Origin of the sequence: Klebsiella oxytoca NBRC 105695, from assembly GCF_001598695.1 — a bacterium.
In the GTDB taxonomy this organism is placed as follows: domain Bacteria; phylum Pseudomonadota; class Gammaproteobacteria; order Enterobacterales; family Enterobacteriaceae; genus Klebsiella; species Klebsiella oxytoca.
The window spans coordinates 744,799-800,894 of record NZ_BCZK01000001.1; the positions used below are offsets into that span (position 1 = coordinate 744,799).

Below are 56,096 nucleotides of genomic sequence, written 5' to 3' on the forward strand. Positions count from 1 at the left end.
TCACTGTAAAAGCAGGCGGCCTGCCGGTTATGCCCCGATAGCGGCGGAATGCTCTGTCGGCAGCGCGCGGTGGCTTTTGCGCAGCGCTCGGCGAAGGCGCATCCGGCGGGAAGGGCGGCGAGGTCCGGTACCTTACCGGGGATTGAGTAGAGGCGTCGCCGCCGCTCCCCCGGCACAGGGCGCGAGGCGATCAGCCCCTGGGTATAGGGATGCTGCGGGTTACGCAAAATAGTCGCTGTCGCACCTTGCTCAACGATACGCCCGGCGTACATCACCACCACGTGTTCGGCCATCTGCGCGATAACTCCGAGATCGTGAGTAATCAGCATCATCGCCATCCGGTTGGCTCGCGCCTGGTCGCGCAGCAGTCGCAGGATCTGCGCCTGCACGGTGACGTCCAGTGCGGTCGTCGGCTCATCGGCAATCAGCAGCTTCGGCTGGCAGCTCAGCGCCATGGCGATCATCACCCGCTGCAGCATGCCGCCGGAAAGCTGGTGTGGATAGCTGGCCATCAGGCTATCCGCGCGCGCTAGTCCAACATCAGCCAGAAGCTGGATAGCGTGCTGCCATGCGATCTTCGGCGACTCGCCGCGGTGGCGAATAAGCGGCTCGCACAGCTGCTCGCCGACGGTGAGTACCGGATTAAGGGCGCTCATCGGTTCCTGAAAAATCATCGCCAGCTGATTGCCGCGTAGATCGGCCATATGGGCATTTTTCAGCCGCAGAAGATCCTGATCCTCGAAAAGTATCTCCCCACCGTCAATGCGCGCCGCCTGCGGCGGCAGCAGGCCCATTAATGACATGGCGGTAACGCTTTTACCGCAGCCGGATTCGCCGACGACGCCAACGGTCTGCCCGGCGCGGATAGTGAACGACACCTCCTGCACCGCGCGTACCCGGCCTTTGTCGGCGGCAAAAGAGACCGAAAGTTGATTAAAGGTAATTAATGCGCGACTCATTTCAGCCTCTGTTTCATTTTGGGGTCCATGGCGTCGCGCAGGCCATCGCCCAGCACGTTGATGGCAATGACGGTGATAAAAATGGCGATCCCCGGCGGCATCCATAGCCAGGGGCGGCGCTGAAAATCGATCAGGCTGTTAGCGGCGTCCATCATATTGCCCCACGACGGCGTCGGCGGCACAACGCCAAGCCCGAGGTAGCTAAGCGCCGACTCGCTGAGAATAGCGTTAGCCACCGCCATCGTCGCCATCACCACCAGAATCGGTACCGTATTCGGCAGCAGATGACCAAACAGACGGCGCCGCGCCGACAAGCCCAGCACCTGGGTCGCCAGCATAAAGTCGCGCTCGCGCAGGGAGAGGCACTGCCCTCGTACCAGCCGGGCAAGCTTCGGCCACTCCAGCAGGCTCAGCATAACTACCACCATATAGATGCGTGAATTCGGCGAGAAATCGAGCTCGGAGAGCATCGCTCCCGCGACAATCAGCAGCGGCAGGCCGGGGATGGTCATCACCAGATCGGCAAAACGCATGATGAGTTTATCGGTCAGGCCGCCGGCGTAGCCCGACAGCGCGCCGAGCAGATAGCCAAGGGTGACCGACAGCAGCATGGTCAGCAGGCCGATGATCAGCGAAATGCGTCCGGCCAGTAGCAGGCGGGTGTAAATATCGCGACCGAGAAAATCGGTACCCAGCCAGTGCTGCGCGCCGGGTGGCTTGTTGATCATCAGCGCGTCGGTAGCATCGTCCTTCCACGGCGACCACAGCGGCCCTAGCGTACACCAGAGGGCCATGATGACCAGCAGCAGCAGGCACAGCATCGCCAGACGATTGTGACGCAGCGCCTGCCAGGCCTGACGCCAGGGGGACGGCGTAACCTGCGCCAGCGCCGGAATTTCCGCGTCGCGCAGGCGTCGGTTGGAAGAGAACAGGGAACTGAGCATCAGGACCTCACGCGAATGCGCGGGTCGACCCACGCGTAAAGCACATCGGCAAGCAGATTGCCAAGAATGGTGAGCACCGCCAGAAACAGGGTGAATCCCATTAACACCGGGTAGTCGCGGGCGGCCAGCGAATCAATATGAATATGTCCAGCCCCGGGCCAGTTAAATACTTTTTCGGTGATGATCGCCCCGGAAAACAGCCCCGGCAGCTCGAAGCCGAGCAGGGTAATGATCGGCAGCAGGGCGTTCCGCAAGGCGTGCTTCAGGATAACCGTGCGTTCGCGTAGCCCTTTAGCGCGGGCGGTGCGGATAAAATCCATTTTCACCACCTCAAGCATGCTGGCGCGAAAATAGCGGGTCAGGCTACCTGCCTGGAGCATCACCAGCGCCAGCACCGGCAGCACCAGATGGGCGGCAACCTGTAGCACATAGCCCCAGCCGCTGTCGTCGCTGCCGGTACGGGTCATCCCGCCAACCGGCAGCCAGTGCAGGTCGACGGCGAACCACTTAATCAGCAGCAGACAGAGGAAAAAGGTCGGGAACGACATGGCGGCGAAGACCGCGACGCTCACCAGATGATCGAACAGCGAGTTGGGCTTCAGCGCCGAGATTGCGCCGACCGTCAGACCAATCCCCCAGTAGAACACCAGCGCCACGCTGGCCAGCAGGAAGGAGTTCCAGATGTACTGGTTAAGCAGCTGGCTGACCGGAATCTGGTACTGCAACGAGAACCCAAGATCGCCGCGCAGCAGCTGGCCAAGCCAATGGATATAGCGGGTGAGTAACGGCTGGTCCAGACCGTAAATCGCCTTCAGTTCGGCGGCGCGGGCGGCGGTGAGGGTGATATTGCCGTCGATAAAATCGCCCGGCGTTTTGGCAAACAGCATAAAGATAATGAATGAAGCCAGCAGCAGCATCGGCAGCGTTTGCAGCAGCCGTCTCAGGATGAAATTTCTCATGGCATTCTCACGTCAGCCGCCGGACATCCCGGCGGCTGGGGATTTACTTAACGATTTTGACATCCGGCAGGCTGCCGGTCAGGCCGTTGTAGATATCCGGTTTGAAGCCGGTGACCCGGGCGCTGCTCGCCGAGAGAATTTCGCGGTAGCCGAGAAGGATAACCGGCGGGTCCTGCGCCAGTACCTGATACAGCTGGTGGTAGATAGGCTTGCGTTTCTCAACGTCGAGCACCGAGTTACCTTCGGTAATCAGCTTATCGACCTGCGGATTGTTATAGCCGGACTCTTTCGCTTCCGCGCTGTAAAAATCCCAGACGCCATCATGCGGGTCGTTAAGGGTGCTGGTGCTGAACGACGCCAGATCGTAATTACCCGACTTACGCTGCGCCATCAGGGCGTTGAAATCGACGACCTGCGGTTTTAACAGGACGCCAATCTGCTGCCAGTTCTCTTTGGCGATAGGGATCAGCGCATCGTTAAGCACTTTCTTACTCACCAGCAGGGTTAACTCCAGGCGTTTGCCCTCTTTGACGCGGATACCGTCCGGTCCCGGTTTCCAGCCGGCATCGTCCAGCAGCTTCTTCGCCTGCGCCGGGTCATAGTGATACGGGTTCACTCCGTCGGCGTTCCAGGCCCAGGAGATTGGCGCGATAGGCTCAATCGCTACTTTACCGTAGCCCTGGTAGACCACATCAATCAGCTTCTGGCGATCGAGGCCGTAAATCAGCGCCTGGCGTACCTTGACGTCCTTCAGCGCCGGGCGGCGGACGTTAAACTCCACCTGGCTGTAGTCGCTGGAGCCGTAAAGGTTGATGTTGGCAAAGCCGAGCATTTTCAGCTGTTCGATATCGTCAGGACGCGAGGTAAAGGCGTCGTAGTCGGTTTCGCCCGTCTGGAAGAGCTGAAAGTTGGTCGCCGGGTTGGTCACGCGATAGATAAAGCGCGGAGTGGGGGGCGTACCGCGATAAAAATGGCTGTTGGCGTGGAAACGAATCTCCTGGCCGGGGATATATTTGTCATAAACGTAAGGGCCGTTGCCCAGCGGTTTGCCGTGCAGGGTGCGCAGATAATCGAGATTGCCGCGCCGGTAGCCTTTGCCGTAATACGCTCTGGAGAGTACCGGACCGCCAATTTTTGCCAACGTCGTCGCGCCCGGCTGGGTGGTGGTCACCTGGAGCGTCAAGGGATCCAGCACTTTCAGACCGCTGACGCTATCGGCTTTCGCCGCTTTGTACTCCGCGCCGCCGGCGATATTGGCGAGCGTAATATCGGTATCGCCGTCGTATTTCGGGTCCAGCAGCACGGTGAGGGTAAAGGCGACATCGTCAGCCGTCAGCGGCGAGCCGTCGCTAAAGGTCAGATTGGGTCGCAGCTTGATGGTGTAGACCTTGTTGTCCGGACTGACCGTCCAGCTTTCGGCGAGACCCGGCACCAGTTTGCCGTGGCTGTCCCAGTCGATCAGGCGGGAGAAGATCACGTTGGTGACGTTTTCATCCCAGCCGTTGACGAAGAAGTAGGGGTTAAAAATGCCCTGTGGCTCGGAAATGCCGGCCACGACGGTATCTTTACGCAGCTTTGCCGCTGCGGGGATCTGGCTGGCATCGCTGGCCGGGGTGATCCCTTCTTTTAAGATCTCGTCGGCGATGGCGACAGAAGAAAATGCCACCGCGCCGCCGAGCAACGCGATTTTCAGAGCAAGCGCGAACCGCGTCTGTTTGGTTTTTAACCCGTGCAGTAGTCTGGACAAAAGTGCTCCCTCATCAAAGAATTGCGTAGTGTATTTACAAATCATGACGAAAGATAAGAGGCGCTTAGCGCCCTGTCTAACACCGAAAGGCTATGGCTTATAGCAATTTAGCATTAGCAATAATTCAGTATTAATCTGCCACTTTTGCGCTAAACGCCAGCATTCTTCGCTGCCGTATCGCCGGAAAGGGTTAAGCGGTCAGCCACCCAGCCGGCATGCTGCTGTAAATGCGGATTGGCCAGCGGCTTCGCCAGGCGTATCCGCAGCTGGCCAATCACCCGTCCCTGAATCTGCTCGCAGCTGCCGTATAACAGGCGGGCATCGGCGCCCAGCAGCGCGGCGATGCGCTGTAAATCCGGTTCCTGCCCGCTGCTGCCGTCAAAATGCAGCGTGACCAGCTGCTGGTTTTCGCTCAGCGAGAGTCGTTCTTCCGCACGGTCATGATGGAGCGTGCCGAGCAGGCTTTGCGTGACAGCATGTCCGGGATGACCAAATACTCGCCACACCTCGCCCTGTTCGATAATTTCTCCGTGCTCAAGCACCGCGACCCGGTCGCAGAGGGTGCGAATGACGTCCATCTCATGGGTGATCAGCACGATGGTCAAACCAAGGCGCTGGTTGATCTCTTTAAGGAGTTTTAGTACTGCAAGGGTATTTTCCGGGTCGAGGGCCGAGGTGGCTTCGTCGCACAGCAGGATCTCCGGCTGCGTGACCAGCGCACGGGCGATACCGGTGCGCTGCTTCTGGCCGCCGGAAAGCTTAGCCGGCCAGCTGTCGCGCAGATCGCTGAGGCCGACAAGCGCCAGGATCTCCGCAACCCGTTTCTGCCTTTCCGCCCGCGGTACCCCGGCCATTTTCAGCGGCAGCTCAACGTTCTGCGCCACCGTTTTGGTCGCCATTAAATTAAAGTGCTGAAAGATCATCGCGACCCGCCGGCGCAGGTCGCGCAGCTGGCTGCGGGAGTAGTGCCGAGTATGTTCGCCGTGAATGGTAATCTCACCGCTGTCGGCGTTTTCCAGGCGGTTGAACAGGCGCAGCAGGGTTGATTTTCCGGCGCCGCTGCGGCCAATAATGCCGAAGATTTCTCCCTGAGCGATCTGCAGATTTATATCCCGCAGCGCCTGCACGCCGTTGGGGTAGGCTTTACTTATCTGGCTCAACTGAATATGCGTTGTGGCGTTGGGTTTTTGCGTCACGATGGCGGCTCTGTTAACGAAATTAAACGGCAGCCTGCAGGCTGCCGATGAACATCCGGCGATTAAAAACCGGGCAGGATTTTGCCTTTATAGCGGGTGAGAATGAAGCTGCGCACGCGGTCTGAGTTCAGGGCTTTCGCCAGCTTCTGAATGCCGGGATCGTTGATGTTGTCGGGACGCGCCACCAGATACTCGACGTACAGGTCGCTGCCTTTTTCCACCAGCAGCGCCTTGTCGGTATCAATTCCGGCCTCCAGCGCATAGTTGGCGAAGATAAACGCCAGATCGACCTGATTCACCGCCCGCGCCAGCATTGCGCCTTCCAGCTCGCGAATTTTAAAATGGTGCGGATTAGCGGTGATATCTTTGGTCGCCGACTGCGGATCGCGCGGGTTTTTCAGGGTAATCAGCCCGGCATTGCTGAGCATCACCAGCGCGCGACCGGTATTCACCGGATCGTTCGGAATGGCAACGGTGGCACCATCCGGTACCTCTTTGAGCGTTTTATATTTACTCGAATAAGCGCCAAAGGGTTCAATATGCACGCCGACCACCGGCAGCAGATGGGTGTGGCGGGTCTGGTTGTAGTTATCGAGGAAAGGGCGGTACTGGTAGTAGTTGGCGTCGAGATTTTTCTCCGCCAGCTGCTGGTTAGGCTGGATAAAGTCGTTAAAGACTTTAATTTTCAGATCGACCCCCTGTTTCGCCAGCTCGGGCTTCACGAACTCGAGAATTTCGGCATGGGGGACCGGCGTTGCGCCCACGGTCAGCGTCTCATTGGCGCTGGCGGACAGGGAGAAAAGGGCCAGAAGCCCCGCTGCGAGGATTGTTTTTTTCATTGTCTTATTCCTGAAGCTATTGTTATTTGCGGCTCATCGCCTTCACCAGACGATCGCCGCTCATCTGAACTATCTGCACCAGCGCAATCAGCAGCAGAACGGTTATCACCATCACGTCCGTCTGGAAGCGCTGATAGCCAAAGCGGATGGCCAGGTCGCCCAGCCCGCCGCCGCCGATGACCCCCGCCATGGAGGTATAATCGACCAGTAAAATCGCGGTCACGGTCACGGCGGCAATAAGCCCGGCGCGCGACTCCGGCAGCAGGGTGTGCCAGATTAGCTGCCAGGTGTTGCCGCCCATTGACCAACTGGCCTCCACCAGACCGTGCTCCACCTCGCGCAGCGCGGTCTCAACCAGCCGGGCAAAGAAAGGCGCGCAGCCGACAACCAGCGGCGGAATGGTGCCTTCAACGCCCAGCGAGGTGCCGGTAATCAGCGTCGTCACCGGGATCATCACAATCAATAAAATGATGAAGGGCAGCGAGCGCAGAACGTTGACCCCCAGCGACAGCAGGCGATAGAGGCGCGGAGCATGGAGCAGGCGAGGCTGGCCGCTGAGATAGAGCACAATTCCCAGCGGTAGGCCAATCAGCACGGTAAAGCCCAGCGACCAGCCCAGCATGGTCAAGGTATCGAGGCTGGCCTGCGCCACGTCGCCCCAGTCGATATCAGCAAAAAAAGCCAGCGCGCCGTTCATCTCAGTTCCAGTCATGGCGTTGTGGAGGAATGCCGTTCAGCACCCAGTTGCCCAGCAGCTGATATTTCCAGCGCACCGGATCGTGCAGGGTGTGGACGCGGCCGTTGCGCCAGTGGCGATCAAGATTGAGGGCGATGCTGGTTGAGCGGGTGCCGCTAAGCTCAAACAGGCGGCTGGCGGCTTCCAGCGCCGCTTCGGTGGTAAAGACCTTGGCGCGCGCCACGGCGATAGACGCCTGAGCAACGTTATCCTCGCTCAGTGCGTATTTATAGCGATCGAGCACTTTGCCGGCCCGCTCCAGCAGCGCATCGGCGGCGGCCAGCCGGCTGTCAAGCTGGCCAATATGGTAGATAGTCAGCGGGTCTTCGCTGGCCCGCTCAACGCCGGCATCGATCCACGGGCGAGCAAACTGGCTGACAAAGTTCACCGTGTCGTTAAGCGCCGCGCGGGCAATCCCCAGGTCGATAGCGGCGGTGGTGAGCTGGGCAAACGGCCCGGCAAGGGTTGGCGTCGCGTAGGATTTCCAGGTCGGGAACAGGTGGAAAGGCTCGACGACAAGATTCTCCGCCAGGACCGTTCCGCTGGCGGTGGTACGCTGGCCGAGGCAGGCCCAGTCGTCGATGACCGTCAGCCCAGCCGATTCGCGCGGCACAAACGCCAGCTGCGCGTTATTCTCTGCATCGAGCGCCAGAATGCCGATCCAGTGGGCGTAGAGCGAACCGGTGCAGTAGCCTTTTCGGCCGGTGATGCTCAGACCGCGTTCGCTGGCCTCCAGGCGAGTGCGGATATCGAGTACCGTCTTGCCGCCGGTTTCAGAAAGCGCGTTGGCAAAGCGATAGCCTTGCAGCGCCTGAGCGAAGAAAAATGCCTGCTGCTCTTCGCTGCCCTGCAGACGGATATCCTCCAGAAGACAGTAATGGTTCTGGGGAATTTGCCCTAGCGACGGGTCGGCGGCGGAAATAATCGCTATCACCTGGGCCAGCGTGGCGGCGGATACCTCGGCTCCGCCCCATTGCCGCGGGACGGTGATACCCCACAGGCCGCTATTGGAGTAGGTATCGATAATCTCCGGCGGCACGCTGCCGCTGCGATCGCGTTGCGCCGCGCCGGGCTGCAGTACCGCCGCGATTTCATGGGCGATGGCGATGGCTTCGTCATCGCTGCGGATAACGTATGCCTTTGGCGTCTGGCGGCAATAGTGAAGGGTCTGTTTTTCGTCGGGCATAGTCACATCTCATGGTTAACAAACGGCATATGCTAAAAATAGCTAAGTAAATGCCTGATAATTCCAGTGGGTTATATAACTGTTAAAGCAAAGGACATGCCAGAACGCGTTTCTTATTTAATGTTTATTAAACAGTAAGTTAGTTTTTTGGTACGGGCTCGTACTGCTGCAATTGCAACGCAGAATGAATCAGCGTGTTGGATTTGCAACAGTGGGCAGAGTGAACAGGCCGGGAGTCACGCAGGCGTTTCGGCCCCGGCTTACCGGGGCTCGAGTGTCGTTGAGGGATGGCGGGGAATTATCGCGCCTGCCAGAGGATCTCCGGTTGAGCAAAATTTTCTTCGACGCGGGCAAAAAAACGGCTGGCGTGCAGGCCGTCGACAAAGGCGTGATTGAATTTGCCCGCGACCGGAATAATACCGTTTTTCAGCTTGCCCCAGGTGAGGGCGGGCACCGACGCGCCAACGTAATACTCAGCGTGAGTCATAGCGCTGAAATGCAGCCACGGCAGGCAGCTGGCGCAGAAGAAATTTTCGCCGTTGACGATAAGCGGCGCCGGCGCGGTGTGTTTTGCCGCCTCGATATGTGGCGTGGCGGCCTGGCTGAAGGCGGCAAAATCGGCGGCATTCTCGCACCAGACCTGGCGGAAACCTTCCTGGGCGGTCATCACTGGCGTCATCACCGCCAGCTGGTCATATTCGATAATATCGTCGCCCAACAGCCGCTGTTTAAGCTGCGGCACCTCGTTCGCTGCGCGCACAAGGGCGAAGAGGGCCAGCTGGAAAAACGAGACGCCGCGATCTTTCGCGCACTCATATAGCCGCTGCGCCTCGACAGGAACGCAGAGATTAAAGCTGGGATTGGCAAAACCGCGATAAAAATCAAAATGATCTTTTCGCGGCCAGGTTTGTTTGTCTATGACGTGATAGTTGGCCACGGGCGTCTCCTGTTGAATCAATGTCTGACACTATGCGACGATTTCAATCAGGTTGCCATCGGGGTCTTTAATTACCGCTTCATAATAGCCATCACCGGTGGTCCGAGGCGCAGAAACCAGAATATCCTGCTCAGCGGCGCGTTTTGCCAGCCTGTCGACGTTCTCCGTACCGCCAACGGTTATCGCCAGGTGCACCCAGCCGGTGTGGTTATTATCCGCCGTCAGCGCAGTCAATCCCGGCTTGGTCATCAATTCAATGGCAATATCATCGCCGATCCTGACAAAAAAGGATTCAAACCCCGGGTTGGTCTGACTGCAGTACTTCTCATTTATCTCACCGTCGAAGAAGGCTACCCAGAAGCGGGCCTGTTGCTCAAGCTGACGGGTCCAAAGGGCGATATGGGCAATTTTCATGGCAAACCTCGGTATAGGGTGTGTTGACAGTCAGGGTACGAATGCACGATTATGCGCTTTATTGCTCGATGAACAATCTTTCAGGAGTTATTTTTTGCTCGATTATGCTGCTTTTCCTAAACAACGACAAGCGCTTATTTGCCAGATCCTCCAGGAGAACGGCAGAGTGGTTTGCGCCGAACTGGCCAGCCGTCTGAACGTCTCCGAGCATACGATTCGACGTGATTTACATGAGCTTAGCCGCGAGGGATACTGCAAAAAGGTCTACGGCGGCGCGGTGATGACCCTGCCTGAGGCCGGTGACTACAGCGCGCGCAAAGAGAAAAATACGGCGACAAAAAGCAGAATCGCGCAGAAATGCGCAAAGCTGGTGAAGCCCGGCGGCTGCATATTCATTGATACCGGCACCACCAATCTGGCGATGGCGGAGGCGCTACCGGCGGAGCTGGCGCTAACGGTGGTCACCAACTCCCCCGAGATCGCTGCCGTATTGCTCAAAAAACCGCTGTATGACGTCGTGATGCTTGGCGGGCAGATCCAACGCGCCACCGGCGGCTGCGTGGGGGCCTCCGCCGTGGCGCAGATTCAGGGTATGCTTTTCGATCAGGGGTTTATCGGCGGCTGCGCCATGGCGCCTGAGTCGGGCCTGACAGGCTTTGACTATTCCGACTGCGAATTTAAAAAAGCGGTCATTAAACAGTGCAGCGAAATTATTGTCGGCCTGACCTCCGATAAGATCCCGGCGGTGGCGCGCTTCGTGGTGGTCGAGAGCGGCGCCATTGACGTACTGGTCGTGGAGGAAAATATTAGCCGGGAATATCGCGACGCGTTCAGCGAGCACGACATCCGTATTTATACCGTTTAAACGGTATGTTGGCCTACTTTGACAGCGAAGTGGCAATCAGGCGCAGGCCGAGCGCGCCCAGTACCGTGGCGGTGACGATATCAATCTTACGCTTCATGCGCAGATAGACGCTGCGCGGGCGGGCGGAAGAGAGCACCAGCGCCACCAGTGAATACCAGCTGACGTCGATCAGGAAGCTCATCAGCGGCACGATATAGTAAAAGGCCAACGGGATGCGTTCCGGCAGCAGGGCGGTAAAGATAGAGGCGAATACCAGCGCCGTTTTCGGGTTGCTGAGCTGGGTATAAAGGCCATCGCGGAAGGTTTTCAATAGTGAATGTTCCGCCGCCATGCCGCCTGCGGCAAAATCCATCGGCTGCGCCGCGCCGCGGTAAATTTTATAACCCAGCCACAGCAGATACAGGCCACCCGCAACCTTCAGGCCGATGAACATTTCCGGCACCGCCGTCAGCACTTTTTGCAGCCCCATCATGGCCATTATCGAAAAGATAGCCGCGCCCGCGCCGGTTCCCAGCGCGGTGACCAGACCGTGCATCCGCGAGCGCGCAACGGCGTTGCGGGCCACGTAAATAAAGCTTGGACCGGGGCTGATAACGCCCATAATGAGAACCGCGGCAATGGCCATCAGGCTGGATAAGAACATAAGCGCTCCTGGTTGATGTTGAGCGCTAAAGTCGCATGGGGCTCCGGCTCATCAATGTTTTCTCTGTCAAAAAATAAACAATCTTTACCGCGCTGTCACCAGGCTTTGCGGGACGATGTTTTATCTCATCCTCGAATAACGATTCCCATTTCGCGCGTCAGTGATAAACTGGCTAAATGTGATCTTTGTCATATCGTCATTAAAACAGAGAAAAGAGACACTGCTATGCAACATATCATTGAGGGCTTCCTCAACTTCCAGAAAGAGATCTTCCCGCAACGTAAAGAGCTCTTTCGCAGCCTGGCATCCAGCCAGAATCCCAAAGCGCTGTTTATCTCCTGTTCCGATAGCCGTCTGGTCCCGGAGCTGGTGACTCAGCAGGAGCCGGGTCAGCTGTTTGTGATCCGTAACGCCGGGAATATCGTCCCCTCATTTGGCCCTGAACCGGGCGGGGTTTCCGCGACAATCGAGTACGCCGTCGTCGCGCTGGGCGTGACCGATATCGTCATCTGCGGCCACTCTAACTGCGGCGCGATGAAAGCCATCGCCACCTGCCAGTGTCTGGAGCCGATGCCTGCGGTGTCCCACTGGCTGCGCTACTCCGACGCGGCGAAGGCCGTCGTGGAGAAGAAAACCTGGGCTAACGAGACCGATAAAGTCAACGGTATGGTGCAGGAAAACGTCATCGCCCAGCTGAACAATATTAAAACCCACCCCTCCGTTGCCGTCGGCCTGCGCGACAGCACGTTGCGTCTGCACGGTTGGTTCTACGATATTGAAAGCGGCGACATTCGCGCGCTGGATAAAAACAGCAAAACCTTCGTGTCGCTGTCGGAAAACCCTGACGTCTATTTCGAATAAATTCCTCTCAGGGCACGGAAGCCCTGCGAAGCCCGCCTTCCTGCCATAAATTTCCCGTCTGCCATACTCATTACGACTTCCTGAATGATTCTGAAGGAGATGTGATGATTACGCTGTGCGCAACCTGCGGTACGTCTTACGACGATCGCGGCAATACCCTGAACCATTGTCGTATCTGTGAGGATGAACGCCAGTACGTCCCGGCCAGCGGACAGGCCTGGATTAAACCTGACGATCTGATCGCGACGCATATGAATAAATGGCAGCAGCATAACGAACGGCTGTTGAGTTTCAGGACGGTACCGAAATTTGCTATCGATCAGCGCGCTTTTCTGCTGCTCACGCCGCAGGGGAATATTCTGTGGGACTGCATCGCTAATCTTGAAGCCGCCAGCAAAACGCTGATCACCGCGCTTGGCGGGATAAAAGCGATCGCCATTTCTCATCCTCACTACTACACCACGATGCAGGACTGGGCAGCAGCCTTTGATGCGCGCATTTATCTTCATGCCAGCGATCGCGAATGGATCATGCGCGATAGCCCTGCCATCACATTATGGGAAGGGGATGCGCTGGAGATCCTTCCGTCGGTACGGTTGCTGCGCCTGGGTGGGCATTTCGCCGGGGGAACCGTTCTGCACTGGGCAAAAGAGGGAGGTATTATGCTGGCGGGAGATATTATCCAGGTCACGCCGGGCGCACGCGCCGTTTCTTTTATGTGGAGCTATCCTAATCTGCTGCCTTTGGCGGCCCCCAGCGTCGAGAATATCGTTGAGCGTTTGGGCGATGCGCCCTTCGGGGCGCTGTATGGCGCCTTCGAAGGGCAGAACATCACCAAAAATGCCCGTCAGATCGTACTGGATTCAGCGCAGAAGTATCTCGACTGTCTGCGCACGACGGCGGGCCGCTGAGAGGTCCGCCGCCGCAACGGGTTACAGCACGCCGTCGCCGCCGTCGGAGCACCACACCTGGCCGGAGGTGAAGGAGCAGGCATCAGAGGCAAGGGTAACGTACAGCGGCGCGATCTCCACCGGTTGCCCTGGACGGCCCAGCGGCGTATCGGCGCCGAACTGACGCACTTTTTCATCCGGCTGGCCGCCGCTTGACTGCAGCACCGTCCAGTAAGGGCCGGGCGCGACCGCGTTCACCCGGATACCTTTCGGCCCCAGCTGTTTAGCCAGCGACTTCGTGAATGCCACCAGGCAGGCTTTGGTTTGCGCGTAGTCGAGCAGGATGGGGCTCGGCTTAAAGGCCTGCACGGATGAGGTGTTAATAATTACGCTGTGTTCTTTAAGATGACGCAGGGCGGCTTTTGTGATCCAGAAGGCCGCATAAACGTTGGTTTTAAAGGTGGCGTCAAAGTCGGCGGTGGTTAACTCTTCCAGCGACTCGCAATATTGCTGGCGTCCGGCGTTATTGACCAGAATATCCAGCCCGCCGAGTTGGCTGGCGGCCTGCTCGACCAGGGATTCACAGAAGGCTTCATCGCGCACATCGCCCGGAATCGCTACGGCTTTACGCCCTTCGGCCTCAATCAGGGCAATCACGGTTTCAGCATCGGACTCCTCTTCCGGCAGATAGTTGATCGCCACGTCGGCGCCCTCGCGGGCGAAGGCGATCGCTACCGCGCGCCCAATGCCGGAATCACCGCCGGTGATCAGCGCGCGCTTACCTGCCAGCCGACCGGAACCGACGTAGCTCAGTTCGCCGTGATCCGGCTGCGGCTTCATCTCTTCGGCAAGACCCGGCGGCGATTGCGGCTGGTCAACAAAGGGGGGACGGGGATACTTCGCGGTATTGTTAGCGTTCTCGCTCATACTGACCTCCTCGTGTTAAAAGATTAAGCGTAGTTGCCAGGTCAGCCTGTCGTGGATGATTGACGAATAATCGAACGGATTCGTTTTTATAATTTTTGCGCTTACGTTCATCTCTGAACGGTAATTTACTGATTGCCGGGAAACTTTTCGAAATGTGAGGCGGTAGAGGCGTTTAGTATTTTAGGATTATTCTATCGCAAGCCTGACGGTATATTTAGCGCATTTTATTGCGGCCTGGCGGTAATATTTTCTCCGCCTATCGAGCCAGGAAATATATTTCTCAGACGATTCATTAGCCATTAGCTTGTGAAAATGAACATCAGCACCCAGACTTATTAAGACAAGATGAAAATACGCCGGAGGTGTTGTTGATGAAAAAGTTACTGCCAGTTATTTTTTGTTCGTTGATGGCTCAGGGCGTTTTTGCCGCGGATGATGGCGGGTTTAAAAAAGACGCTGCGCCGCCGCCGCCGCACAAGATTGATGATGGCTATCGTGGGACCGAGGACGGGCGAATCATGACCGTGCGCCAGGCCATGGAAATGCATGATGGGGCCACCATCTCATTACGCGGCAATCTTATCGAGCAGCAGGGTGATGACCGCTACAGCTTCCGCGATAAAACCGACACCATAGGGGTCATTATTCCCGCGGCAGTTTTTGATGGCCGGGAAGTGAAGCCCGATCAGATGATCAGCATTAACGGCAGTCTCGATAAGAAAATGACGCCGCCAGTGGTGCGGGTCGACCGGATCCAGAAATAACCTTGCAAACAGGAGGAATAGATGTCCGTACAGCATCCAGCCGACCCGGATAAACGCGGTCGTCATCCGTCGAAAGAGGATCCGCGCGAGCAGGGTGAAGTTCCGCGTAAAAGAGACGACAGCGAAGATCATAAAGAAGATCCCTGGCATCCCCAACCTGAAAAACGCTAAAACTAGCCGCCGTTAACGGGCGGCTAGTTCTCTTTCTTAAAGATCGAAGGGCGCTAAACGTCTGCGTGAGCGGCTCGCCGGCTGCGATATCGCCCTGGCTATTGCTGCGCCGATCTCCGCGCAGGCGGTAATCCCCTGAACGAAAGGCTGGTCGTGCATCAGCCAGGGGATTGCGGCGAAGGCAATACGCCCGCGCGCTACGGGCGGCTCTCTTAACGTATAGTCGTCGCCAACCTCCGGGATCTCTTCGCCCGTCGCCATCAGTTGCTCCCTCAAATGCGGGAAGGGGAGATCTTTATTTTTCAGCGCTTTTTGCCCCCTCGCATCAATAAACACGTCAAACGTATAGCGATTTTGCCCGCTGGTAATCACCGTCTTCTCCTGCTGCACCGCCATATCATAATCATGCCCTAAGGCGAGAATGCCGATCGCGCCCGCTTCGCGCAGCGCCAGCAGTCGGCGGATAGACTCCGAAGGAATGGCGGCATAGCAGTCAATAAAGACCCGGGCAAGGCCGTTTTTGAATCGCTCCCGGTCGCGGTCATTAAGGTGGGGCACCATCGCCTGAACGGCTTCATGCAGCCGCAGGATAACGTAGCGCCAGGGGACCGTGTAGCGCGCGCGCTTGTTACGCTCAACTTCTTCAAGGTTATCCATCGCCCAGTGGAAAGGGTTATGCTGCTGGCGTTTAGCAAACCACGCTTCGCTGAAGCTATCGGCGTTAAGGCTGTGAAGGGCGATATTTTCGCTCCACAGGGGGTCGGCCAGGGCAATTTCCTGCGCCAGCAAAGCAAAGACCCGGTCAAGCAGGCCGTCGCTTCCTGCGGCGATGGCATTTTCCATCGCGCTGTCGGTGACGATTTCCAGCGGCTCCCAGGGAATAGGACAGTAAAAATCCGCTTCCGGAAGAATGCCGGAGCGCGACATCAGCACGATGTGCAGCGCCTGACTGGTTTCGTTAAGCCTGAAGGTGGGCGCCTCATCGTCGGAACCGATAAACTGACCGTGCTGGACGGCGACGGCCATTGCGGCATCAATTCCGCTTAGCGAGGTGCCCATAATTCCCACCCGGCAGGGCGGAATGGTGGCTTCCATCAGCCCAGACCACGGACTGGGAAACCAGGTGCGGGTTGACTCTTCTTCATCCGGCCAGACATGACCGGTGGCAAGCACCGCGAGGTCAAACACTTCGGCGACGGGCTGCTCCTCCACCCACAGCCTCACTCCTTCTTTGGTCGCCTGCAGGTCGCTGACCCGACAGGACTCATTGACCTGGACGTTAAATCCCAGTTCCCGGGCCTTTACGACCAGCGCAAGAAACTGGTCGCGAAAGTATTCGCCCAACAGGATGCGCGGCAAAAACTGGCGATCGTGCAATGTTTCATACTCTACTCCATAGCGCGCCAGGCGCGACGGGCTCTGGGCTTTTAGCCAGTCAAGATAGGTGCTTTGTACAGGAGGGATTTCAATACTGGCGATATTGGCCAGCATCATGCGCGAATTCTCTTCATCGTTATAGGGCATACCCACGCCCGCTTCCTCGGCCTGCTCGTAAATTGACACGTCCAGCGGCTCGCCCTGTTTAAGCAATGAGAACAGGGTATAAATCCCGGTAGGACCTGCGCCGATAATGGCAATTTTCTTCATAATGACTGACCCGCCGTTGTTGTTATCACATTTGTTATCGGTGGCCTTCCGCCAGTTGAAAAGCTCCACGATAGTTCATTTCCGGGTAACGGAAATCTGGCACAATAATTGTGGTTCAAAATGTGGAAGAGGGCCAATGGCTGGCGCGCCTCTCCCTTGTGATGAGCCGACGAGACGCGGTTTTCAGAACCAGGTTTCGAGCTGGGCGCCGAAGAACAGCGTACCAGCGCTATGGTATCCGGCGCTGCCGAAGGCGTCTGTTGAGGAGTAGTTATCCAGCGATTTATCCCAGCGCATCCAGGTGGCAAAAAAGCGGATTTCCGGACGCTCAAAGAAGTCCGTGACGTTTTGCAGCTTGAAAGTAGGAGCAAACGTCAGCTTGTAGTAGCTACCGCTGGCGGCGCTGTTGCCGTTAAAACCTTTCGGGTCGATATCCATATACTGATAGCTGGTTTCGTATTGCAGGGCGAAGTTCTGATTAATTTGCTGAATGATTCTTGCGTTCAGGGTGACCCAGTCGTAATGGTCAGAATCGATATAGCGATTATTGCTGCTCTGAGCGACGATCAGCGGCGCGAAGCTCAGCCTGTCGGTGAGTGATGTGATACCGTAAGAGGCGAACTTCACGGTCCATGCCGGTTGAATCAAATAACCGTCGGAGCCCGGGCCGCGAACTTCAGCTCCCAGCGCGCGGCCATAAAGCAGCGCGGTTTTCGTACTGCCGGGGCGCAGGCCGTAGAAGCTGTCGCCGTGGTACGCCAGCATGGTGTTAAACCCTTGCGAGGCCGCTTTATCCGACGCCAGACCATCGTTTATGCGTTTGTCGTTGTCCTGCGAGTAGAGGCCGTTGAGCATCCACTGCCAGTTCGCCAGACGGTGATTCAGCGAGAAGGTATAGTTTTGAATATACGTGTTATCCGCGCCGGTCATGTTGTTATATTCAACGTTGTCCATCGTATCGATATCGTTGAAATTACGGCCATATACCGCGAGGTTGGTCTTGATATCTCCCCAGAAATTAACATCATAAATACCGGCGCCGGTACCGATTAAATTCATCATATCGGAATCAAGCCAGTGAATATCGAAGTTATCCCGATCTTCCCGCTTACCGGCCCACAGCGTCGCCTGTTTAAACGCGCCGCTAAACGCGGGCATATCGCTCATTTCGACAAAAGCCTGACGGACGTTCATCTGGCCGTTAAAGGAACTGTCGGTATTATAGGTTTTATCCCACTCGGCGATTTTCATGTAATAACGCAGCTGGCTATTGTTATCATATTTTCGCCGGTAGTTAATATCGGCGGTCACATAGGTATCCGACTCATTGCCAAGGCGACCGACGCTCCCCCCGGTGCTGCCCGCAGGCGTCAGGGAAGGCCCGACGGTACTGGTTGTGCCCTTGCTTGTTAATATGCCGCTGCGCGCGTAGCCGCCGAAGGTGATTTCCTGAAGCTTCGCCTGCGCGACGACATTCTGCGCCGGCTGGTTTTTTATTAACGCCAGATCCTGGTCGGTTCTGTGCTCAACGGCCTGCAGTCTTTCTTGCGCGCGCGCCGCGTTTTGTTCGGCGCTGGCCGCTCTTTTTTCCGCGCGATCTATTTTCCGCGTCGCATCCTGTAACTGGATGCGCGACTGCTTTAATTCGGCCTCAAGTCTTTCAAGCCGGGCATTAATTTCATTCAGGGTGGTATCCGCCGCAGCGGCGGATGCTGGCAAAGCCAGCGCGCAGAGCGTAAGCATATAGGCTTTCATCATTTATACCTGTACAAGAGTGGCTGTGCTCTGGACGTGCGGGTGCAGAGCACAGATGACTGTGCTAATAAACGGGATAGTTATCCGCAGGCTAAATTAATATTCGGGTTGTATTATTTTCAGCTCTCTTTGCGGGTGTTAGCAGTTTTGACAAAAAGGAATGTAATAATAAAAGCAAAAATAAACACCGCGAGTCCCACGGTAATATAGGTGACAAACTGATAGCGATCGTAGAGATACATTAGCGGCGACAGCAGGACCGCCAGACCGTATGAGTTCGCTTTTATCGACAGCAGCGACAGAATCATGCCGCCCAGCGCCGAGCTGATGAGCATCACCATTATCGCCCGAAGCCCGGATTGCATCACGATACCGAATAAAGCCGGTTCCGAGACGCCTAATAGCTGAGTAATGGTCGCGGAAATTCCGGCGGTTTTAAACGCGATATTTTTCGCCTTCAGTGAAATAGCCAGACATACGGCGGCGTTGGCAAAACCGTACATCGCGCAAACCGTAATGAGTGGATTAAACCCGGTGCCGGCAATCAGCGAGGTTTCAATCATAATAAACATGTGATGCATTCCGGTCATTACGGCAATGGGATAGATAAAGCCGATTAACAGGCCGCCAATACCCGCAGGCAGCGTCAAAAATTGCTGAATAGCCATCACGGCGTAGTGTTCAAACCCATGTACCAGCGGACCTAAAATCAGTAAAGCGATGGCCACAGCAATCAGAATGACGATAAACGGCGTGAAAATCAGGTCCATCGAGTTGGGCATCACCCGGCGGAAAAAGATTTCCAGTTTTGCGCCGATAATACCGGTGATGAGTGCGGTCAAAATTGACCCCTGATAGCCCACCAGCGGAATAACGCCAAACACATAAATCGGGCTGCTATTGCCGTACGCCACGTCATAGGCGTTCGGCAGCGCCGGGGAAACCAGCATCAGGCCGATTAAAAAACCGATAATCGGCGTACCGCCAAACTTCTTAAAGGCTGACCAGCAGATAAACGCCGCCAGGAAGGCGAAAGCGGTATCGCAGAGTACCGTGGTCAGCGTTTGCAGGGCCGCCGGAACCTGATGGACGCTGCTGCCAAACCACGCCTGCACGGTATCATTAAAAATGACCCCTTTCAGGCCGAGAAACAGACCGGTCGCCCCGAGAACCGGGACAATTGGCACAAAAACGTCCGATAAGTTGCGTATTCCCCGCTGTAATCGGCCCGAACTCTGCTTCGTCATTTCATCCTTACTGACTTCGGCAACCTGATATTCGTTAACAAACTCCTGATAAACCTTATTGACGATCCCGGTACCGAGGATTATCTGATACTGACCGGAATTGAAAAATACGCCTTTAACTTCGCTGATATTACGGACTTTATCATCATCGATTTTCTGCCGGTCTTTTACCTGCAAACGTAATCGGGTGGCGCAGTGGGTGGCGGAAGCAATGTTTTCCTTGCCGATGGTATTCACTATCTCAACGGCGATATTTTTATATTTGTTCATATTTAACTCATTCCTTAACGAGAATGGTTTGATAGGGTTTCAGGGTGGCGTCGGCGTCGGCATAATTATTGAGTACAATCTCTCCTGCCGGGAGCGTGTAAGGCAGATGCTGCGCGCTTAAGTTGGTGATAGAGATAAAATGTTCGTTGTGTGTTGCGCGCTGGTAGGCAACGATACGCTCGTCAACGTCCTCCACGGCGGCGAATGACCCATAAATCAGCGCTTGCGGATAGTGCTTATTCCGCAAGGCGATCATCTTCTGGTAAAACGCGAACACCGAATGCGCATCGTTTATCTGGCTTTGCGCATTGACGCTAAAGTCGGTTGAAGAAAACGCCAGCCAGGGCTGCGCACCCTGATTAAATCCGCCGTTGACGCTATTCGACCACGGGAAGGGCGTTCGCGAGTTGTCCCGGGAGCGCTGATTAATAAAGCCTAACGCCTGCTGTTCAGAGAAACCTTCCGCCAGGGAGCGGTGATAGTTATCCAGACTGGAAATATCGTCAAATTCCGCAATTGACTGCCGGCAGAAATTTTTCATCCCCAGCTCCTGGCCCTGGTAAATAAACGGCGTTCCGGCCATAAAGAAGTACATCGCGGCCAGCGCTTTGGCACCGATGTCATTTTGGTAATCCGCGTCGCGGATGAGTTTGGACAGCGCGCGGGGCTGGTCGTGGTTTTCAATAAACGTCGTCCCCCAGCCGGCCTGACAAAAAGCGCGCTGGCTGGCAAAAAGCGCTTCTTTGAATTCGCTCACGCGCCAGTTGCGCTGCTTAAACCACTCCGAGCCGTTCTCGACATCGATATCGGCAGCGTGAAAATCGAAGATCATATTGAAATAGCCGTCCGGGCCGATATAGCTGTCGTACTCCTGCAGAGGCACACCGGGCGCTTCGCCTACCGTTACGCAGCGATGGCGGTTGAAGGTGTGTTCTTTCAGCTCGTTCAGAAAACATTCAATTCCCGGACGGTTGCGCGATTTCGTTTTAATGGAGGCCAGACCATCGACGCCGTCGGCGGGCAGGGAGGCGTAATCCTGATCTTTTTTAATAAACGTAATTGCATCGATGCGAAAACCGGCGATGCCTTTATCCAGCCACCAGTTAATCATGGCGTAGATTTCCTGGCGCAGCTGCGGGTTTTCCCAGTTCAGGTCGGGCTGTTTTTTATGAAAAACGTGCAAATAGTAGCACTCTTCGCCAGCCACTTTTTCCCACGCGCTGCCGCCAAAAATCGAACGCCAGTTATTAGGCGCGGCACCAGCAACGGCGGGCTTAAAGATATAGTAATCACGGTATTTTGAGGCAGGGTCCGCCAGTGCGGCCTGGAACCAGCGGTGTTCATCGCTGGTATGATTAACCACCAGATCCACCATGATCCCAATCCCCAGTTCGCCTGCCTGCTTAATCAGGTCGTCAACATCCTGCAGCTGACCTAAATCGGGGTTCACTGCATAGTAGTCGGCGATATCGTAGCCGTTGTCCGCACCCGGCGAGAGGTAAAACGGCGAGACCCAAATCATGGTGATGCCCAGCGTTTTCAGATACGGCAGTTTCGCGATTATCCCCTGGATATCGCCAGTGCCATCGTTATTGCTGTCATAGAAGCTTTTTGGGTACACCTGATAAATGACCGCTTCCTTCCACCATGCCCCTTGTTGTGACTGATTCATCGTTTCTCCTGAGTATGAAATCGATACCATATTGAGTTAAAAAAAATTACGCCGAGGCCCTGATGACCAGTTCCGATTTCAGGTCTTCCTCGTCATAGCGATAGTGCGTGTTGTTGATCAGGGCCAGCAGACGTTCTACCGAGATGCGGCCCAGTTGCTCGATGGGTTGGCTAACGGTAGTGAGCGGAATATGCACCATCTCCGCCACCGGAAGGTTATCAAAGCCCATGACCGCCAGTTCGCCGGGAACGCTGATGCCGTTGGCCGAGAGCGCAGAAATTAAGCCGCAGGCGACTTCATCGCTGCCGGCGAAAATTGCATCGGGACGTTCGCTTTTAGCCATCTGTAGGATCTGCTCAGCCAGACGCTGCCCGTCGCGCCAGGTGTGGACGTGGCGGAAAACCAGCCGCTCGTCAATCGGCTGCTGCCCCTGCTGCATGGCGGCAATAAAGCCGCGGTTCCTTCTGCTACCGTGGCCCTTTTGCTGGAATGCGCCGCCGGTAGAGTAGGCGATTCTTCTATACCCTTTATGCAGCAGCCAACTGACGGCGCGATAGGTCGCCAGTTCATCGTCCATTCTGACCACGGGCAGAGTCGTGTTATCGATGCTGGTGTTGCACAGCAGGATCGGACCATATTTCTGATATTGCTCGATCACGTCCTTATCACTTTCGACGGCGCACAAGATAAGGCCGTCGATGATCTTTTTCTTCAGCAGATCGAGACAGTTCTCCTCTTCGCCCGCGCTATTGTGGTTCTGAACGATCAGCACTGAGTAGCCGTGTTTACGCGCGGTGACTTCGAGAGCGTCCACCAGGCTGGCGAAAAATGGGTTAGTGATCCTCGAAATGAGTACGCCAATGCGGTGGGTTTTCACGCCGCGCATCTGCTGCGCGACGGTGCTTGGCTCGTAATCGAGCTCTTTCATCGCCGCGAGAATTTTTTCCTTTTTATCTTCAGCGATATAAGGATGATTGTTCAGGAAGCGGGAGACCGTCGTCACCGACAGACCTGCTTTTTCTGCTACGTCTTTTATGGTTGCCATGATGGTTATGAAATCGATATCACATGGGCATAAAATATTTTTGCTGACCGGCCGGGTCAACCGCCTTGTTATAAAACATGATCTGACTCACAATAAATTTTTCCTGCGCTATCCGCGTGCTACGGTTTGCGTATCCGTTGAAGGTGAGTTCGCGACGCGGACCGCCGGGTCGGCAAGACCGTTCGGGTCTGAGCGTGGGGAGGGGAGAAGCGGCGCAATGAATAATGCACGGTATTTTTGTTTTGCTAATATTCCTGGTTTGCCGCGATGAACTTGACATATTAAACCTGATTGCTATTCCTTAAGCTGGCGCCGCGATGATAAGCGCAACGGTGAGGTGAAAAATGGTCAGTGAAAAAGAGAAGCTGCCCGGGATAAAAGAGAGTGAACTTTTTCTTAATTTTGAATGTGCTGCTCGTAAGATCGGGTTCGGGATATTATTATTAATCATCTTCGCAGCGCTGGCGGGGATTTTTTCCACCGGCTATTTGAGCCGTGCTGAAAAAACAAATGCCCAGCAAAATTTAACCGTGGTTTATGAGCGTTTTGGCCGTTTGCAAACTGAGTTCCGACTAAAAATTACTGCCCATTCGCGCGTCGCCAATAAATATGTTTTTAGCCTTGGCGGTGATTTTACTTCATCGCTCGAAACCAATACTATCTGGCCCCAGCCAGATAGTATGTACAGTAAGGACGATCGACTCTTTTTGGTTTATAATAATTTGAAAAGTATGGAAAATTTTTCCATATGGCTCTACGTTACGCCCACCGCTCCCGGCAAGCTGAATCACGCTTTACAGCTTAATAGCGAACCCGAAATTCGCTTCTGGCAATTTATTTATCCTTAGGAGAACGTGATGGAGATGGTGTTGCGGGCGCTGGCCATTTATTTAATTTTGCTGGTGGTTTTTAAAATCGCCGGACGCCGGGCGCTATTACAAATGACCAGCTTTGATCTGATTTTATTACTTATCATCAGCGAAGCGACACAACAGGCGCTGCTGGGGAACGACTTTTCGGTTACCGGCGCCATGCTGACGATTATCACGCTGGTGGTGGTGGATATGCTCTTTGGATTAATGAAAAAATATATGGCTGGCGCCGAGTCAGCGCTTGATGGCTGCCCGGTAATTTTAGTCGAAAACGGCGTTCCGTTAATTGATAAACTCAAAAAAGTGGATGTCTCCTGCGATGATATTCTTGTGGCCGCACGGCAGAATCAGGGTATTACGGAATTAAGTAAAATCAAATATGCCATACTGGAAAGGAACGGACATATTTCTATTATTCCTGCTGAAAGTTAAGAAGGTATCTTTATGGCGAATAATCCTTATAACCAGGCGAAAACCACCGGTGAGCTGACCAAACAAGTCGCCATCGCATTGACCGACCGTCGTTTACGCTTAACCACCGCTGAGTCGTGTACCGGGGGAAGCCTGGCGGCAGCGCTGTGCGCGGAGGAGGATACGGCTGCGTTTTACGATATTGGTTTAATCACCTTTAGCGACCGTGCGAAGCAAAAACTTCTCGGCGTTAAGGCTTCGACGCTGGAAAAGTATAGCGCCGTCAGTCGACAGGCCGTGGAAGAGATGTCGGCGGGCGCGCTGGAGTGTTCCGGAGCGGATATCAGCATCGCGATAAGCGGATACGCTGGGCCGGACGGCGGCGAGGACGGGACGCCTGCGGGAACCGTCTGGTTCGCATGGAATTTTCGCGGCGCAATCGACGCGCAGAAGGTGCTGTTTTCCGGCGGCTGCCAGGATGTCGTTGAGAAATCCGTACGCTACTCGCTGGCGATGCTGATGGAGAAACTGCCCGGCTGGCAGGGCGAATAACACTTTCATGGCGGAGGTTCTATGGCGGTCATGACGATCACCGGCGGTACTGCGGGCGTCGGCAAAGCAACGGCTGTTCGCTTTGCGCGGGCAGGCTATGACGTGGGGATTATCGCCCGCGATCGTCAAAGCCTTGAAGCGACGCAGCAGGCGCTGCGGCAGTTTGGCGTTCGGGTGCATGTCGTTCAGGCCGATGTCGCTGATGCGGATGCGATTAACACTGCCGCCTGCGAGATCGAAAAGCAATTAGGGGCTATCGAGGTGTGGGTCAATAACGCCATGTGCGCGGTGCTGGCGCCTTTCAGGACGATGACCCACGATGAATTTTCGCGGGTCACCGAAGTCACCTATCTTGGTTACGTCAACGGCACCCGCGCCGCGCTGGAGCTAATGACGCCCCGCGATCGCGGCATCATTATCCAGGTCGGTTCCGCGCTGGCCTATCGCTCCATTCCGCTACAGTCCGCCTACTGCGGGGCGAAGGCCGCGATTCGGGGCTTTACCGATGCGGTTCGCACGGAACTGATGCATGAAAAGAGCGGCGTGAGTATCTCAATGGTACAGATGCCTGGCCTGAATACGCCGCAGTTTGAGTGGGCGCGCAATAAGTTTGCCTGGGCGATGCGCCCGGTGCCCCCCGTCTATCAGCCGGAGGTGGCCGCAGAGGCTATCTTCAACGTTGCACGCAGGCCCGTGCGTGAACTCTGGGTGGGGAGCAGCACAATCCAGTCTATCGTTGGGCAATTTCTCTTCCCCGGCTTCCTCGATCGACTGATGGTTAATAAAGCATGGGAAGGGCAAATGACCCGGCACAGGAATGTCGCTGACCGGCAGGATTATCTACAACAGCCGGTCAGCGGACTGCATAAAACCCACGGGCGTTTTTCCTCAGAGGCGAAGTATCGCGCCGCCGCCATCACCTCCGGCGTGCCGGGAAAAGCGCTACTCGGCGGCGCGGCAGCGGCGGGATGGTTGTTGGCAAAATGGTTTATCTCGCGTAAAAAACGCTAACGCAGCGCGCTACTGTTGGTCCAGAACCATCGGTAGCCATAGGCGCCAATCTCCAGCTCAACGCGCTTACCCGCAACAAGGTCGTCAGCATAGGTTTTGTCGGCCAGGCAGGGCGTCCAGACGCCCTCGGCAATCTCTTTCGCGGTGAAGCGCACGCGCTTGTCGCTGAAATTAAGAAAGGTGATGACGCGGCGTTGGTCGGCATCGTAGCAAATCCCCAGAATCGCCTGCCGATCGATGCCGATAATGCGAAAAGGCGCAACGGCGATTTCCGGAAACTCGCACCGCGTATTGGCGATATCTATAATGCGATGCAGAAGGGAATGGCGGTGCAGCAGCGAATCAGCGACGTTGACCTTCTGATAGCGAAACGGCCCCTTATCGATCAATGGAGCGACAAAAGTAGCAGGATCGGCTGCGGAGAAACCGCCGCCCGCTGAGCCGGCCCATTGCATCGGCGTGCGCACCGCGTAGCGCTCTTCCAGGGCCAGATTGTCACCCATCCCAATTTCATCCCCGTAGCGCATTATCGGTACGCCGGGGAGCGAAAAGAGTACGGCATGACAGAGCGCCAGCCGCCGCCGATCGCCGTTCAGCATGGGGGCCAGCCGACGGCGGATACCGCGCTGGTAAACGTTCATCTCCTTATCCGGGGCGAAGGCATCCATCACGGTTTGCTTTTTCTTGCGGCCTACCCCTTCAAGATCCAGTTCATCGTGATTACGTAGCCAGTTGGCGAAGCAGCAGGCGTCGGGCGGCACGATGGTTTTCGTGATGGCGTCGATCAGCGGACGGGCGTTCTTACTCGCGAGACTGACGTAAAAATTTTTGTTCAACCAGAAGTTAAGCACCATATTAAGTCGATTATTATCGCCAAAATAGTCGCGATACTCCGCCACCTCAACGTCGACTTCGCCGAGCAGTATGGCCTGCGGGTTGTGCCGTTCAATCAGGCGGCGTAGATGTTCGAGAAGCCACAGCCCGCGTTTCTCCTCGCCGCGTCCGGCCTGCTTAGTCAGATGTGAGGCCGCATCGAGGCGAAAGCCGGACACCCCCAGCTTTAGCCAAAAAATGACGATATTTTCGACCTCTTTGATGACCGCTGGCGAGGCCAGGTTGAGATCCGGTTCATGACGATAAAACATATGCCGATAATATTGCCCGGCCTCAGCATCCCAGGACCAGATGCTCTCTTCGACGCCGGGGAACATCGGCGGCGTATCATCATCATCGTTGTCTGACCACAGGTAATAGTCGCGAAACGGCGAGCGTCGACTGCGGCGCGCTTGTTGAAACCAGGGGTGCGCGTCAGAGGTATGTTGAATCAGCAATTCAATAATGACCTGCATCCCCAGTTCACGGGCCTGCTCGATAAAGGCAATGATATCCGCCAGTTGTCCAAAGCGCGGATCGACCTGCAGATGATCGCTGACATCGTAACCCTCATCCAGAAAAGGCGTCAGGTAGAAGGGCGTTATCCAGATCACCGTCGCGCCCATTCGGCGAATATAGCGCAGCTTCGCCGTCATTCCGGCGATATCGCCGCAGCCATCGCCGTTGAGATCGTAAAACAGGGCTGAATCAATCTGATAAATGATGGCTCGCGTATGCCAGTCCGCCATAGCGCACCTCAGTGATAGCCTTCAGTGCCGGAAACTTTGCCGCGGAATACGTAGTAGCTCCATGCGGTGTAAACCAAAATCACCGGAATGATAAGCAGGGTCCCTACCAGCATAAAGAGCTGGCTGGCGGGCGGCGCGGAGGCTTCCCACAGCGTAATATGCGGAGGGATGATGTTGGGCCAGAGACTGATACCCAGACCACTAAAGCCAAGAAAAATGAGCCCAAGCGTAAGCAGGAAAGGGCGGGCATGGCTACCAGGATGGGCGCTTAACCGCCAGATCCACAGGCTTAAGGCAATGACCAGTACAGGAACGGGTACAAACCAGTAGAAATTAGGCAGGGTAAACCAGCGCTCAGCCACGGAGGGCCAGCCCAGCGGCGTCCAGACGCTCACAACGGCGATGACCGCCATCAGCGCCAGAAGCGTGTGGCGAGTCAGCTCACGCATGCGCTGTTGTAGGGCGCCTTCGCTTTTCATAATCAGCCAGGTCGTACCAAGCAGCATATACGCGACGACCAGCCCTAAGCCGCAGAACAGGCTAAAGGGCGTCAGCCAGTCGAGCGCCGAGCCGGCAAACCTGCGGTCGGCGACCTCAAAACCGTTGATGACCGCGCCTACCACCATCCCCTGGCTAAAGGTCGCCAGCAGGGAGCCGCTGACAAAAGAGTAGTCCCAGAACTTTTGATGCGAGGGGGTGGCCTTGAAGCGGAACTCAAAGGCGACGCCGCGGAAGATCAGGCCAATGAGCATGGCGGTGAGCGGGATAGCCAGCGCATCGGTGATAACGGCGTAGGCCAGGGGAAAGGCGCCAAATAGCCCCGCGCCTCCCAGCACCAGCCATGTCTCATTGCCATCCCACACCGGGGCGACGCTATTCATCATCACGTCGCGTTCTTGAGCATTCGGTACAAAGCCGAATAAAATTCCGATGCCAAGATCGAAGCCGTCCATAACGATATACATCAATGTGGCGAATACAATGATGACAAACCAGATAACGGGGATATCGATGCCCATTAGCGAGTCTCCTCTTCAGGCACGGCTTCTGCGGCAGAAAGGGGGCGAGCCGGTGTGCCGGACGTTGACGATGTCAATTCGCTGACGGGCTGCGGCCCTTTCTTAATAAGCCGGACAATGTAGTAATAACCGACGCCAAAGACCGAACAGTACACCACGATAAAGACCAGCAGGCTGACGACCATTTGCGCCGTGCTGTGCAGCGAAACCGCATCCTGGGTGCGTAAAAAACCATAAATGACCCAGGGCTGACGTCCCGCTTCGGTCGTGATCCAGCCGGCCAACAGCGCCAGCAGTCCTGCCGGCCCCATCGCCAGGGCGCTCCACTGGAAGGCGCGAGAGTGGAAAAGACGCTGCTGATAGCGAAGCCACAGGCTCCAGACGCCGAGGGCAATCATCAGCACGCCCATACCCACCATGATACGGAACGACCAGAAAACGATGAGGGAGTTTGGCCGATTCTCTTTCGGAAAATCTTTCAGCGCCGGGACCTGCTTATCCAGGCTATGGGTCAGGATCAGGCTGCCAAGCGCCGGAATTTCCAGCCCGTATTTGGTACGCTCTTCCTCCATATCCGGTATGCCAAACAACAGCAGCGGGGTGGCCTCGCCGGGTTTATTCTCCCAGTGGCCTTCTATGGCGGCGATTTTTGCCGGCTGATGCTCAAGGGTATTGAGGCCGTGCATATCGCCAACGAAGGCCTGAATTGGCGCAACCAGCAGGGCCATCCACATCGCCATGGAGAACATTTTACGTATGGCAGGGGTATTGTTCCCGCGCAGAAGGTGCCAGGCGGCAGAGGCGCCCACGAACATCGCACTGCTGAGAAAAGCGGCGATCGCCATGTGTAACAGGCGATACGGGAAAGATGGGTTGAAAATAATCGCCAGCCAGTCCTGGGGAATGACGTGACCGTTTTCAATGGTAAAGCCCTGCGGCGTCTGCATCCAGCTATTGGAGGCGAGGATCCAGAAGGTGGACATTAGCGTGCCGAGCGCCACCATGCAGGTGGTGAAAAAATGCAGTCCTGGGGGGACTTTGTTCCAGCCAAAAAGCATGACGCCCAGGAAGCCCGCTTCGAGGAAAAACGCGGTGAGGACTTCATACAGCAGCAGGGGACCGGTAATACTCCCGGCAAACTGAGAGAAACCGCTCCAGTTGGTACCGAACTGATAGGCCATCACCAGGCCTGATACCACGCCCATGCCGAAATTAACGGCAAAAATCTTCAGCCAGAAATTATATAACGAGCGCCAGACGTCATCTTTTGTCCGCAGCCACATCCCCTCCAGCACCACCAGATAGCTGGCCAGTCCGATGGTAATCGCCGGAAACAGGATATGAAAAGAGACGGTAAATGCGAACTGTAGCCTTGCCAGATTAAACGCATCGAGTTCAAACATGTTCTGAACCCCATCACATAACAACCCCCCGAACCAGGCAGGGGGAAGTGATTAACAACCGATCGTTGCTGATTACGGCTTTTTCTTACCCGCGCCAAGTTCTGCGCCGGTGAGAGGATCGCCTTCCGGGTCGGATTGGGTGCGTTTCGCCATGGTTTTCACCAGGGCCTTTTGTTCGGCCGTTAGCTTAACGCTGGCACCGCCATCTCCGCCATCTACTGCAGGCTGCGGATTCGCAATATACTCGAAGTGCAGATCGCTATTCCAGCTGCCGCGAATGTCATCGCCCTCTGACATATTGTAGTAGGTGCTGGCGTAGTCAGTGATTGGCGGTAGTTTGCCCGGCGGATAGTTGTTTCTGATGGATTGAAGCGCCTTCTCAAAAGAGAGCTGATGGGCGGCTTCTCGGGTCATCAGAAAGGCCAGCGCATCCTTCACGCCGGGGTCATCGGTGACGTTTATCAGGCGCTCATAGATGATTTTAGCGCGCGCCTCGGCGGCCACGTTGGAGCGTAAATCCGCGGTGGGTTCACCAATGGTGTCAATGTATGCTGCGGTCCAGGGCACGCCGGCGGAATTGGTCAGCGGCGTGCCTCCGCCATATAACAAAGAGGTAATATGGCTGTCGTTGCCGTTAGCGGTAAGCGAGCGGTACAGATCGGCTTCGTTTTCCGTACCTTCCGCCAGGGCGCCTTTCGCCCCTTTATTGAGCATACCTACCAGCGAGCCGATAATTTCAAGGTGGCTCAGCTCTTCGGTAGCAATGTCCATCAGCATATCCTTGCGACCCGGATCGTCATCGCTCAGGCCCTGTGTGAAATATCGGCATGCGGCGGCGAGTTCGCCCTGAGGGCCGCCGAATTGCTCCAGAAGGAGATTAGCCAGCCCCGGATTAGGTTCCGCGACCCTGACGGTATACTGAAGTTGCTTAACGTGTCGGAACATAGGCTCTTATCCTTATTGCTTATTTTTTAGCTTCAACGCCTTTTGCGTCAGAGCGCAGAAGGAACTCTTCCGTTGTTTGCGGGATATGTTTCAGCAGCCAGTCGGCCATGGCCCGCTCTTCCGCCAGAATGGATTCGATGGCGGGAATAGACGCGGTGTCACCGGCTCTTTTCGCAGCGGCAAGCAGAGAGGTATAACACGCGATTTCAAACTGTTCGAAAACATAGCCGCTAATTGAACCCTTAACGATTTCATCGGAAGGGAACATGCCGCCAATAGATTGACCTAACGCAGCCATTTTACTCATTGAATCTTTCAGCACCGACCGCGATATATCATTACGATCCAGAATCTCTTCCAGAACCGTAATTTGGCGCTTGGTTTCGGTGACGTGCTGTTCAATTCTGCTGCGCAAATCGGGGTAGTTATCGATACGGCCAGCCATCGACTCCAGCATGGATTCTGCTTGTTTTTCCATTGCATGCGCATCGCGTAGCCAGTCGTGATAGTGTTCAACGTGATTCATAATGAACTCCTTAATATCAGGTTATTTTCTGGCTATTTATTTTGTGCTTCTTTATTAATATTGCCGACCGCCAGGTCAGTTAATTTCAGATCGGTTGACTTCTCTTCTTCTAACGTTTCTGTTAAAAGCTTAACCGCTTTTTTATAACCCAGCTGTTGGGCTAAAGTGGCGAGAGTGCCGTAGCTGGCAATTTCATAATGTTCAACTTTTTGCGCAGCGGCAATTAACGCGGCATCGCGCACTTCATTTTTCTCAGTACTCTCAATAACCTCGTTAGCTTCTTCTATAAGCCCCTCCATCGCCACGCATTTCATGCGCTTAATTTTGATATTGGCTTCTTGTTCGACAATTTGATCGATACGTTCAATTTGCCCCTGGGTCTCCTCGAGATGCGCTTTGAATGCGGCGCTAAGCTGCTCGCTTGACGCCGCCCGGGCTAGTTTAGCCAGGCCGCGGGTTAATTGTTTTTCCGCGCTATAAGTATCCGATAACAGATGAATAAAAACGTCTTCTATGCTCTTCATATTCATTGGGAATATCCTTAATGCTAGAGAATAACTGCGAGTCCGCAGACCCGCAGGATACTCTTATTAATTACAAGAGAATGAATCGATTAATAATCAGGAGTTGTCAGATTTGCGTCCGCCACCATGACTATTTTGACCGCCTTTTTTACCGGCCTCAGATGCACGTTGCGGATCGTTTTTAAAATTACCACCGCTGTGCTGACCGCCTTTACGTCCAGCTTCAGATGCTTTATCACGGTCTTCAGCGAAATTACCGGAACCACCACGATGTTCTGCCATATTTTCATACCTCTGTGAGTTTATGTCAGGTAGATACGATTTAATTACGTATCCGTTGTCGTTCAGCAATTAAATTTAGTCGGTATTTTTGAACAGTCAAACCGGTTTGCGGTGATATTTTTTGAAATAATCTGAATTATGCCGTGGCTACCGTTCCGCTTGTTTAAAGTGGCTGCGAGCATAACAGGCTAGGAACTAACGAAAACATTTATATTGCTGCAGGATATATTTATGACCGCTGCGTTAATACGGGGGGACTCGGGCGACGCGGGGCTTTACGTCTCTTTACATAAGCGCGAAAAATAAGTTGTCGGAATCGTGAAAGATATTAAGAACACAACCGGGAAAAATCAGAAAATAGCGTTTTGCCAATGCTGAAGGTCATTTTAGGATAATTCAATGCGGGAGAGAAATAAGGCACCAGATCACGAGGCTGTGAAATGGTGCGTCCGAGTGGACTCGAACCACCGACCCCCACCATGTCAAGGTGGTGCTCTAACCAACTGAGCTACGGACGCATTATGGTGCGTTTAATTGGACTCGAACCAACGACCCCCACCATGTCAAGGTGGTGCTCTAACCAACTGAGCTATAAACGCATTATGGTGCGTTCAATTGGACTCGAACCAACGACCCCCACCATGTCAAGGTGGTGCTCTAACCAACTGAGCTATGAACGCATTGTTGCAGTGGCAACGGGGACGCATATTAGCGGCAGGGAGGGGTTGTGGCAAGAGGCAAACGTCACTTTTCTTCCAGATTTCTCGCGATCGCAGAAGTTTTATCCATATTGGTTATATTTTACTGATGCGAAAGAGGATTTGCTCATCAAGAGACGAAAACGGCGCTGAATCAGCGCCGTCAGGTATCGATAAATTGCCGCCAGAGATTAGCGCGCGGCGCGCTGCAATATGACGCTGGAAGGCTGACGCTGCAGGAAACGCATGCGCAGCATCATCATTACGGCAGCGGAGGTGAGGCCAATGATAAATCCGCACCAGAAGCCAGCAGGACCCATGCGCGGCACCACGATATCGGTCAGAGCCAGCAGATAGCCGCTCGGCAGCCCCAGAACCCAGTAGGCGGTAAAGGTAATAAAGAAGATGGAACGCGTATCTTTATAACCGCGCAGGATGCCGCTGCCGATCACCTGTATGGAGTCAGAGATCTGGTAGATCGCCGCGAGCAGCATCAGCTGGGACGCCAGCGCGACAACCTCAGGATTATCGTTATACAACAGGGCGATTTGCTCACGCATCAGAATGGTGAAAACCGCCGTAATCACGGCCAAACACACTCCAACCCCGACGCCGGTTCTGGCCGACGTTTGCGCCTCCAGAGTCGAGCCTTGCCCGAGACGGAAACCGACGCGAATGGTTACCGCCGCCGCCAGGGAGAGCGGTAATACGAACATCAGCGAGCTGAAGTTTAGGGCAATCTGGTGCCCGGCCACGTCGACAATGCCCAGCGGTGAGACCAGCAGCGCGACGACGGCAAACAGGGTCACTTCGAAAAACAGCGCCAGCGCAATCGGCAGGCCCAGCTGCACCAGACGCTGGATAACGGCGAAATCCGGTTTGCTGAAGCGCTCAGCGTTATGAATATCGCGCATCGAACGCGCGCGGCGAACCCAGGAGAGCATGCAGAAAAACATCACCCAGTACACCGAAGCCGTCGCCACGCCGCAGCCGATCCCGCCGAGCTCAGGCATGCCAAAGTGACCGTAGATAAAGATGTAGTTCACCGGAATATTGACCAGCAGACCGATAAATCCCATTACCATGCCCGGCTTGGTTTTCGCCAGGCCTTCACACTGGTTACGCGCCACCTGGAATAACAGATAGCCTGGCGCCCCCCACAGCAGCGCCCGCAGGTAGCCGACCGCCTTCTCCGCCATCGCCGGGTCGATGTTATGCATGGAGCTGATGATGTAGCCGGCGTTCCACAGTACCACCATGACCAGGATCGAGACGAAGCCCGCCAGCCAGAACCCCTGGCGTACCTGGTGGGCGATGCGGTCGCGACGGCCGGAACCATTCAGTTGAGCAATAACGGGCGTCAGGGCCAGCAGCAGACCGTGGCCGAAGAGGATTGCCGGCAGCCAGATGGAGGTACCGATGGCGACGGCCGCCATATCGGTGGCGCTATAGCCGCCCGCCATCACGGTATCGACGAAGCCCATGGCGGTTTGGGCGACCTGGGCGAGTATAACGGGTATAGCCAGTGCTAATAACTGACGCGCTTCAATAAAATACTTCTGCACGTAAACACCTTTATATTGTTGTTATTGGAGGACTAAAAAAGCCGCCATCAGGGGCAGCAAGAAGAAAAAGCAGAGGGATTTGCCAGACTATTGTAGCGAGGATTAGCCATTTAGCCAGTGAAAAAATCGCACAACACGTTGTGCGCTGGCAACCTGTTTTGCCACCTGTTATTGTTCGTGTCATAGCCTAAAACGGTCTTGATACCGTTACGAATTCATACAGGAGCAAAATATGTTTACCGGTATTGTGCAGGGGACCGCCAGAGTGGTGGCCATTGATGAAAAACCCAACTTTCGCACCCACGTCGTGGAGCTGCCTGAGCATATGCTTGCGGGGCTCGAAACCGGGGCTTCGGTAGCTCATAACGGCTGCTGTTTAACCGTCACCGATATCGATGGCGCGCGAGTGAGTTTTGACCTGATGAAAGAGACCTTGCGCATCACCAATCTGGGCGCGCTGCGCGAGGGCGACAGCGTTAACGTCGAACGAGCGGCAAAATTCAGCGATGAAATTGGCGGCCACCTGATGTCAGGCCATATTATGACCACCGCGGAAGTGGTTAAAATTCTGACGTCGGAAAATAATCGCCAAATCTGGTTTAAGGTTCAGGACCCGACGCTGATGAAATATATCCTTTATAAAGGCTATATCGGCGTCGATGGTATTAGCCTCACGGTAGGGGAAGTGACGCCCACCCGGTTTTGCGTGCATTTGATCCCGGAAACGCTGCAGCGCACCACCCTTGGCGTGAAAAAGCTGGGGGACCGGGTAAATATTGAGATCGATCCGCAGACTCAGGCCGTTATCGATACCGTTGAGCGCGTTCTGGCGGCAAAAGAAGCAGCAGTGGCCCTGAAAAACGCGGCCGAATAATAAATTCCCCCGCCGAAGCGGGGGAATTTTTAGCGGGCTACGCGCAGGCCGTGTTCGGCACCGCGAGAAAAAACCACCTGCCAGAGCTGAATATCGCGCGCGCGGAAAGCGCCGGCGCAGGCATTCAGGTAATAGCTAAACATGCGTTTGAAGCGCTCCGAATAATTGTCGGCAATTTCCGGCCAGCTATTCAGAAAGCGCTCATACCAGGCCATTAGCGTGGTGTCGTAGTCGGCACCGAAATTATGCCAGTCTTCCATAACAAAATGCGGCTCGCTGGCTTCGGCAATCTGGCGTACTGAGGGCAAACAGCCGTTAGGGAAGATATATTTATCGATCCACGGGTCGACGTTATGGTCGGTTTTTTTCGAGCCGATAGTATGCAGCAGGAAGCGGCCTTCGGGTTTCAAATTCCGGTCGACCACGTCGAAGTAGGTGGCGTAATTTTTCGGCCCGACATGTTCAAACATGCCGACTGAGACGATACGGTCAAAGCTCTCTTGCAGGTCGCGGTAATCCTGCAGCAGGATAGTAACGTCAAGACCTGCGCAGCGCTGCTGGGCCATTTTTTGCTGCTCAGCTGAAATCGTGACGCCGACAACGCTGACCTGGTAATTTTTGGCCATATAGTAGGCCAGTCCACCCCAGCCGCAGCCGATATCCAGCACCCGCATCCCCGGCTCAAGCTGAAGTTTACGGCAGATGAGATCTAATTTTGCCTGCTGTGCGTCTTCCAGATTATGCGCATCCTTCCAGTAAGCGCAGGAATACTGCATATAGGGATCGAGCATGCGGCTGAACAGATCGTTGCCTAAATCGTAATGCTCTTTCCCGACAATCCAGGACCGTTTTTTACTTTGCAGATTGAATAAGCGTGCAGTGGCGATACGCAGGGTATCTTTGAAATGATGGGGAAGCTGATTTTCCAGACCGGCGCGTAATACTTTATGGAAAAATATATCCAGCCGCTCGCAATCCCACCAGCCGTCCATATAGCTCTCGCCTAAACCCAGCGACCCTTCCTGCAAAACGCGTTTAAAAAAATGAGGGTTTTTAATCCGCAAATCGGAGGGCGCAGGACCATTAATTTCAATGCCCGCACGGCTTAATAATTCAGCTGCGATTCGGTACCAGTCATCATTTGGTACACTTACTTCTTCTATACACGATGAACTCATAGCTTCTCCATCACGCCCAAGTGATCAGAACCTTAAAACAGCGTAGACGCTTTTTTGGCTTTGTGAGAAATCTCACGGATAATCCGTAAGGCTGCTATCCGACGTAGAACAGAGGAAGGGAGATAACCCTTGCCGAAAGGCCTTCCATGGTAAAACGGGATGCATCCTGCTCCCGTTAAAAATCAACTAATCTTTCTATTTATGTGATGCCGGATCCAGTATAGGCCGCTAAAAACAGGCTTTCAACAAAAATATCTTAGCAAGCTAACTACTGGATCTGGCAACTATCAGCAGAATACCTTAAGCATGTGACGATTCTGTTTCCAGATGCGCGGCCTTATGCTGCATGCGGTAGCCGATTCCGGCCAGCACGATGGAGACCAGCATCACGCTGGTGGTCGTTAGCAGCGGAGTGGCGATCAGCGTGGAGACCAGCAGGCTGGTCAAAAAACAGAGGCCAAGCTGCAGGGTGTTTTGCAACGCCGCGGCGCGGCCTGTCGCCTCAGGGAAGGGCTTCAATGCCTGGGCGACGACGATAGGATAGATACCGCCATTCACCACTGCCATGGCGCAGAACGGAATCATTAATCCCACCAGGGTTGCATTTTCCCGCAGGCCAACCAGCCAGGTGGCGGCCACGCTGACGGCGAAGATCGCCAGCAGCCACGGCAGAATTTGCTGGCCCTGCCATTTTTGCAGCGCCGCCCGGCAGCCGTAGCCACCTACCAGAAACGCGATGGTTTGCGGAACATAGCTCAGGCCGATAACGGTCGGGCCGTAGCCCATCTCGTGAAGGATAAACGGCGACCCCGTCAGCCAGGCAAAGAAGCTGGCGGAACAGGCGGCATAGATCAGCACGTTGCCGCTATATTCCCGCGAACGCAGCAGGGCGAGGAACGTAAGCTTCTGCTGGGCGCTGACGATCCTTTTTTTCGCCGCCTTCAGGCGCAGGGCTGGCAGCATTAACAGCAGGGTAATGGCGAACAGAACGGCAAAAATAGCCTGCCATTCAAAATGAACCAGTAACCAGCTGCCGAGCAGCGGCGCCAGCGCAGGCGATAATCCCACCAGGGGCATAATGGCGGCGAAAATGCGGTTGGTTTTTTGAGCAGGATAATAATCGGTCACCATAGCCTGCCAGGTCACCGCGGCGGCGCAAACCCCCAGAGCCTGGATAAAACGCAGCGCCAGCATCAGCGTAGCATCGCGGACCCAAAGCATGCCCAGACAGCCGATGGCAAAGATGGCCAGTCCGCTCAACAGCACCGGTTTACGGCCGTAACGATCGGAGATGGGCCCCCAGAAAAGCTGGCCCAGCGCAAAGCCCGCGAGAAACAGACTCAGGCTGGCGCTGATCGACGCCGCTGAGGTATGCAGATCTTGCTGCATGGCCGCAAAAGCCGGCAGGTACATATCGGTGGCCAGAAAGCCCAGAACGCTGAGTCCGGCCAGCCAGACTAAAAATCCTTTCCCAGGTTGTTGCATATCATTCTCTTTTTAGTGATGCAGGTACGATGGCGCAGAGTGTAGGGAGTGCATTCAGGCTTGTGAAACGCTAATATTTGTCAGGTGAATTCAAAAATTTTGCAGGCAGAAAATGTGGTCTGAATACTCGCTTGAAGTTGTCGATGCTGTCGCCCGCAACGGCAGCTTTAGCGCCGCTGCGCAGGAATTGCACCGCGTCCCTTCGGCCGTCAGCTATACCGTGCGTCAGCTGGAAGAGTGGCTGGCGGTGCCGCTATTTGAACGCCGCCATCGGGATGTCGAGCTAACCCCTGCCGGCGTTTGGTTTTTGCAGGAAGGGCGATCTGTTATCAAAAAAATGCAGATCACCCGCCAGCAGTGTCAGCAGATAGCCAACGGCTGGCGCGGACAGCTCTCTATCGCGGTGGATAATATCGTTAAGCCAACGCGTATGCGGCAGATGATCGTTGATTTCTATCGTCACTTTGATGACGTTGAGCTGATTGTTTTTCAGGAGGTGTTCAACGGCGTCTGGGATGCGCTGGCCGACGGTCGCGTGGAGCTGGCGATCGGCGCAACGCGCTCAATTCCGGTCGGGGGCCGCTACGCCTTTCGTGATATGGGAATGCTGAGCTGGGACTGCGTCGTCGCAAGCCACCATCCGCTGGCCAAAATGACGGGACCTTTAAGCGATGACGTCCTGCGCAACTGGCCATCGCTGGTCAGAGAGGATACTTCACGCTCGCTGCCGAAGCGGACCACCTGGCTGCTCGATAACCAGAAGAGGGTGGTTGTGCCGGACTGGGATGCCTCTGAAACCTGTCTCTCCGCGGGGCTGTGCGTCGGGATGGTGCCCGGGCATTTAGCAAAGCCGTGGCTCGATAGCGGTGAATGGACGGCGCTGGAGCTGGAGAACCCATTCCCGGATGCTGCCTGCTGTCTGACGTGGCAGCAAAGCGATGCCTCTCCGGCCCTGTTATGGCTGCTGGATTATCTTGGCGATAGCGAAACGCTGAATCGGGAGTGGCTGCGGGCGCCGGAATAACCGACGCCGCAGGAAAGGTTAACGGCGGTAATCGACAAACGGGCCGTCGGCCACAGAGCGGCGCTCGACCAGACGCGGATGGACTTCAATCGACTGCGAGACTTCGCGCTTATTGACGATGCGATCCAGCAGCATATTAAAGGCCGCTTCGCCCAGAGAGTCTTTAGGCTGATGGATGGTGGTCAGCGCCGGGCTGAAGTAGCGGGCGTTGCGCACGTTATCATAACCGATCAGCGAAATATCCTGCGGCACGCGCAGCCCCATTTCATCCGCCGCGCAGATGGCGCCCATGGCCATAATATCGCCGCCGCAGAAAATAGCCGTCGGGCGAGGATGCTGGTTGAGAATTTGCTGCATGGCGCGATAGCCGGACTCCGGTTCAAAATCGCCCTGGACAATCCAGTTTTCCGGAACGCCGATCTGCGCTTCTTCCATGGCTTTCATAAAGCCTGCCAGCCGGCCCGCACCGGTGTTACGCTCCAGTGGGCCTGGGATCACGCCGATATCGCGGTGGCCGCGTTCAACCAGGTAGCGTCCGGCAATATAGCCGCCTTCGAAGGCGTTATCGACGACCGAATCAGTAAAGTCGGCTTTTGCCTCGCCCCAGTCCATGACCACCATCGGGATGTGGCGATACTCTTCCAGCATGCTTAAAACTGATTCCGGATACTCGGAGCACATCACCAGCAGGCCATCAACGCGCTTCTGCGCCATCATTGACAGATAGGCGCGCTGTTTCTCCGGGTCGTTCCAGGCGTTGCCGAGGATAAGGGTATAGCCCTTCTGGAAGCAGTTTTTCTCGACTGCTTCGATAATCTCGGCGAAATAAGCCGCTTCGCTGCTGGTCGCCAGCAGACCAATAGACTTGGTGTGATTGACCTTCAGGCTGCGAGCAACGGCGCTGGGGGAGTAATGCAGCTCCTTAATGGCCGCCCATACCGCATTGCGCGTCTCTTCCGCTACGAATCGGGTTTTGTTAATTACATGTGATACTGTTGTAGTGGAAACGTTTGCGCGTTTCGCTACATCTTTAATAGTTGCCATTACTTCTCACTCCAGACCTTGACCTGATCGTCTGTTTATCGGTACGTAAACGATTGCCTGTACACACCCTGGCGCCAAAATGGATCATGGCATCACGTCGGGAAAACGACACAGAACGACAGGAAGGGGTCAATGGCCGATACGCTTTCAAATTAGCGTGGGATTTTGTCCGATCTTGGGGCAAAGGGGAAGAGCAAAAATGTGCATCACTCTAAATCTCGGAAGATTTTTACGCTATTCTGTGTAAAAATGAGCAAGCTCACTTTTCATGTGGGGATAATCAGGGGGAAAAATTGATGGATACAAATTTAAAGTTTTCGCTGACGACAACGATTATTGTTCTGGGTTTGATTGTTGCCGCAGGTTTGACTGCAGTACTGCACTAATTCTTTACTGAGAGGGAGGGGCCGCTCTCCCTTTACCCCCCCGCCTATTATTATCAATTTCGCAAAAATCTTTTGCCATTTCGTTTACTTTTGTTTTTCTGTGATTGATGTCATGCTTTTGACTTCTGAATAAGATGCCGTCGCTGAAGGCGGCCTGATGGAGTTCCTGCATGAAAATCAACTTTCCCCTGCTCGCACTGGCGATCGGCGCCTTTGGTATCGGCACGACCGAGTTCTCCCCGATGGGACTATTACCGGTTATTGCTAAAGGCGTGGATGTGTCCATTCCGGCGGCGGGAATGCTCATTAGCGCTTATGCCATCGGCGTGATGGTCGGTGCGCCGTTAATGACCCTGCTGCTCTCCCACCGCGCGCGCAGAAATGCGCTAATCTTTCTGATGGCCATTTTTACCCTCGGTAATGTGCTCTCTTCAATTGCCCCGGATTACACTACGCTGCTGCTGTCGCGCATTATTACCAGCCTCAACCACGGCGCCTTCTTCGGTCTCGGCTCGGTGGTGGCGGCGAGCGTGGTGCCTAAACATAAGCAGGCCAGCGCGGTAGCAACGATGTTTATGGGGCTGACGATCGCCAATATCGGCGGCGTTCCTGCGGCAACCTGGCTGGGCGAAACTATCGGCTGGCGAATGTCGTTTCTGGCAACGGCGGGGCTGGGCGTTGTAGCGATGATCGGCCTGTGGCTGTCGCTACCGAAGGGCAGCGCCGGCGAACGTCCGGACGTGAAGCAGGAACTTGCGGTGCTGATGCGTCCGCAGGTGCTGTCGGCGCTATTGACCACCGTGTTGGGCGCCGGGGCGATGTTCACGCTTTATACCTATATCTCCCCGGTTCTGCATACCATCACCCACGCTTCACCGCTGTTTGTGACCGCCATGCTGGTGCTGATTGGCGTCGGTTTCTCGCTGGGTAACTATCTCGGCGGTAAGTTTGCCGACCGTTCCGTTACCGCAACGCTGAAGGGCTTTCTTCTGCTGCTGATGGTCATTATGCTGGCGATCCCGCTGCTGGCTCAGTCGCAGGTGGGAGCGGCGATAAGTATGGTTGTCTGGGGGGCGGCGACGTTTGCGGTGGTACCGCCTTTGCAGATGCGCGTGATGCGCGTCGCTCATGAGGCGCCGGGGCTGTCTTCATCGGTTAATATCGGGGCCTTCAATCTTGGTAACGCGCTGGGCGCGGCGGCGGGCGGCGCGGTTATATCCGGCGGCCTGGGATATGCGTTCGTACCGGTGATGGGAGCGATTATCGCGGGCGTAGCGCTACTGCTGGTGCTGTTCAGCGGGCGGGCGCAACCGGAAGAGGCGTTTGCTAACCATTAAGTTCACGTGAAGTGAAATAATAACCGCAGAAGCAGCAATGCTTCTGCGGTTGGCTTTTATGCTGCCAGATTAGCGGCAACAAACTTCCAGTTTACCAGCGCCCAGAAGTGTTCCAGATAGTTCGGACGGGCGTTACGGTAGTCGATGTAATACGCATGTTCCCAGACATCCACGGTCAGCAGCGGGGTAGCGTCGCTGGTCAGCGGCGTACCGGCGTTGCTGGTAGAGACGATGGCCAGGCTACCGTCGGCATTTTTCACCAGCCAGGTCCAGCCTGCGCCGAAATTTTTTGCCGCCGCGTCGGTGAATTTGGCCTTGAAATCCGCGAAGCTGCCGAAGGATTTAGCGATAGCCGCCGCCAGTTCGCCTTCCGGTTCGCCACCGGCGTTTGGTGCCAGGCAGTTCCAGTAGAAGGTGTGGTTCCAGACCTGCGCGGCGTTGTTGAAGACGCCGCCATCGGAAGAACGCACGATCTCTTCCAGGGTTTTGCCTTCAAACGCGGTGCCTTTGATCAGGTTGTTAAGGTTAGTCACATAGGCCTGGTGGTGCTTACCGTAGTGGTATTCCAGGGTTTCCGCTGAAATGTGCGGCGCCAGGGCGTCTTTTGCATATGGTAATGCAGGTAATTCGAACGACATTGCTACTCTCCTTTTTATCGTTATACCCTTCATAATCCCAGCGGCATCTGTATTAACTGCCTGCACTTACCCCGGTCATGTACTGTTGTTCGCTCCCGGGATGCGCTGAGCTGCCGCAAGACTCGGCTTATGCCTCGCCCCTTTGAGGCCTGCGCAAGCGCGGTTCAAAACGGCAGGGCGTTCTGTGATGCTGCTGCAATTATTCTGGGTCTGGTGCGCGCAATAACCCTGTATTGCGCAAGGTAATAGTAGCAAATTAAAAGATGTGGCAAAAGAGAGAGTTACCCTGTCGCCGCAGCGACAAGGCACATTTAGCGAATGGTTTTCGGCGTCATAACGCGACGCGCGCCGACGTAGTGGCGTACCCAGTAATCGTCGCTTAAAGAGGTAATCTGTATATCGCGACCGGTGCGCGGAGACTGGATAAACTTGCCGTTGCCGACGTATACCCCGACGTGATCTGCCGTCCCGCGCCCGCGGGTGCGGAAGAAGACGAGATCCCCGCTTTGCAGCTCGCCGCGATCCACTGGACGAGCGTCGCGCAGGTGATACATCTCATTGGCAGTGCGCGGAATATGAATTTTAACCAGGTCTTTATAGGCGTAATAGACCAGACCACTGCAATCAAATCCGGTGCGCGGAGAGGTCCCGCCCCAGCGATAAGGTTTGCCAATCTGATCCATCAACTTTGACATCGCGGTGCTTTGCGCTTTTTGTACCCGCGCTTTATGCGCATCGGCGATAGTCAGCTGCGGCTCGTCGGCAATGGGTTTGCAGCGGGTTTTATAGCCTTTACGCGCCACGCACTTTTTCTGCAGGCTCGCCGCGGCCAGCTTGCTTTCCGCAATCGACCTTGTCGAGCTGGCGCACAGCTTTTTGTAGCCCTTGCGCAGGACGCATTTTTTGGTGGCGCTGGCGGTCTGGCGTGAAGCGGTTGTTTTGCTGCGGCTGGCGGTCGGTGTTTTTTTGCTGGAGGTTTTGGCGGTGGTTTTGCTTTTGGAACTGGCTGCTTTTTTCTTACGCTCTGCGGTAGTGCCTTTAGCCGGATGCGCTTTGGGCGTGGCCGAAGCGTGCGTATGCCCGGAAGCATGCGCCAGCGGCGTAAGTGAAATAGATGTGAAAAGTAATGCACAGAGCGAAATCGCGATTTTGTTAAGACGCGCCACTGAGCAATCCCCTGATTAAATTACAGACATATACCTATGCCTGACGATGAATGACAAAACGCATCGATTCTAAAGCATAAAATCGTGGAAAGTTAATACTCTTTTGTATCTAAAGTCTCGTTTGGTTAACATTTGCAAAAAAATGCGTCTCCCGGCGGGCTCGCCGCATGAAAAACGCGCAATGCGTTGCTGCGTATAGCAATAAAATGATATTTTTGAGGCAACTTTTGCCTACAGAAGATAAAATGTAGCAAGTGAAAAAAATGTTATTATCGGTCCTGCGTTCAGGGCGCTACAATGACAAATTACTGCCGTAGAGAAGTTTAAGGAAGCACGACAATGAGCACGACTTTAGAAAAAATCCAACGTCAAATCGCTGAAAACCCGATCCTGCTGTATATGAAAGGGTCTCCGAAGCTGCCAAGCTGCGGTTTCTCCGCTCAGGCCGTTCAGGCGCTCTCTGCCTGTGGCGAACGTTTTGCCTACGTCGATATCCTGCAAAACCCGGACATCCGCGCGGAGCTGCCTAAATACGCTAACTGGCCAACCTTCCCGCAGCTGTGGGTAGACGGTGAGCTGGTCGGCGGCTGTGACATCGTGATTGAAATGTATCAGCGCGGCGAACTGCAGCAGCTGATCAAAGAAACGGCCGCTAAGTCCAAAACTGACGAGCCGAAAGCAGAGTAATTTTGCTTTAAATAAAAAAGCGACTTCCCGTGAAGTCGCTTTTTTTTCATTTATTCTTCGGCCACAGGTAAGGGCCAGCCGCCAAGACGCTTCCAGCGGTTGACGATTTCGCAGAATAGCTGCGCCGTTTGTTCGGTATCGTAAAGCGCAGAGTGGGCCTGAGTCCCGTCAAATGCCATTCCGGCGGCGATACAGGCTTTCGACAATACCGTTTGGCCAAGCGCAAGACCGCTCAGGGCCGCGGTATCGAAGGTGACGAACGGATGGAATGGATTACGTTTCAGCCCCGCACGTTCTGCCGCCGCCATGGTAAAGCTATGGTCGAAGGTGGCGTTATGCGCGACCATAATAGCGCGGCTGCAGTCGCTCTCTTTCATGCCCTTGCGGATCATTTTAAAAATCGCGTGCAGCGCATCGTATTCGCTCACCGCGCCGCGCTCGGGATCGTTGGGGTTAATACCGTTAAAAGCCAGAGCTTCGGGCTGCAGGTTAGCGCCCTCAAAAGGTTCAACATGAAAATGCAGCGTTTCGTCCGGCATGAGCCAGCCTTCTTCGTCCATTTTCAGCGTAATAGCGGCGATCTCCAGCAGGGCGTCGGTTTTGGCATTAAATCCGGCGGTCTCAACATCAATTACCACTGGATAAAAACCGCGAAAACGGTCGCACAGACCATTCAGTTGAGCGTTCTCGGACATCAGATTCTCTTAGCTGGAAAAAAGTAGCGCGCATTATGGCAAATTTTGCCGCGGCTTGCAGCAGGAAGGGGATAAAACAGCGGGCACCGCGGGCGCCCGCAGCAGATTAGTTGCCGAGGCCTTTTCCGGCGTCTTTCTCTTCAATCAGCTCGATTTTATAACCATCCGGATCTTCGACGAAGGCGATGACCGTCGTACCGCCTTTAACCGGGCCGGCTTCACGGGTCACATTGCCGCCGTTCTGACGAATACGTTCGCAGGCTTCCGCCGCGTTTTCAACGCTCAGCGCAATATGACCATACGCGTTACCGAGATCGTACTTATCCACGCCCCAATTGTAGGTCAGCTCAATCACGGCGGTATCGCTTTCTTCGCCGTAACCCACGAATGCCAGCGAGTATTTATATTCAGTGTTTTCGCTGGTGCGCAGCAGTTTCATGCCCAGCACATTGGTGTAAAACTCAATAGAACGTTGCAGGTCGCCAACGCGCAGCATGGTGTGAAGTAAGCGCATAATGTCCCCTATGCAGTTTATTTTGATACATCAGAGCGTTGAGTATAGCGGCGATAACCCGCCGCTATCAATGGAGGGATTACAGGGTAGGGTAATCGGTATAACCTTCCGCGCCGCCGCCGTAGAAGCTTTCCGGACGCTGTGGGTTCAGAGCGGCTTTTTTCTGCAGGCGCGCCACCAGGTCCGGGTTAGCAATGTAGTCGCGACCAAAGGCCACGGCATCGATCAGCCCTTTACCGATCAGATCGTTGGCCTTTTCAACCGTGTAGGCGCCCGCGCCGATAATAGCGCCCGGGAAACGGTCGCGCACTTTCTGGCGGAACTCATCGCTGTACGGTTGGCCGCCAGCCCAGTCCGGTTCGGACATGTGCAGGTAGGCAATACCGCGTTTCGCCAGCTCTTCGATCAGATAGAGCGCATCGGCTTCTTCATTCGGGCCATTATCGACGTTCTGGAAACTGCCGATGGGCGAGACGCGAATACCGATACGGTCGGCGCTCCACTCTTCACTCACCGCATCAACCACTTCCAGCACCAGGCGAGCGCGATTTTCCACGCTGCCGCCGTACTGGTCAGTACGATGGTTGGCAGAAGGGGAAAGGAACTGGTGCAGCAGGTAACCGTGGGCGGAGTGCAGTTCGACAAGATCGAATCCGGCATCGCGGGCGTTACCTACCGCCTGACGGAAATCATCAACGATCCCTGGGATCTCGTGGGTTTCGAGCGCGCGCGGCATTGAGGTGTCAACGCGAATGGCATGGCCGTTTTCGTCGCGCAGCGAAGTCCGGGTGCCCGCGCTGATGGCCGATGGCGCAACCGGGGCGGCGCCGCCGGGCTGGATGCTGCTGTGCGAAATACGCCCGGTATGCCACAGCTGGACGGCAATACGCCCGTTTTCAGCGTGGACGCCGGCGGTGATCTTTTTCCATGCGGCAATCTGTTCCGGACTGTGCAGCCCTGGCGCACCCGCGTAGCCTTTAGCCTGAGCGGAAATCTGGGTCGCTTCGGAAATAATCAGGCCGGAGCTGGCGCGCTGGCGGTAGTATTCGCCCATCAGCGGGGTGGGAATATCCCCCGGCTCAATACTGCGCAGACGCGTTAGCGGAGCCATAAACACGCGATTCGGCACGGTTACCGCACCTACTTTCAACGGGGTAAACAACTTTGATTCTGACATAATGACTCCTGAGTAGACCGGTCGTCTTGAAACGGGTTAAATAAAAACGCCTGTTATAGGGCAGGCGCAGCAATAATTTTTTTAGCGTGGGCCAGGGCGCTTTCCAGCGGCGTTGCGCTGTGCGTAATCTTGGCCTGCAGATTCGCCCCCAGCCACAGAGAGTAAAGCACCTGCGAGAGCGTTAATGCGTCACCGTCAAACGTGAGGCTACCTTCCTGACGGCCTTGCTCCAGCGCATCGGCCAGCAGGGTAATGATCTGACTGGCCCCTTTATCCATCGCGGTGCGCATATCTTCCGACAGATCGCAGACCTCTGCCGACAGCTTCACCGTCAGGCAGCCGCTAATGATGCCCTGCTGGCAAAACTGGGTCAGCGCATGCTGATAATAGGCCAAAAGGCGGTCGCGATAGTTTCCCTCGCCGTGGGCAAAATGCTCAACCAGGCGCTGAAGATATCCGGCGTAGTGATGGTCGAGCAGCGCTACGCCAAAGGCTTCTTTAGAGCGAAAATAGTGATAGAAAGAACCTTTCGGCACTTCCGCTGTTTTTAGCAGTTCACTCAGCCCCATACCGGTAAAACCCCGATGCATACAAAGCTGCTCGCCGGTGGCCAGGATATGTTCGCGGGTATTGCATTCACTGTGTTTGTTCATGGCGCTCACTGTAATAGACCGATTGGTCTAATGCAAGCCATAATTAAAAATGCTGCCTGGCGCAGAGGGCGACGAACAAAATTTGCGTACGGCGGATGAAACGTCTTCAATAAAGACAGAGATGAGCGGCTGGAGAGGCGAAGTGGCTGAACAACTGGAGTTCTTCCCGGTACAGAGTCCCTGCCGGGGGATTTGTCAGTCTGATGAACGCGGCTACTGCCGGGGGTGCATGCGTAGCCGCGATGAGCGTTTCAACTGGCAGAAAATGAGCGATGCGCAAAAGCAGGATGTTCTGCGTCTGTGTCGCCAGCGGCTGCTGCGTAAATTACGCGCAGCTAAGCAGGATAGTGCGGAAGAACCGCAGCAACCCTCACTGTTTTAAGCAAAAAATTGCGTATACTCAGGACACTTTTTTATTGAGGAAGCTGTTATGGTTCAGCGTATTGCTATGGCTCCCCAGGGGCCGGAATTCTCTCGTTTCGTGATGGGCTACTGGCGTCTGATGGACTGGAAGATGTCCGCTCAGGCGCTGGTGGGCTTTGTGGAGCAACACCTGGAGCTAGGCATCACCACCATCGATCATGCCGACATTTACGGCGACTATCGCTGTGAGGCGGCGTTTGGCGAAGCGCTAAAGCTGGCGCCCCATCTGCGCAACCGGATGGAGATCGTCACCAAATGCGGAATTGCCACGAAAGCGCGGGCAGAAAATACCATCGGCCACTATATTACCGACCGCGACCATATTGTGCTGAGCGCGGAGCAGTCGCTGCGTAATCTGGCGACCGACCATCTGGACCTGCTGCTGATTCATCGCCCGGACCCGCTGATGGATGCTGACGAAGTGGCTGAGGCCTTCCTGGCTTTACATCATAGCGGCAAGGTTCGCCACTTCGGCGTGTCGAACTTTACCCCCGCCCAGTTTACCCTGCTGCAGTCGCGCCTGCCGTTTACCCTGGCGACTAATCAGGTGGAAATTTCCCCGGTTCACCAGCCGCTGCTGCTTGACGGTACGCTCGATCAGCTTCAGCAGCTGCGTATCCGACCGATGGCCTGGTCCTGCCTCGGCGGCGGTCGTTTGTTTAACGACGAAAGCTTCCAGCCGCTGCGCGATGAGCTGGCCCGCGTCGCTCAGGAGCTCAATGCGGAAAGCATTGAGCAGGTGGTGTACGCCTGGATCCTGCGTCTGCCGTCGCAGCCGCTGCCAATTATCGGTTCAGGAAAAATTGAGCGCGTGCGCTCGGCGGTTGTCGCTGAAAAGCTAAATATGAGCCGTCAGCAGTGGTTCCGCATTCGCAAAGCGGCCTTAGGCTACGACGTTCCGTAAACACCGACACCTCAGCAATGGCCTACACTGAATAGTGATAGAGCCATTGAGGAGGTGTTATGCAACGATGTATTCTCGCCATACTTACCCTGGCCGCCTGTGCGGGCGCGCAGGCGGCCAGCGAAAGCGTCGATATCAATCTTGTGACCAGCCAGAGCGTTGGTCAGGCCATCGGTAGCGTGAAAATTAGTGAAACCGCGAAAGGTCTCGAGTTTACTCCGGACCTGAAAGCGCTGCCTCCCGGCGAGCACGGCTTCCATATTCACGCCAACGGTAGCTGCCAGCCGGCCATCAAAGAAGGTAAAGCCGTCGCCGCTGGCGCAGCCGGCGGACATTACGATCCGCAAAACACCGGAAAGCATGAAGGTCCTGACGGCGCCGGTCATCTCGGCGATCTGCCGTTCCTGGTGGTTAATAACGACGGAAAAGCCACCCAGCCGGTGGTCGCGCCACGTTTAAAAACCCTCGATGAAGTGAAAGGCAAGGCGCTGATGATTCACGTGGGGGGCGATAATATGTCCGACAGCCCGCAGCCTCTCGGCGGTGGCGGCGAGCGCTTCGCCTGCGGCGTCATCAAGTAGTCCTTTCCGTCAACGTTCCTGCGATCGGCGCCTGTTCCAGCTGAGACAGGGCGCACCAGAGTCGCCAGATAACCGCCGCCAGCTCTCTGGCGGCGGGCTGGTGGTGGCGATTAAGCGCGTCGCAGATGCGCTGCAGTTCCTGCAGCGTTGAAGCGAGAGGGCGCTGCTGAACGCCGCGCTCGCTCATCACGTCACGCAGCAGGCTAATGCACAGATCGCGCACCTGCGAGAGCGGGTCGGAGCGCGTTTCCCAGTCGCGTAGTTGCCACACCACGTGGGAACAATTGAGTAACACGACGCCCCAGCGCAGCAGCCAGCGGCGCGCCAGCGCATCCTGACTGTTGCTAAGCTGGCTAATGTGATGATAAACCAGCGACTCAAATTCATGTTCACTATGCTGCGGACGACGACTCAACTGGTCGACAAAGTGACGCCGTAACGCACGGATGTGCCGACGGCTTTTACGCGCGTCTGAACCTGGACTGATAATGGCGAAAGCCAGCCAGGCAAGTCCTACCCCAATGATTTTTCCCAGATTATCATTAAGAAACGAAGCGTAGTCGTACACCGGCGGGTTGGTGACCGAAATAAATGAGCCCATAAAAACGATCAACTGCCCCCACAGTCCGGCGAGCTTTGGCATCTGCTGTTTGAGCAACTGCATGGTGGTCAGCAGGGGAAACAGAAATAGCAAAAACTGCCATAAATCGGTTATCTGCACCATCAGGCCAAATTTCACGACAAAGCTAAAGAGCGAAAGCAGGATCAGGGTACGCATTAAAAGCGTTAATGATTTAAACGGTGAGGGTGAAACCGAATAGAGCACGCAGCAGATAGCCGCCAGAGTAAGCGCTGCAGCGCAGGCCTGCCACTGGGTGCTTATACCCCATGCGCCGACCATCACCAGCGCGCAAAAAGCGCGAACTCCGTTCCAGAGAGCTTCGGCCTGATCGGTATGGCGGGCCAGCGCGGGTGCGGAAGGTACGTTGAATTCGGTGATCGCGGTGGCGTTTTCGATGCGCTTGAGCCAGCGGCTGCTCTCCAGATACAGGCGACAAAAATAGCGCAGGCGCTTCCAGAAGGCGATGTGTCGGTAGTCGGCATCGGCGGGCGGCGCAAGCGGCGCGATAATGCGGGCAACGCTGTAAGCATCGGCGTTTGAAAGCGCTAACTCGCTGAGCAAAGACTCCAGAATCTCGCGAGTACGAGCGGGCGCGGCGGGCCAGTTAAGCAGCATCCGCCGCAGGCTCGAAATGACGCTGGTCATTCGTAGCTGCTGATGTAGCAGGTAGTTGAGCAGCGGATTTTGCCGGCGAAAGCGATAATGGCTCCAGAAGGCCTGAATGCGCAGCAGATTCATGGTCAGGATTTGCCCAATCACGCTCTCGTGCGCGGCGCGGATAGCATCGGTTGTTTCCGGGACCCACAGCAGACTGGCGTGTTCCAGCAGGCGGGCATGCATATTTTTTAGCGCGCTCAGTAGCGTGGTGCCGTCGGAGGTACTCGGTAAAATCATCATCATTAGCCCGCCGCACAATATACCGACGATAACCTCGCAGACGCGCGACTGGGCGATAGTCCACAGTTCGTTAGCATCGGTAATATTGATAACCGGGAAAGCGATAATCGCGCAGGTGTAGCCCGCAAGCTGGAATGCATAGGCGACGTTATTGGTGAACATCGCGCAGGCCCAGGTACAGAGAGCTATCCACGCCGATATACTAAAAAGAAATAGCCACGGATCGTTGAGCGTATGGCCGGCCAGCAGCAGCGCCGCGCAGGCGCCGAGCAGGCTGCCGGCAATACGGCCAAAGCTTTTGCTGATCACGCCGCCGACGGTGGGAAAGCTGACTACCGCGGCGGAAGTCATCGCCCAGTAGGGTTCGTCAAGATTCAGCCAGTAGGCGACGCTCAACGCCAGGCACATGGCAATCCCGTTACGCAGGGCATAGCGCCACTGCGGACGGCTGGCCTTAATCCAGGGAAGAGAGCGCCACGTCAGGGCCTGTAGCTTCATTACTGCGCGCCAATGGCAACGGTGCAGGTGGTACCGGAGACCAACGTGATATCCGGCGGCAGATGGTCAAACTCAATGCGCACCGGCACGCGCTGGGCAAGGCGTACCCAGGGAATATTCGGTTTAATATTCGCTACCAGACCACTTCCGCTCTCTACGCTCTGATCGACAATAGCGCGTCCGATACTGCCTACGTGACCCTGTAACTTTTGTTTGCTGCTATAGAGGACGATCTGCGCGCTATCGCCGGGACGGATATTACGCAGTTTCGTTTCTTCAAAATAACCGATCACGTAAAAGGAGTGGCTGTCGACGAGGGCAAAAAGCGGATGGCCTACGGTTGCGTAGTCGCCAATGCGGGTCGAAAGGTTCGTTACCCAGCCGTCAACCGGAGCCTTAATTTCGGTCTGCGCGAGCTGCCATTGGGCATGATCGAGGGTGGCCAGGGCGGCTCCCACGACGGCCTTAGCCGCTGCCAGGTTAGTATTAGCGGTATTAAGCGCAGTATTAGCGTTTTCTAAATCTTCTGCGGAGATGAAATTCTCGGAGAGATGGCGTCGGCGAGCGGCATCGCTGGCGGCTTTTTTCTGTTCAGCCTGCGCGCGGGCAACTTCAGCTCGAGCCTTGTCGAGCTGGGCCTGGGCGTTGAGCAGCGCAATTTTATAAGGCGTATCATCAATTCTGAACAGCACTTCACCGGCCTTAACCAGCTGGTTATCGCGTACGTTGAGCTGCAGGATGCTCCCGGACACCTGCGGCGTGACGCCTACCTGCTCGGCCCGGACTTTCCCGTCGCGGGTCCACGGGGACTGCGTGTAGTAATTCCAGACCAGCCAGGCGGCAATAATGGCCAGCGCGGCGACCAGCAGCGTGGATAAATATTTTAGTTTCTTCATGTAATGAACATTACCAGATAGTCAGTAAAACCAGCGCCAGACAAACGGAGAGCGCAAAGAAGGAGAGATCCATGAGCAGGGGGTGCCAGATTTCACCTGCGTACATCCAGTCCCGCAGCTGACGATGAACGACCAACCAGATAAAGAAGCCCAGCAGAACGGCTTTAAAGACAGGAGGAAAATAGACCGAAGCGCCGAACACCAGGTCCTGGAGCGGCAATCCGGTAGTGTTAAGACTCAGTTTCACAAGCAAAAATCCTTTGCCGTTTCAGGATGAATGTTCAGGTTATGCGATTATTCACATTGTAAATCATTGTTCTGATTTTAGTGAATCAGGTAATTCATTTGTTTTGGTAATTTAAATGCTGCACACTATTCTAAAATCAGTATAATAACTTAGCAAGCTAATTATAAGGAGATGAAATTGGAATCGCCACTTGGTTCTGATCTGGCACGTTTGGTACGCGTCTGGCGCGCGCTAATCGACCATCGCCTGAAACCTCTGGAGTTAACGCAGACGCACTGGGTCACGCTGCATAACATTCACCAGCTGCCGCCTGAACAGTCGCAGATTCAGCTGGCGAAAGCCATTGGTATTGAGCAGCCTTCGCTGGTTCGCACGCTCGACCAGCTGGAGGAAAAGGGGCTTATTTCTCGCCAGACCTGTGCAAACGATCGGCGGGCAAAACGTATCAAGCTTACCGAAAAAGCCGAACCCCTGATCAACGAAATGGAAGAGGTTATCGGCAAAACGCGTGATGAGATTCTGGCCGGTGTTTCTAAAGAAGAGGTGGAAACGCTGCTCAATTTGATTCGTAAACTTGAACACAACATCCTCGATCTCCAGGCAAAAGATTGACCTTAACGAGGCCTTGAATCTTCTCAAGGCCTCTTTTTTATTTACGCCTGCCAGACGACTACGCGATTACGCCCGGTGTTTTTCGCTTCGTACATGGCGGTATCAGCGCGCTTGACGCACTCCTCCGCCGCAACATGCGCATCCTGAGTGGTGAAAACCCCCATACTGATGGTCATTCTTTCCGGTAACCCTTCATGCTGTTCACTGACGGACAGGCGGATGCGTTCGGCAATGGCCAGCGCTTCGTTGGCGCCGATATTGACCAGCAGCAGGGCAAACTCTTCCCCGCCGATACGCGCGGCAATGTCCTCCTGGCGCACGTTATTCTGCAGCACGCTGGCAGCAAACTGAATGACCTTATCTCCCTGCACGTGGCCGTACGTGTCGTTGATGCGCTTAAAGCGGTCAAGATCGCAGACAATGACCGATAGCGGCTGTGATGCAGAGACTTTTGTTAATCGTTGATTCAGCGTGTCGTAGAAATAGCTGCGGTTATACAGCCGGGTCAGGGGATCGCGAATAGAATTCTGGTACGAGCGAACGTACCTTTCGTTTGACTCCCGGTAGAGGATAAAAACATCCACAAGCAGAACTAAAATCAAAAACAGAGTGCTCAGCGTTTCAAAGAGCCGCGCCTGGTTCCAGGAATGAGCGTTACCGTTGACCGTGGAGAGCAGAACCAGCAGCGTAAATATATAGGCGGTACAAAAAAAAGCGCCGCTGTACCAGAATATATTGCGTAGCCGGGTCAGGCTAATAAGTAAAATCAGCGTAAATGACCATGTGCCAATTAATACCCAGCCAACCCGGTTATGCCATAGCGGCGTAAAGGTATAGGTCAGATTATCAATGAATTCAATGCTCAGTAATGGTGAGTTGCTGGAATGAACCCACGACAATATGAGCGTTGCGGCGATCAAAATAAAACAACCCAGCAGTACCAGACCGTGAATCTTTCCTGAATGAGTGGTACGGTGGCGAAGCCGATATAAAACGATCGAAGTTATAAATAAAACGGCCATCATGACGTTGCGGAAAAAATAAAAAATTAGCGCGTCATTCTGGTTGATGACGCGACCCTGGGCACATACCAGCCAGTCCGGGTAGCTGCCTATGGTCCCGAGCATCAACAGGGCCGAACAGGCAAAAGCGAAGGCTATTGGCGCCAGGTACAGCTGCTTTTTATCGCACAGATATTTCATGCCCATAAAACAGGCAATCATAATATGGAAACCCATCAGTGAAATAGTCAATACAGGAAACAGCATTGATGAAGTTGTAGAGATACGATGAATTAATGAGCCGGTAACGAAATTAATCGTAGCAATAGAAAAACCGCATACGACAGCGTAAAGAAATAGCCTGTCAGGCAAGCGTTTGAGATTAATAAACATAGTCAACATCCCTGAATAAAAGGGCAAAGGTAAAACGACGTCTCTGTCGTAAATGTTTTGCGTAATATAGGGTGCAGATTACTTGATAGCGGAGGGGAGAATATTGAGCAGGCGCAAGTTGTGGAGGGTAGGCGGAAAAATATAAATATATTTTCAGTGTTTATTTATAATGATAAATGATACATATTTTATATAAATGAGCGGCCCGCAAGGGCCGCAGGGAAAAGATTTAGCGCGGGGATACGGTAACCTGGCTGCCGCTGCCGGCAATAGCCACGCGTTGTCCGACTGAGAACGGCGTGCTGCCTTGTTTCTGCACCACCATGATGGTGTTGCCATCATCTTTGCGAATTTCCAGCTCAACGCCCTGGGTTTTGTTCATTGCGCCCTGGACGCCCTGACCGGCTACGCCGCCCGCGACAGCGCCTGCTGCGGTTGCCAGAGAGCGACCCGTGCCGCCGCCGATGGTGTTACCCAGGAAACCACCGAGCACCGCGCCGCCAATGGCGCCGATAGCATTGCTTTCATCTCCGCCCTGAATCTGAACCGCGCGGGTATGCACAATGGTGCCGTAGGTCACACTTTGGACCTGTTTGGCTTCGGATGCGGAGTAAACATCGCCGGACAGGCCGCTGTTGCTGACGCAACCTGCAAGCGTAAAACCAATCATCGAGACAGCCAAAACACGTAAAATCATTTATGAATCTCCTGTTCACAAGAAGCGTTCTGTTGAACTTCCTTGTAGCCAATTATATGGCATTTAAGCGTCTGCTGGCATAGCAGATACCGTGACTATACAAAAAATAATAATCAGAGTCGTCTCAACCTAAACTAAACATAAGTTCTTTACGCTAAGTACCATCGCGCTGCTTGTATTGTTAAAAAGTATTATAGCAGCATAGCATTACCCCCTCGTTTATGGTGGAGTGTGGGGATATACGAGAGTCATGGAATGAAGGAAAGCGTATGAAATCAGGCCGCTTTATCGGCGTCATGTCCGGCACCAGCCTTGATGGTGTGGATGTTGTGCTTGCAGCAATTAATGAAGATCTGGTCGCCCAGCAGGCCAGCCTGACGTATCCCATCCCCATTGCGATTAAAGAACAGATTCTGGCTATCTGTCAGGGGCAGCCGCTCACGCTTTCGCAGCTAGGGCGGCTGGATACGCGGCTGGGGCGGCTGTTTGCCGATGCGGTTCTGGCGCTAATGGTTCAGGAAAAGCTACAGGCAGCAGATATCATCGCCATCGGCTGCCATGGGCAAACGGTCTGGCATGAGCCAACGGGTGATGCGCCGCACACTATGCAGATAGGCGACAATAATCAGCTTGCCGCGCGCACCGGCGTAACCGTGGTTGGAGACTTTCGCCGCCGCGATATGGCGCTCGGGGGGCAGGGGGCGCCGCTGGTTCCTGCTTTCCATCATGCGCTGCTGGCGCATCCGGTAGAGCGCCGCATGATTCTCAATATCGGCGGTATTGCCAATCTCTCTTTACTGGCGCCGGGGCAGCCGGTACGTGGATACGACACGGGGCCAGGCAACATGCTGATGGACGCGTGGGTCTGGCGCCAGTGCGGCAAACCCTATGATAAAGACGCGCAGTGGGCCAGCGAGGGGAAAATTGTGCTGCCGCTGCTGCAGGATATGCTCAGCGATCCCTGGTTTGCCCTGCCGGCGCCGAAGAGTACCGGGCGCGAATACTTTAACTACGGCTGGCTCGCGCAGCATCTGGCGCGTTATCCGGGGCTTCGTGCCCAGGATGTCCAGGCGACCCTGGCCGAACTGACTGCCGTCAGCATCAGCGAACAGGTGCTGCTAAGCGGAGGCTGCGAGCGTCTACTGGTATGCGGCGGCGGTGCGCGTAACCCGCTACTGATGGCGCGTCTGGCGGCGCTGTTGTCGGGAACCGAAGTGTCGACGACCGATGAGGCGGGCATAAGCGGTGATGATATGGAAGCGCTGGCTTTCGCGTGGCTGGCGTGGCGTACCCTCGCCGGCTTACCCGGCAATCTCCCTTCCGTGACCGGCGCGTCGCAGGCAACCGTACTGGGCGCTATTTT

The 56,096-nt window shown here is 55.1% G+C and carries 58 protein-coding genes and 3 tRNA genes (2 of these 61 only partly in view); 19 read left to right on the forward strand and 42 right to left on the reverse strand.

The genetic code is table 11. The annotated features are described in order from the left end of the window. The 10 genes from KO1_RS03325 to KO1_RS03370 form a co-directional block, all read right to left on the reverse strand. Window positions 1-959 carry the 5' portion of an ABC transporter ATP-binding protein gene (locus KO1_RS03325; RefSeq protein ID WP_064406836.1) on the reverse strand. Its footprint begins 22 nt before the window's first position, so 959 of the gene's 981 nt are visible here — the first part of the coding sequence; its start codon is at window positions 957-959; its stop codon lies beyond the left edge, outside the window. Next, a complete protein-coding gene (opp4C, locus tag KO1_RS03330; RefSeq protein ID WP_004113485.1) occupies window positions 956-1,903 on the reverse strand; it encodes an oligopeptide ABC transporter permease in 948 nt (315 codons plus the stop codon). Before opp4C ends, KO1_RS03325 begins: the two co-directional genes overlap by 4 nt. Continuing rightward, the gene (locus KO1_RS03335; RefSeq protein ID WP_004102780.1) at window positions 1,903-2,862 is read right to left on the reverse strand and encodes an ABC transporter permease; all 960 of its coding nucleotides are present in this window, start codon (window positions 2,860-2,862) and stop codon (window positions 1,903-1,905) included. Before KO1_RS03335 ends, opp4C begins: the two co-directional genes overlap by 1 nt. 43 nt (window positions 2,863-2,905) lie before the next feature. Further along, window positions 2,906-4,609, reverse strand: coding sequence for an ABC transporter substrate-binding protein (locus KO1_RS03340; protein ID WP_064406837.1), 1,704 nt, complete (start codon window positions 4,607-4,609; stop codon window positions 2,906-2,908). 149 nt (window positions 4,610-4,758) lie between these two features. Then, the gene (locus KO1_RS03345; RefSeq protein WP_004113483.1) at window positions 4,759-5,805 is read right to left on the reverse strand and encodes a methionine ABC transporter ATP-binding protein; all 1,047 of its coding nucleotides are present in this window, start codon (window positions 5,803-5,805) and stop codon (window positions 4,759-4,761) included. Window positions 5,806-5,867: 62 nt separating this feature from the next. Next, window positions 5,868-6,644, reverse strand: coding sequence for a MetQ/NlpA family ABC transporter substrate-binding protein (locus KO1_RS03350; protein WP_004113481.1), 777 nt, complete (start codon window positions 6,642-6,644; stop codon window positions 5,868-5,870). Between the two features lie 22 nt (window positions 6,645-6,666). Continuing rightward, window positions 6,667-7,341 (reverse strand): methionine ABC transporter permease, encoded by a 675-nt coding sequence (locus KO1_RS03355; protein ID WP_004102765.1) that lies wholly within the window; start codon window positions 7,339-7,341, stop codon window positions 6,667-6,669. 1 nt (window position 7,342) lies between these two features. After that, a complete protein-coding gene (locus KO1_RS03360; RefSeq protein ID WP_064373828.1) occupies window positions 7,343-8,566 on the reverse strand; it encodes an SfnB family sulfur acquisition oxidoreductase in 1,224 nt (407 codons plus the stop codon). Window positions 8,567-8,864: 298 nt separating this feature from the next. Then, on the reverse strand, window positions 8,865-9,503 hold the full coding sequence (locus KO1_RS03365; protein ID WP_023329792.1) for a CatA-like O-acetyltransferase, family 1: 639 nt from the start codon (window positions 9,501-9,503) through the stop codon (window positions 8,865-8,867). Between the two features lie 30 nt (window positions 9,504-9,533). Then, window positions 9,534-9,917, reverse strand: coding sequence for a VOC family protein (locus KO1_RS03370; protein ID WP_023321133.1), 384 nt, complete (start codon window positions 9,915-9,917; stop codon window positions 9,534-9,536). Window positions 9,918-10,011: 94 nt separating this feature from the next. Here KO1_RS03370 and KO1_RS03375 point away from each other — a divergent pair, with 94 nt between their 5' ends. Then, window positions 10,012-10,782 (forward strand): DeoR/GlpR family DNA-binding transcription regulator, encoded by a 771-nt coding sequence (locus tag KO1_RS03375; protein ID WP_023329790.1) that lies wholly within the window; start codon window positions 10,012-10,014, stop codon window positions 10,780-10,782. Window positions 10,783-10,795: 13 nt separating this feature from the next. Here KO1_RS03375 and KO1_RS03380 read toward each other — a convergent pair whose 3' ends face one another. Continuing rightward, on the reverse strand, window positions 10,796-11,425 hold the full coding sequence (locus KO1_RS03380; protein ID WP_023329789.1) for a LysE family translocator: 630 nt from the start codon (window positions 11,423-11,425) through the stop codon (window positions 10,796-10,798). Window positions 11,426-11,650: 225 nt separating this feature from the next. Between KO1_RS03380 and KO1_RS03385 the strand changes: the two genes are divergently transcribed. Beyond that, window positions 11,651-12,286, forward strand: a complete 636-nt coding sequence (locus tag KO1_RS03385) for a carbonic anhydrase (RefSeq protein ID WP_004102756.1) — start codon at window positions 11,651-11,653, stop codon at window positions 12,284-12,286. A gap of 104 nt (window positions 12,287-12,390) precedes the next feature. Continuing rightward, window positions 12,391-13,197, forward strand: coding sequence for an MBL fold metallo-hydrolase (locus tag KO1_RS03390; protein ID WP_047719775.1), 807 nt, complete (start codon window positions 12,391-12,393; stop codon window positions 13,195-13,197). Window positions 13,198-13,218: 21 nt separating this feature from the next. On the opposite strand, the gene KO1_RS03395 is transcribed toward KO1_RS03390, so the two are convergent. Next, a complete protein-coding gene (locus tag KO1_RS03395) occupies window positions 13,219-14,103 on the reverse strand; it encodes an SDR family oxidoreductase (protein WP_004113469.1) in 885 nt (294 codons plus the stop codon). A gap of 371 nt (window positions 14,104-14,474) precedes the next feature. Between KO1_RS03395 and KO1_RS03400 the strand changes: the two genes are divergently transcribed. Next, window positions 14,475-14,867 (forward strand): YdeI family stress tolerance OB fold protein, encoded by a 393-nt coding sequence (locus KO1_RS03400; protein WP_004102737.1) that lies wholly within the window; start codon window positions 14,475-14,477, stop codon window positions 14,865-14,867. A gap of 21 nt (window positions 14,868-14,888) precedes the next feature. Beyond that, window positions 14,889-15,038, forward strand: coding sequence for a hypothetical protein (locus KO1_RS28465; RefSeq protein ID WP_004102735.1), 150 nt, complete (start codon window positions 14,889-14,891; stop codon window positions 15,036-15,038). Between the two features lie 36 nt (window positions 15,039-15,074). Here KO1_RS28465 and KO1_RS03405 read toward each other — a convergent pair whose 3' ends face one another. The 5 genes from KO1_RS03405 to KO1_RS03425 form a co-directional block, all read right to left on the reverse strand. Then, the gene (locus tag KO1_RS03405) at window positions 15,075-16,685 is read right to left on the reverse strand and encodes an FAD-NAD(P)-binding protein (RefSeq protein WP_029496809.1); all 1,611 of its coding nucleotides are present in this window, start codon (window positions 16,683-16,685) and stop codon (window positions 15,075-15,077) included. A 183-nt stretch (window positions 16,686-16,868) separates the two neighbouring features. After that, window positions 16,869-18,443: a carbohydrate porin gene (locus KO1_RS03410; RefSeq protein ID WP_047719776.1), complete on the reverse strand. Its 1,575-nt coding sequence runs from the start codon at window positions 18,441-18,443 to the stop codon at window positions 16,869-16,871. Between the two features lie 116 nt (window positions 18,444-18,559). Continuing rightward, the gene (locus KO1_RS03415) at window positions 18,560-19,957 is read right to left on the reverse strand and encodes a PTS transporter subunit EIIC (RefSeq protein WP_023321128.1); all 1,398 of its coding nucleotides are present in this window, start codon (window positions 19,955-19,957) and stop codon (window positions 18,560-18,562) included. A gap of 7 nt (window positions 19,958-19,964) precedes the next feature. After that, window positions 19,965-21,629: an alpha-glucosidase gene (locus tag KO1_RS03420; RefSeq protein WP_047719777.1), complete on the reverse strand. Its 1,665-nt coding sequence runs from the start codon at window positions 21,627-21,629 to the stop codon at window positions 19,965-19,967. Between the two features lie 46 nt (window positions 21,630-21,675). Continuing rightward, entirely contained in the window at window positions 21,676-22,674 is a 999-nt protein-coding gene (locus tag KO1_RS03425; RefSeq protein WP_032728703.1) for a LacI family DNA-binding transcriptional regulator, read from the reverse strand. Between the two features lie 344 nt (window positions 22,675-23,018). Between KO1_RS03425 and KO1_RS03430 the strand changes: the two genes are divergently transcribed. Genes KO1_RS03430 through KO1_RS03445 form a run of 4 tightly spaced genes read left to right on the forward strand, consistent with a single transcriptional unit; the run spans window position 23,019 to window position 25,520 of the window. Next, window positions 23,019-23,522: a hypothetical protein gene (locus tag KO1_RS03430; protein ID WP_017145739.1), complete on the forward strand. Its 504-nt coding sequence runs from the start codon at window positions 23,019-23,021 to the stop codon at window positions 23,520-23,522. A 9-nt stretch (window positions 23,523-23,531) separates the two neighbouring features. Further along, complete coding sequence (locus KO1_RS03435; RefSeq protein ID WP_004102722.1) at window positions 23,532-23,978, forward strand: DUF421 domain-containing protein; 447 nt, start codon at window positions 23,532-23,534, stop codon at window positions 23,976-23,978. A 12-nt stretch (window positions 23,979-23,990) separates the two neighbouring features. Next, on the forward strand, window positions 23,991-24,509 hold the full coding sequence (locus KO1_RS03440) for a 2-oxo-tetronate isomerase (protein ID WP_004102720.1): 519 nt from the start codon (window positions 23,991-23,993) through the stop codon (window positions 24,507-24,509). A gap of 21 nt (window positions 24,510-24,530) precedes the next feature. Then, window positions 24,531-25,520, forward strand: coding sequence for an SDR family oxidoreductase (locus KO1_RS03445; RefSeq protein ID WP_004102718.1), 990 nt, complete (start codon window positions 24,531-24,533; stop codon window positions 25,518-25,520). On the opposite strand, the gene KO1_RS03450 is transcribed toward KO1_RS03445, so the two are convergent. The 11 genes from KO1_RS03450 to mdtK all read right to left on the reverse strand — a co-directional run bounded on the left by KO1_RS03450 (window position 25,517) and on the right by mdtK (window position 34,104). Further along, window positions 25,517-27,142 (reverse strand): alpha-amylase family protein, encoded by a 1,626-nt coding sequence (locus KO1_RS03450; RefSeq protein ID WP_004102717.1) that lies wholly within the window; start codon window positions 27,140-27,142, stop codon window positions 25,517-25,519. The two genes, KO1_RS03445 and KO1_RS03450, sit on opposite strands and share 4 nt — an antisense overlap. A gap of 8 nt (window positions 27,143-27,150) precedes the next feature. Next, on the reverse strand, window positions 27,151-28,161 hold the full coding sequence (gene cydB / locus KO1_RS03455) for a cytochrome d ubiquinol oxidase subunit II (protein WP_004102716.1): 1,011 nt from the start codon (window positions 28,159-28,161) through the stop codon (window positions 27,151-27,153). Beyond that, complete coding sequence (locus tag KO1_RS03460) at window positions 28,161-29,564, reverse strand: cytochrome ubiquinol oxidase subunit I (protein ID WP_004102715.1); 1,404 nt, start codon at window positions 29,562-29,564, stop codon at window positions 28,161-28,163. The genes cydB and KO1_RS03460 overlap by 1 nt, the downstream gene beginning before the upstream one ends. A gap of 72 nt (window positions 29,565-29,636) precedes the next feature. Then, the gene (locus KO1_RS03465; protein ID WP_004102714.1) at window positions 29,637-30,509 is read right to left on the reverse strand and encodes a manganese catalase family protein; all 873 of its coding nucleotides are present in this window, start codon (window positions 30,507-30,509) and stop codon (window positions 29,637-29,639) included. A gap of 19 nt (window positions 30,510-30,528) precedes the next feature. Continuing rightward, window positions 30,529-31,035, reverse strand: a complete 507-nt coding sequence (locus KO1_RS03470; RefSeq protein WP_004102713.1) for a ferritin-like domain-containing protein — start codon at window positions 31,033-31,035, stop codon at window positions 30,529-30,531. A gap of 32 nt (window positions 31,036-31,067) precedes the next feature. Beyond that, a complete protein-coding gene (locus KO1_RS03475; RefSeq protein WP_004102712.1) occupies window positions 31,068-31,565 on the reverse strand; it encodes a YciE/YciF ferroxidase family protein in 498 nt (165 codons plus the stop codon). A gap of 90 nt (window positions 31,566-31,655) precedes the next feature. Next, on the reverse strand, window positions 31,656-31,841 hold the full coding sequence (locus KO1_RS03480; RefSeq protein ID WP_004136767.1) for a con-10 family general stress protein: 186 nt from the start codon (window positions 31,839-31,841) through the stop codon (window positions 31,656-31,658). Between the two features lie 441 nt (window positions 31,842-32,282). Continuing rightward, window positions 32,283-32,359 (reverse strand) — tRNA-Val (locus tag KO1_RS03485). Window positions 32,360-32,363: 4 nt separating this feature from the next. After that, window positions 32,364-32,440: transfer RNA gene (locus tag KO1_RS03490), tRNA-Val, on the reverse strand. A 4-nt stretch (window positions 32,441-32,444) separates the two neighbouring features. Then, window positions 32,445-32,521 (reverse strand) — tRNA-Val (locus KO1_RS03495). A gap of 209 nt (window positions 32,522-32,730) precedes the next feature. Beyond that, window positions 32,731-34,104 (reverse strand): MdtK family multidrug efflux MATE transporter, encoded by a 1,374-nt coding sequence (gene mdtK, locus KO1_RS03500; RefSeq protein WP_004113454.1) that lies wholly within the window; start codon window positions 34,102-34,104, stop codon window positions 32,731-32,733. A 232-nt stretch (window positions 34,105-34,336) separates the two neighbouring features. Between mdtK and KO1_RS03505 the strand changes: the two genes are divergently transcribed. Continuing rightward, window positions 34,337-34,978, forward strand: a complete 642-nt coding sequence (locus KO1_RS03505) for a riboflavin synthase (protein WP_004102708.1) — start codon at window positions 34,337-34,339, stop codon at window positions 34,976-34,978. Window positions 34,979-35,007: 29 nt separating this feature from the next. Here the strand turns inward: KO1_RS03505 and cfa are convergent, their stop codons facing one another. Together cfa and punC are read right to left on the reverse strand one after the other, a co-directional pair. After that, window positions 35,008-36,156 (reverse strand): cyclopropane fatty acyl phospholipid synthase, encoded by a 1,149-nt coding sequence (gene cfa / locus KO1_RS03510; RefSeq protein ID WP_004102706.1) that lies wholly within the window; start codon window positions 36,154-36,156, stop codon window positions 35,008-35,010. Between the two features lie 300 nt (window positions 36,157-36,456). After that, the gene (gene punC / locus KO1_RS03515; protein ID WP_004102704.1) at window positions 36,457-37,641 is read right to left on the reverse strand and encodes a purine nucleoside transporter PunC; all 1,185 of its coding nucleotides are present in this window, start codon (window positions 37,639-37,641) and stop codon (window positions 36,457-36,459) included. Window positions 37,642-37,753: 112 nt separating this feature from the next. On the opposite strand from punC, the gene punR reads away from it, so the two are divergent. Next, window positions 37,754-38,665: a DNA-binding transcriptional activator PunR gene (punR, locus tag KO1_RS03520; protein WP_004102702.1), complete on the forward strand. Its 912-nt coding sequence runs from the start codon at window positions 37,754-37,756 to the stop codon at window positions 38,663-38,665. A gap of 18 nt (window positions 38,666-38,683) precedes the next feature. Here the strand turns inward: punR and purR are convergent, their stop codons facing one another. Next, window positions 38,684-39,709, reverse strand: coding sequence for an HTH-type transcriptional repressor PurR (purR, locus tag KO1_RS03525; protein WP_004102700.1), 1,026 nt, complete (start codon window positions 39,707-39,709; stop codon window positions 38,684-38,686). 296 nt (window positions 39,710-40,005) lie between these two features. On the opposite strand from purR, the gene cydH reads away from it, so the two are divergent. Then, on the forward strand, window positions 40,006-40,095 hold the full coding sequence (cydH, locus tag KO1_RS28000; RefSeq protein WP_049082851.1) for a cytochrome bd-I oxidase subunit CydH: 90 nt from the start codon (window positions 40,006-40,008) through the stop codon (window positions 40,093-40,095). A 170-nt stretch (window positions 40,096-40,265) separates the two neighbouring features. Beyond that, a complete protein-coding gene (locus KO1_RS03530) occupies window positions 40,266-41,432 on the forward strand; it encodes an MFS transporter (protein WP_016810093.1) in 1,167 nt (388 codons plus the stop codon). A 56-nt stretch (window positions 41,433-41,488) separates the two neighbouring features. Here KO1_RS03530 and sodB read toward each other — a convergent pair whose 3' ends face one another. Continuing rightward, a complete protein-coding gene (sodB, locus tag KO1_RS03535; protein ID WP_004102696.1) occupies window positions 41,489-42,070 on the reverse strand; it encodes a superoxide dismutase [Fe] in 582 nt (193 codons plus the stop codon). A 311-nt stretch (window positions 42,071-42,381) separates the two neighbouring features. After that, entirely contained in the window at window positions 42,382-43,236 is an 855-nt protein-coding gene (locus tag KO1_RS03540; RefSeq protein WP_004102694.1) for a C40 family peptidase, read from the reverse strand. Window positions 43,237-43,575: 339 nt separating this feature from the next. On the opposite strand from KO1_RS03540, the gene grxD reads away from it, so the two are divergent. Continuing rightward, a complete protein-coding gene (grxD, locus tag KO1_RS03545) occupies window positions 43,576-43,923 on the forward strand; it encodes a monothiol glutaredoxin 4 (protein WP_032728362.1) in 348 nt (115 codons plus the stop codon). Window positions 43,924-43,973: 50 nt separating this feature from the next. Here grxD and rnt read toward each other — a convergent pair whose 3' ends face one another. The 4 genes from rnt to KO1_RS03565 all read right to left on the reverse strand — a co-directional run bounded on the left by rnt (window position 43,974) and on the right by KO1_RS03565 (window position 46,962). After that, window positions 43,974-44,618, reverse strand: coding sequence for a ribonuclease T (rnt, locus tag KO1_RS03550; protein WP_004102691.1), 645 nt, complete (start codon window positions 44,616-44,618; stop codon window positions 43,974-43,976). A 106-nt stretch (window positions 44,619-44,724) separates the two neighbouring features. Further along, on the reverse strand, window positions 44,725-45,132 hold the full coding sequence (gene gloA, locus KO1_RS03555; protein WP_004102689.1) for a lactoylglutathione lyase: 408 nt from the start codon (window positions 45,130-45,132) through the stop codon (window positions 44,725-44,727). Between the two features lie 79 nt (window positions 45,133-45,211). Beyond that, window positions 45,212-46,309 carry an alkene reductase gene (locus KO1_RS03560; protein WP_047719778.1) on the reverse strand — a complete coding sequence of 366 codons (1,098 nt, stop codon included), beginning with the start codon at window positions 46,307-46,309 and terminating at the stop codon, window positions 45,212-45,214. Window positions 46,310-46,362: 53 nt separating this feature from the next. Continuing rightward, complete coding sequence (locus tag KO1_RS03565; protein ID WP_024274271.1) at window positions 46,363-46,962, reverse strand: TetR/AcrR family transcriptional regulator; 600 nt, start codon at window positions 46,960-46,962, stop codon at window positions 46,363-46,365. 121 nt (window positions 46,963-47,083) lie between these two features. Between KO1_RS03565 and KO1_RS03570 the strand changes: the two genes are divergently transcribed. From KO1_RS03570 to sodC, 3 genes are read left to right on the forward strand one after another with little or no spacing between them, the layout of a single operon-like run. Then, window positions 47,084-47,344 (forward strand): DUF1289 domain-containing protein, encoded by a 261-nt coding sequence (locus KO1_RS03570; protein ID WP_153675721.1) that lies wholly within the window; start codon window positions 47,084-47,086, stop codon window positions 47,342-47,344. A 48-nt stretch (window positions 47,345-47,392) separates the two neighbouring features. Then, window positions 47,393-48,289 carry an aldo/keto reductase gene (locus KO1_RS03575; RefSeq protein ID WP_024274270.1) on the forward strand — a complete coding sequence of 299 codons (897 nt, stop codon included), beginning with the start codon at window positions 47,393-47,395 and terminating at the stop codon, window positions 48,287-48,289. A 59-nt stretch (window positions 48,290-48,348) separates the two neighbouring features. After that, window positions 48,349-48,870 carry a superoxide dismutase [Cu-Zn] SodC gene (gene sodC, locus KO1_RS03580; RefSeq protein ID WP_004102674.1) on the forward strand — a complete coding sequence of 174 codons (522 nt, stop codon included), beginning with the start codon at window positions 48,349-48,351 and terminating at the stop codon, window positions 48,868-48,870. Here sodC and KO1_RS03585 read toward each other — a convergent pair. The 3 genes from KO1_RS03585 to KO1_RS03595 are packed head-to-tail and all read right to left on the reverse strand — an operon-like array spanning window position 48,863 to window position 52,030. Then, the gene (locus KO1_RS03585; protein ID WP_004102672.1) at window positions 48,863-50,887 is read right to left on the reverse strand and encodes an FUSC family protein; all 2,025 of its coding nucleotides are present in this window, start codon (window positions 50,885-50,887) and stop codon (window positions 48,863-48,865) included. The two genes, sodC and KO1_RS03585, sit on opposite strands and share 8 nt — an antisense overlap. After that, on the reverse strand, window positions 50,887-51,783 hold the full coding sequence (locus tag KO1_RS03590) for an efflux RND transporter periplasmic adaptor subunit (protein ID WP_004113442.1): 897 nt from the start codon (window positions 51,781-51,783) through the stop codon (window positions 50,887-50,889). Before KO1_RS03590 ends, KO1_RS03585 begins: the two co-directional genes overlap by 1 nt. Window positions 51,784-51,793: 10 nt before the next feature. After that, window positions 51,794-52,030: a DUF1656 domain-containing protein gene (locus tag KO1_RS03595; RefSeq protein ID WP_004102668.1), complete on the reverse strand. Its 237-nt coding sequence runs from the start codon at window positions 52,028-52,030 to the stop codon at window positions 51,794-51,796. Window positions 52,031-52,201: 171 nt separating this feature from the next. Between KO1_RS03595 and slyA the strand changes: the two genes are divergently transcribed. Continuing rightward, entirely contained in the window at window positions 52,202-52,642 is a 441-nt protein-coding gene (slyA, locus tag KO1_RS03600; protein WP_016810099.1) for a transcriptional regulator SlyA, read from the forward strand. 41 nt (window positions 52,643-52,683) lie between these two features. Here slyA and KO1_RS03605 read toward each other — a convergent pair whose 3' ends face one another. Beyond that, window positions 52,684-54,036: a sensor domain-containing diguanylate cyclase gene (locus KO1_RS03605; RefSeq protein ID WP_023321119.1), complete on the reverse strand. Its 1,353-nt coding sequence runs from the start codon at window positions 54,034-54,036 to the stop codon at window positions 52,684-52,686. Window positions 54,037-54,265: 229 nt separating this feature from the next. Then, window positions 54,266-54,733 carry an outer membrane lipoprotein SlyB gene (slyB, locus tag KO1_RS03610; protein WP_004102663.1) on the reverse strand — a complete coding sequence of 156 codons (468 nt, stop codon included), beginning with the start codon at window positions 54,731-54,733 and terminating at the stop codon, window positions 54,266-54,268. A gap of 269 nt (window positions 54,734-55,002) precedes the next feature. Between slyB and anmK the strand changes: the two genes are divergently transcribed. Continuing rightward, on the forward strand, window positions 55,003-56,096 hold the 5' portion of the coding sequence (gene anmK, locus KO1_RS03615; protein ID WP_064406838.1) for an anhydro-N-acetylmuramic acid kinase. It continues 31 nt past the right edge of the window; 1,094 of the gene's 1,125 nt are visible here — the first part of the coding sequence; the start codon lies at window positions 55,003-55,005; its stop codon lies beyond the right edge, outside the window.

Coding starts and splice junctions, on each gene's coding strand:
- KO1_RS03350 (WP_004113481.1), bottom strand. CDS start 6,644: ATGAAAAAAACAATCCTCGCAGCGGGGCTTCTGGCCCTTTTCTCCCTG.
- KO1_RS03590 (WP_004113442.1), bottom strand. CDS start 51,783: ATGAAGAAACTAAAATATTTATCCACGCTGCTGGTCGCCGCGCTGGCC.
- opp4C (WP_004113485.1), bottom strand. CDS start 1,903: ATGCTCAGTTCCCTGTTCTCTTCCAACCGACGCCTGCGCGACGCGGAA.
- KO1_RS03400 (WP_004102737.1), top strand. CDS start 14,475: ATGAAAAAGTTACTGCCAGTTATTTTTTGTTCGTTGATGGCTCAGGGC.
- KO1_RS03395 (WP_004113469.1), bottom strand. CDS start 14,103: ATGAGCGAGAACGCTAACAATACCGCGAAGTATCCCCGTCCCCCCTTT.
- KO1_RS03460 (WP_004102715.1), bottom strand. CDS start 29,564: ATGTTTGAACTCGATGCGTTTAATCTGGCAAGGCTACAGTTCGCATTT.
- sodB (WP_004102696.1), bottom strand. CDS start 42,070: ATGTCGTTCGAATTACCTGCATTACCATATGCAAAAGACGCCCTGGCG.
- cydB (WP_004102716.1), bottom strand. CDS start 28,161: ATGGGCATCGATATCCCCGTTATCTGGTTTGTCATCATTGTATTCGCC.
- KO1_RS03415 (WP_023321128.1), bottom strand. CDS start 19,957: ATGAACAAATATAAAAATATCGCCGTTGAGATAGTGAATACCATCGGC.
- KO1_RS03565 (WP_024274271.1), bottom strand. CDS start 46,962: ATGAACAAACACAGTGAATGCAATACCCGCGAACATATCCTGGCCACC.
- KO1_RS03360 (WP_064373828.1), bottom strand. CDS start 8,566: ATGCCCGACGAAAAACAGACCCTTCACTATTGCCGCCAGACGCCAAAG.
- punR (WP_004102702.1), top strand. CDS start 37,754: ATGTGGTCTGAATACTCGCTTGAAGTTGTCGATGCTGTCGCCCGCAAC.
- KO1_RS03385 (WP_004102756.1), top strand. CDS start 11,651: ATGCAACATATCATTGAGGGCTTCCTCAACTTCCAGAAAGAGATCTTC.
- slyB (WP_004102663.1), bottom strand. CDS start 54,733: ATGATTTTACGTGTTTTGGCTGTCTCGATGATTGGTTTTACGCTTGCA.
- KO1_RS03480 (WP_004136767.1), bottom strand. CDS start 31,841: ATGGCAGAACATCGTGGTGGTTCCGGTAATTTCGCTGAAGACCGTGAT.
- KO1_RS03560 (WP_047719778.1), bottom strand. CDS start 46,309: ATGTCAGAATCAAAGTTGTTTACCCCGTTGAAAGTAGGTGCGGTAACC.
- cydH (WP_049082851.1), top strand. CDS start 40,006: ATGGATACAAATTTAAAGTTTTCGCTGACGACAACGATTATTGTTCTG.
- KO1_RS03425 (WP_032728703.1), bottom strand. CDS start 22,674: ATGGCAACCATAAAAGACGTAGCAGAAAAAGCAGGTCTGTCGGTGACG.
- KO1_RS03575 (WP_024274270.1), top strand. CDS start 47,393: ATGGTTCAGCGTATTGCTATGGCTCCCCAGGGGCCGGAATTCTCTCGT.
- KO1_RS03585 (WP_004102672.1), bottom strand. CDS start 50,887: ATGAAGCTACAGGCCCTGACGTGGCGCTCTCTTCCCTGGATTAAGGCC.
- gloA (WP_004102689.1), bottom strand. CDS start 45,132: ATGCGCTTACTTCACACCATGCTGCGCGTTGGCGACCTGCAACGTTCT.
- KO1_RS28465 (WP_004102735.1), top strand. CDS start 14,889: ATGTCCGTACAGCATCCAGCCGACCCGGATAAACGCGGTCGTCATCCG.
- KO1_RS03355 (WP_004102765.1), bottom strand. CDS start 7,341: ATGAACGGCGCGCTGGCTTTTTTTGCTGATATCGACTGGGGCGACGTG.
- sodC (WP_004102674.1), top strand. CDS start 48,349: ATGCAACGATGTATTCTCGCCATACTTACCCTGGCCGCCTGTGCGGGC.
- KO1_RS03410 (WP_047719776.1), bottom strand. CDS start 18,443: ATGATGAAAGCCTATATGCTTACGCTCTGCGCGCTGGCTTTGCCAGCA.
- KO1_RS03405 (WP_029496809.1), bottom strand. CDS start 16,685: ATGAAGAAAATTGCCATTATCGGCGCAGGTCCTACCGGGATTTATACC.
- KO1_RS03430 (WP_017145739.1), top strand. CDS start 23,019: ATGGTCAGTGAAAAAGAGAAGCTGCCCGGGATAAAAGAGAGTGAACTT.
- KO1_RS03605 (WP_023321119.1), bottom strand. CDS start 54,036: ATGTTTATTAATCTCAAACGCTTGCCTGACAGGCTATTTCTTTACGCT.
- KO1_RS03435 (WP_004102722.1), top strand. CDS start 23,532: ATGGAGATGGTGTTGCGGGCGCTGGCCATTTATTTAATTTTGCTGGTG.
- punC (WP_004102704.1), bottom strand. CDS start 37,641: ATGCAACAACCTGGGAAAGGATTTTTAGTCTGGCTGGCCGGACTCAGC.
- KO1_RS03530 (WP_016810093.1), top strand. CDS start 40,266: ATGAAAATCAACTTTCCCCTGCTCGCACTGGCGATCGGCGCCTTTGGT.
- KO1_RS03420 (WP_047719777.1), bottom strand. CDS start 21,629: ATGAATCAGTCACAACAAGGGGCATGGTGGAAGGAAGCGGTCATTTAT.
- KO1_RS03380 (WP_023329789.1), bottom strand. CDS start 11,425: ATGTTCTTATCCAGCCTGATGGCCATTGCCGCGGTTCTCATTATGGGC.
- grxD (WP_032728362.1), top strand. CDS start 43,576: ATGAGCACGACTTTAGAAAAAATCCAACGTCAAATCGCTGAAAACCCG.
- KO1_RS03470 (WP_004102713.1), bottom strand. CDS start 31,035: ATGAATCACGTTGAACACTATCACGACTGGCTACGCGATGCGCATGCA.
- KO1_RS03505 (WP_004102708.1), top strand. CDS start 34,337: ATGTTTACCGGTATTGTGCAGGGGACCGCCAGAGTGGTGGCCATTGAT.
- KO1_RS03570 (WP_153675721.1), top strand. CDS start 47,084: ATGAGCGGCTGGAGAGGCGAAGTGGCTGAACAACTGGAGTTCTTCCCG.
- KO1_RS03450 (WP_004102717.1), bottom strand. CDS start 27,142: ATGGCGGACTGGCATACGCGAGCCATCATTTATCAGATTGATTCAGCC.
- KO1_RS03370 (WP_023321133.1), bottom strand. CDS start 9,917: ATGAAAATTGCCCATATCGCCCTTTGGACCCGTCAGCTTGAGCAACAG.
- KO1_RS03335 (WP_004102780.1), bottom strand. CDS start 2,862: ATGAGAAATTTCATCCTGAGACGGCTGCTGCAAACGCTGCCGATGCTG.
- purR (WP_004102700.1), bottom strand. CDS start 39,709: ATGGCAACTATTAAAGATGTAGCGAAACGCGCAAACGTTTCCACTACA.
- KO1_RS03465 (WP_004102714.1), bottom strand. CDS start 30,509: ATGTTCCGACACGTTAAGCAACTTCAGTATACCGTCAGGGTCGCGGAA.
- rnt (WP_004102691.1), bottom strand. CDS start 44,618: ATGTCCGAGAACGCTCAACTGAATGGTCTGTGCGACCGTTTTCGCGGT.
- KO1_RS03390 (WP_047719775.1), top strand. CDS start 12,391: ATGATTACGCTGTGCGCAACCTGCGGTACGTCTTACGACGATCGCGGC.
- KO1_RS03445 (WP_004102718.1), top strand. CDS start 24,531: ATGGCGGTCATGACGATCACCGGCGGTACTGCGGGCGTCGGCAAAGCA.
- KO1_RS03440 (WP_004102720.1), top strand. CDS start 23,991: ATGGCGAATAATCCTTATAACCAGGCGAAAACCACCGGTGAGCTGACC.
- slyA (WP_016810099.1), top strand. CDS start 52,202: ATGAAATTGGAATCGCCACTTGGTTCTGATCTGGCACGTTTGGTACGC.
- cfa (WP_004102706.1), bottom strand. CDS start 36,156: ATGAGTTCATCGTGTATAGAAGAAGTAAGTGTACCAAATGATGACTGG.
- KO1_RS03475 (WP_004102712.1), bottom strand. CDS start 31,565: ATGAATATGAAGAGCATAGAAGACGTTTTTATTCATCTGTTATCGGAT.